Genomic DNA, 57,671 nt, shown 5'->3' with positions numbered 1-57,671 from the left:
TGAAACGCTGAAGATATGGCAACGAAGCGATTTAAAAGATAAAATCTCTATCTTTGATCAGTATATAAATGCTTTTTTAACATCTGAGAGAGTTCCAAGAAAAAAATTACTATCAAAAGAAGTGGGTGATAAATACCCTGAGATATTAGATGCCTTAACAAACGAACAAAGTCTTTTGTATCAAGTTTCTCAAAAACTTGAAAATCAAAAAGCAGCAGAGATCTCGTATGCAATGCAGTGTTTTACCATGGCTTTGAAAACCGAGATAGAGAAGCTAAAGACAAAACACGGTTATGCTGAATATGACGATTTACTAATTCAGACTTTTAATATACTGAGCGATAGCCTAGATAAACAACATCTTCTTTATAAACTTGATTCTATGATAGATCATGTGCTGGTTGACGAAGCGCAGGACTTAAGCCCATTACAGTGGGATCTTATTAAATTACTCACAGAAGACTTTTTCTCAGGAGATGGAGCAAAAAGTACGAATCGTACAGTATTCATAGTTGGCGACTTCAAACAATCTATATTTGGCTTTCAAGGTGCTTCTCCAGAGATCTTTTGTGATATCAAAAAATTCTATAGAAAAAGCGCGCGCTTTGCACAAAAAAAATGGGTAGAGCTTGATATGAATATATCATTCCGCTCATCTAAAAAAGTCTTAAATTTAGTTGATAATTTCTTTAACGATTCTGGGCATAAAACCTCACTGGGCGCAAGCCGTGAAGAAAACATTATGCACTTGCCAAGTAGAGACGAAATCGGTGCTGTATATATGCTTCCGCTTCTTGAAGCTGTAGAAACTACAAAAAACGATAATGAGCACGAATGGGAAATACCAGATATTGAGCAGGAAGACTTACAAAACAAGGAGGCTGTAGCCGCAAGAGCGCTTGCATCACATATAAAAAATATTCTTAGCTACGATTCAACAAACCTAAAAGCTTCAGATATAATGGTTTTAGTCAGAAAACGTAGCGCATTAGAAGATCATCTCATTGCAGAACTAAAACACCTTGGCATTTCATGTATAAGCAAGAGCATAAGAGCAAGAAATAGTTTAATAATTCAGGATCTACTATCTCTAGCAAAATTTATTGCTATGCCACATGATGATTTAAATCTTGCTTGCTTGCTGAAGAGCCCATTCTTCAGCATCTCAGAAGAAGATTTATTCAGCATCGCATATGCAAGAGGTGACAATAGTCTGCTTGATTCTATACGCCTTAGAAAACAGAACTTAGTAAGTTTATTAGATTATTTTTTTGATTCAATAAAAGATCGCTCTTTTTATGAATTCTACTCTCATATTTTATATGGATGTAAATACTTAGAAAAATTTGTCTCAAGGTTTGGAGATCATGCCGCATCACCTATAGAAAAATTTTTAGATAAGGTCATGGAATATGAAGTCAGTGCAAGTGGTATAGGTATTGAACACTTTGTAGACTGGATGGTTCATACTTTTCAAGATTCTACTATATCTAACGACTCAGCCTTTGATACAAACTCAATAAGAATAATGACAATCCACGGAGCAAAAGGATTGCAGGCAAAAATTGTAATTCTAGCGGATGCAGCGCACTCTGAAAATGCTCCAAATGACTCACTTGCTTTATATAAAAACCATGTAATATATGGTCTTGCAGAGACTCAAAGTACTATATCAGATGCGATAAAACTAAAAAACAGGCTACTTAGAAATGAAGAGAATATGAGACTACTTTACGTTGCTCTAACAAGAGCTGAAGATAAGCTTTATATATTCGGCTTTAATAACAAAAATATTCAAGCAAGTTGGTATTCGTTGCTACATAATTATGCCCCTTCCCTTGAGAATACTATCACTTGTTCTGATATGATAGATGTGCGAAAAAATCTCAACATAAATGATGCAAAACACAGCAAAGTTGACGCAAAATTATACAATCATCAAACTGTGTTGCATAAGTTAGAGCATGACAACGCTGCAATTGTTCAAAATACACAATCACAAGCTTATATTTGGCAAATGCCAAAGCGACAAGAATTGACAAACACAGCAATTGAGCATAACAATCAATATAATGACGAAGCGTTACGCGGTATTGTTGTACACAAAATACTTCAAAATCTTGAAAAAATAGAATCTGATAAATGGCAAAAGTATACAGAGCAATATATTAAAGGTTGTTATCAAATACATCACTTCTCTGCTGAACAAAAAAATGCAACTATAGCAATCATACTCAAAACCATAAAAAATTTTCATGAAATTATATCATCATCAAATACTTTTGCAGAAATTTCCATTCTTGACTCATTTTCCGCCTCCAAGAAGCTTATAAGAATTGATAAAATTATCGCTAAAGATAACGTTATTGAGATAGTAGAATTCAAGACTAATAATGTCCAACCCATAGAAGAACTGGGCCTTAGGTATTACTCTCAACTAGAAGGATATAAATCAATGATTCAGAAATATTTTAAAGAATATAGTATAAAACTTAGTATTCTATCATTATATTCGCAACAAATGATCGAGATCAATATTTTTAACATGCCTAACAAATAGTACTATCATATTTAAAAATATAATGTTATATCCTAATATTATGGCCTTTGGGTCTTTGTGATAAATTTTATATTTTTTAGGTACAGAAAAAATGATGAAAAACGTTCTGAGCGCTTTGGTTGTTGGTGCAGTAGCTCTTTCCTCTACGGCTTTTGCTGCTGACGCGAATCCTGCTGTTAATAAGGATTCTGACATGATGGCAAAGTGCCAAAAAACTGAGTATAAGAATACTAAAGAGTGCCAAGACTTCATGCAACAGCAAGGCAAGCCAGCTGATAAAGAAACAACAGATGCTGTGAAAAACTAACACTAGGCACTTCAGTTAGTTTAAACCGTTACAATGAAGAGCCTAGGATTATTTGGTCTAGGCTCTTTTGCCGTCTCTGATTCAAATAAATTGTTGCATTATGCAGCTGTGTTCGATTTCTTGATCAATAAACGCAAACGATAAATAATTAATGCTTTATCAATTCGCTCAGACGAAACATATAGCAAAAACGATTTGCCTTATAAATAGCATTATTATGATATGATCTTGAATTATTCGTTTAAATTTGCTATACAAGTGCTTCTTGCTAACTTTGTCACATTTTAAATGTTCGTAACCCATGAGCATTGTACCATACCTATTTTATAAAGGACTTTTCAGCTTTTAAGGAAATGTTAATGCGTTGTTTAGGATTTCTTCTCTCTTTTTTACTTTTATTTCTTAATTGTTTTAGCCACGGATACTGCGCTAATAGGCAGCGCGTTGTAGCAATTGTCAACAACGAGATAATCACCAGCCTTGATCTAGAAAGACGAGTCTATTCTATTATAAAATTTGGTAATTTGCCGAATGATGATGAGTTCATACGTAATCTGTCAAAACAGATATTAAATTCGATGATTGAAGAGAAGTTAATAGAAGAAGATGCAAAGCGACTTGGAATTACAATATCTCAATCTGACATCGACAAAGCTATAGACCAACTTGCTCTTCAAATGAATATTCCAAGGCTAAAGTTGCCAGAAATATTTAAATCTGAAGGAGTGAACTTTCAAGCATATAAAGATAATATTAAGATACAGCTAATCTGGCGCGATATAAAAAGTCAACTTGCGGCACATGTTAGTGTCTCGGAAGAGGAAGTGAAAGGCGCAAGGCTTGCTTATGAGCGTATTAAAGCGCAAGCTGCTTCCTTTGCAAATACAAAAGTAAAATTAGCTGAAATTGTCATATATGTGCATGATAATGAAAAAACAGCTGAAAACGCGCTCAATATACTGAGTGAAATATCACAACAGAAAGATTCATCTAAAAATTTTGCAAACCTAGCAAGGTCTCTTTCTCAAAGCAGCAGTAGTAGAGAAGATGGAGTGATCGGCTGGATAAGGATTGGGGACCTTGCGCCTGAGATACGCTCTGCAATCCAATATATTGAGCCTGGACAAATATCCTCGCCAATTATCTTAGAGGAAAGTATCATGATATTAAAGGTAATAGACAAACAAGCACCTCGCAATGTTCCAGCATCACAGATAGATAATACAAAAATTGATTCTGAAATTCGTGGCATGCTAATGAATCGTAAGGCAGAACTGCATACTAGGAATTATATAAGCAAATTAAAGCAAAAAGCATTAATAGAAATTAAACAATAGTGTTAAATCCACTTTGCTTAGCCTTAGAGCTATAAAAAAGCCATAGGTTTTACAAAGTCTATCTGTCAAAATTGATTTGCTGCGCAAATAAATTTTTGCGGAAAATAAATATATAAAAGTACAAAAATTAGCCTAAAGACGCAGCCCTGCGCTAATTTTCGGATATATAATTTGTCCTGTATCTATCCAATACTACTTAACAAAATCCATAAGATTTTTGGTAATTTTGCAATTTTTTCTCCAGGACTTTAGGTGCATCATAATTGCTTGCAGGCCAAGATAAATCATATGTTCCTTAGAGTTATGACGCAGGCGGCTATAAAAAAAGCAGAACTTCAAGTTTGTTCTTATCATATTTGATATATACCACAGATAAATGAAGAGTTGGTATTTAGCTTGTAACATTACGAAGTTAGACTGCAAAAAGAGCTAGGGAGAGTGCTGTGTGCATGTGTCTAAATACATAACGAGCGCTCCTTCAGGCGCTAGTTTTGAAAAGTATGATGAGTATATCTCTGATAAATAAAGCGCAAGGTAAAGTGCATTGCTTAATGGACGCAAAGTTAAAACATTTGCTTGCACGCGCTTTTAAAACGAGATCTATAGGAATTCGTTTTGCTATAGTGTGTAAGGTGAGCTCCTAAATAATTTACATTTAATAGTCAGCTGAAAACGTATGACACAAGATGATTTAGTGACAATATATTGCGATGGCGCATGCTCTGGGAATCCTGGTCCTGGAGGTTGGGGAGTTGTTCTTTTGTTTGGCAAGCATAAAAAAGAGCTGTATGGTTACGAACAAAGTTCAACAAACAACAGAATGGAATTAACAGCTGCAATTATGGGCGTTGCAGCTATAAAAAAGCCTATGAAAATTGCAGTATATACAGATAGCATGTACTTAAGGCGTGGCATTACTGAATGGATCAAAAAGTGGAAGCATAATAATTGGAATAACGGGAAAGTAAAGAACAAAGATTTATGGGAACGTCTCGATTCACTTTGCTTAATGCATAAAATTACATGGCACTGGGTAGCAGGACATAGCGGAGATTACTATAATGAACTAGCAGACAGCCTCGCAAGGAGAGCTATACTACTGCAAAAGTAATACTAGAAAAGCAAACTTATAAAGCAAACACCTTAAATGTAGGCTTATATTTTTATTGACATGTTGCAATAATTTTTATAGGTTCACCTTTGGTGGTTTGGAGTATACCTCTAATAAATGGAGAGTTAGTATTTAACTTGCAACACATTGCGGAGTTAGACTTCAAAAAGAGCTAGGAAGAGCGCGAGTAAGTATATAAGAATACATAACGAGCGATTTGACTACGCCAATTTTGAAAAGTATGGCTAGTGTATACGCTGTTTGATCATATCTACTTCATATGTGAAGTGAGTGCGGTTTATATTAACCTTACTCTATGCGAATCTTTCGCAAGAGCTTTTCCTGTTCACCTTGTTCCTCGGTAGCTCAGTGGCAGAGCAAGCGACTGTTAATCGCTTGGTCGCTGGTTCGAATCCAGCCCGGGGAGCCACTTTTAATCCTTGAGAATGCTATAGTGCAATCTCAAGAAAAACTAATTGTCAGAAGATTTTTCATACTAATATGGCTGTACCAAAAAGAAAAACGTCAAAAGGCAAGAGAAACCAGAGAAGGTCTCACCATGCTCTAAAGAAGATGAACATAGCATTTGATGCTACAACCGGAGAGCCAAAGCTTTCTCATCATATTTCGTTGAAGGATGGGTACTATAATGGCAAGGTAATGCTAAAAAAAGCTAGCAAGACTAACACTAGCGCCGATGAAACTGACGCTGCTGTATAAATAAAGCATGTCGGCTTGACGCCGATAACTTTTGTATTTAGACGTTCTTAAGTTTTTAGTTTTGTTGATTTTACTTTTACTTGTTTGGTATATTGTTTAATGTGTATAGTTGTTCAACACATTTGTCGTGGTAGTAATCATGAAATTTGGCTATCCTTTAATACAATAAAAATTTTAAAGTGTTTTTATACTACTTGCAAAATTTTATTCAAGTACTTTGCTTTTGTTCTGCATGAATATCACAAGTGTTGCTGTGGTGTTTAAAACCAAATAGACTAAGAGAAGATTGTTAGTTTTTACAGAAAGTTTTGGTTATATGTTTTAGCAGCATTAAATAGTCTGTTCGTCAAAAATTGATTTGCTTGCGCAAATAAATTTTTGTGGAAAGTTAAAGTTAAATGTACAAAAATTAGCTTTTAGGGGCGGCCCTGTGCTAATTTTTGGATGTATAATTTGTACGGTACCTAGCAAATACTGCTTTCACAAAATCCATAAGGTTTGTAGCAATTCTACCATTTTTGCTGCTGGGCTTTCGGTGCATCGTAATTACTTGTAGTCAAGATAAATCTTGCGCTTCAAAGGTTATGATGCAATAACTAAATAAGTAAGCTAAAATCTCAACACTAGGTTGAAAAGAAAAACGAAAGAGAGTGGCATTTTTTATAGCTACCTGATTAGTGTATTGAAGGTTTTTATAATTTAATGCATAGTGAATATCCCTCTTTACCATAATTATTAGATGGAAAAAAACATTACCATTAGCGTTGATTTAATGGGCGGCGCTGGCGCTCCTAGAGTTGTACTTGAAGCAATCGCACTTACCTATTTTAATCGTAGTGACCTACGCTTTATGCTATTTGGAGATGAGGTTGTAGTAAAACCCGTAATCGATGAACTAGGACTCCCACAAGATATTTTTTCGTTACATCATACCAACGGAGTGGTTTTGGACAACGATAAGCCTATTTATGCTCTAAAATATGGAAAAAATTCCAGTATGAGGATGTCTATTGAGGCGGTCAAGAGTGGAGAAGCATCAGCTTGTGTGTCTTGTGGCAACACAGGAGCGCTTATGGTAATTGCTAAGTCTGTACTTGGTACTCTGCAAGGTGTAAGAAGACCAGCTATAGCAGGCCTTTTTCCTCATCTATATGGCCGCTCAGTTATGCTGGATATGGGAGCAAATAATGAGTGCAATGAAGTTGTGCTATTTCAATTTGCTGTAATGGGTCTATGTTTCGCCAAGGTTCTATTAAATGACTCTCCTTCCATAGCAATTTTAAACATTGGAAAAGAAGAAGTGAAAGGACGTGATCTAGAACAAAAAACTTCCGAATTACTCAGAGAATCTGGCTTGAATTTTATAGGTTATATTGAGGGTGATGATATAACAAAAGGCAAAGCAGATGTAATAGTTACAGATGGTTTTTCAGGGAATTTAGTTTTAAAAGCATCAGAAGGCGCAGCACATATATTTCTTAACCTCATAAAACAAGCTTGTCACTCTGGCCTAACAGCAAAGCTTGGTGCTCTACTGTTAAAGAAATCTCTGAAAAAAAGCCTATCTTACCTAGACCCTAATATGAATAACGGTGCTATGTTTATAGGATTAAATGGTATAGTAATAAAAAGTCATGGCTCTGCAAATATTGAAGGCGTTTTGAACGCCATACTTACAGCATCAGAACTTGCAAAACGAAACATCAACGAAGCAATCTCTGCAGAACTAAATATATTGGAAGAGAATGGAATAGGGTTGAATTTTGTAGATAAAATTAAACATACGTCAGCTAAGATTTTAGGTCTCTAGTGCAAGATGAACTAAATATGTTATTTTTTAAAATCTTAACTTTAGTCTCAATCTTTAGAGACGGTTTGGCATACATGTTGAAACACTGCATAATATTTAAGTAGTAATATTTCTCTATATCCACAGTTTTTAGTCTGTCCGTCAAAAATTGATTTGCTGCGCTAATTTTCGGATGTATAATTTGTCCTGTTCCTAGCAAATACTACTTAACAAAATCCATAAGATTTTTGGTAATTTTGCCACTTTTTCTGCTGGACTTTAGGTACATCATAATTGCTTGCAAGCCAAGATAAATCCTACGCTTCTTAGAGTTATGACGCAGGCGACTACTTAACTTAGCTTAAATATAAGAATGAATGTTTACATACAAAGAATACCATATTTCAAGACCACTTTGCTTCTATTTTTATTGTTTATGATAGCTCAGAACATAGCGCGCGCTAGCATGATGTTTCAGTCTATTCATGATATTAATATCGAATTTTCTACTCTTCCTCATCTACTTGCTGTAAGCTTCATTTACGACTTAATTGCATTTTCATTCCTGCTTCCTATTATAGTAATATTTTTCTTCCTAACAAAACTTGGTAGCTATTCTATATGTAGGATTTTATTTTTCTTTATATATATATATATATTGCTGTTTACTACCATTGCAGAGTATTTATTCTGGGAAGAATTTGGCACTCGATTTAATTTTATAGCTGTTGATTATCTTGTTTATACACACGAGGTTATAGGCAACATATTAGAGTCTTATCCAGTTACAATGATTTTATCTGTAATTGGAGTAATATGTGCTCTATTTGCTCTCCTCATTGAAAAGATATTCAAAATTATTACTAGACAAGAAAGTCAGCAATTAACTCATAGGAGTTGGTATACTCGCTCATCTATTGTGCTGTTCAGCTTCGCTTTGCCTGTAATTTGTTTCTTATTATCAAACAATAAGCTTTCAGATATTACTCAAAATAGATATATTAATGAGCTCTCTAAAAACGGATACTTTGAGCTCTTTTCAGCATTTAGAAATAATGATCTTCCTTATGAAGAATTCTACTTAACTGAGCAAGACGAGTATTTATTTCCTATTTTAAAAAATGAATTAATCACTAAGAATTCTGAATTTACAGGAGATGGAATAAAAAGGACTGTAAAATCTATAGATGATGCAAGACTCTATAATGTTATATTAATAACAGTTGAAAGTTTAAGTGCAGAGTTTCTTAGTGGTTTTGGTAACACTAAAAATCTCACACCGAATCTTGATCTACTTACACATGAGTCGCTGTTTTTTAGCAATTTACATGCAACAGGAACCAGAACTGTATATGGACTTTCAGCAATAACCCTATCTATTCCACCATCCCCTGGAAATTCTATAATTAGAAGGCCAGGAAACGAAAATTTGATATCACTTGGCTCAATTTTGAACAGCAATGGCTATGAAAGCAGTTTTATATATGGTGGTTATGGTTATTTTGATAACATGAACTATTTTTTTGGGACAAATGGCTATAAAGTGGTAGACAGAGCGAATCTTAGTAGTAGTGAAATCACCTTTGCTAATATATGGGGTGTTTGTGACGAAGACTTATTTAATAAAGTAATAAAGGAAAGCAATAATTCTTATGCACGCTCTAAGCCTTTCTTTAATATGGTCATGACGACCTCGAATCATAGACCATTTACCTATCCAGATGGCAAGATAGATATTCCATCTGGATTTGGTAGAGAAGGCGGAGTAAAATACACTGATTATGCTATTGGGAAATTTCTGTTAGATGCAAAAAAAGAGCCTTGGTTCGATAATACAATATTTGTGATAGTCGCAGACCATACAGCAAGTAGTGCAGGAAAAATGGAGCTGCAAAAAGAAAAATATCATATTCCTATGTGGATCTTTGCTCCAAAGATAGTTATGCAAGGTGAAATTACACAATTAATGAGTCAAATAGACATAGCGCCAACTATACTTGGAATACTAAACATTAGCTATACAGCTCCGTTTTACGGAAAGAATGCAATGAATGATAAAATAGAGCGTGCATTTATATCAAATTACCAAAAGTTAGGATATCTAACTAATAACTCATTATTGATACTAAAACCAGTAAAAGACCTTTCATTTTATAATCTGACAGAGTCTCATCATGAACCCGTCACCCCAGATTCCTCCACTTTAGATCTAGCAATTTCTTACTTTCAGTTAGCATCTAAATGGCAATATTTGCAGCGGTAAAATTGCTTCGCTTTTTATATATGAACTTTTTTATAATCTTTTGTGAAAATTATGTAAACTGGGCGGTAATGCACTCTTTAAAGTAAGCATAATATGCTAATAATTTAAAAATTAGAGAGTTTTCACAATTAGATAGAAGTATGATATGATCACTTTTTTAAAAACTAAAGAGTGGTTTTATTGTTTGTTGTAAGGGATGTTGCTCTGATATCTTTGTAAAGAATGGCATTGTGAGGGGTGTACAGCGTTATAAGTGCAGATCATGTTCTAAATTTTGTTGAGGGCGATCTGGGCAAGAAGCCTCAAACAGCTGTTAAGAAAGCATTATGCGTTATGCTATATAGTCTTGGTAATGGCTCTTTTTCTATGTTATGCAAGATATTAGGGCATTCGCCGTCCATAATTTATCGCTGGGTAGTAGAGGCGATGGGCAAGACTCAGGAGCCAGTTGTCTCTTCGGATATTATGGAGATGGAATTCGACGAGATGTGGCATTTTATTGGTTCAAAAAAAACAAGCTTTGGATCATTAAGGCAGTTGATCGTAGTACAAGGAGAACAGTTGCCTGGGTTACAGGCAATCGTGATACTGCAACATTCCAAAAGCTCTACAACAAAGTGAGTCATCTGAAAGAATGTCATTTTTATACGGATGATTGGGATGCTTTTTCTAAAATTTTACCCAAAGAGCGTCATACAATTGGAAAGTCTGGCACAGTATGTATCGAGAGAGATAATAGCAACACGCGACATCATTTATGCCGAATGACACGGCGCACTAAAATCGTTTCTAAAAAAGAGTCAATGGTATACGGATCCATCAAGCTTTGGTGCGCTCTTACTATTACACAAATATTCAAACAATATCAAGAACAGCTCTTATCTATCTTTATGTGAAAACTCTCAAAAATAAAATCTATTATTGCTCTGTTTAATAAAAATACAGTTATAAAAGTTTGGGAAAAAAATACTCGACTAAATAATCGCAAATTTTTCTTAGATTTATAGTTGCAATCTAAAGTTTGCTATGAGATTATCATGGGTAGTGAAATTTATTAATATATCTACATTATGGCAATCAATGACGTCTCCAGCATAAAACCAAAAGGCGATAGGTCTGCAATGGATGGTATGGAAGAACAGCTCACTGACAGAGTACACTCAAAGATCTCTGTTAAATTGGATAAAATGAAACTTTTTATAGCTCTTTGCGTTATTTTGTTGATATTTGCTATTGCTACCTATTTTTTTTATCAAAAGCGAAAAGATAAGCTCGAAGAAATTGCAAAACAACAAGAAGTTGAAGCTGCAGCTCAAAATACTCCTATTTTTACAGACCTTGATGAGATGATAGTGAATCTTGACACTAGAGGCAAGGGTATTAATTTCTTAAAGTTAAAAATAACTCTAGAAGTACAAGACCAGCAAAGTCTTGCTGTCTTAAATAAGCTAATGCCTAAAGTCAAGGATGCATTTCAACTCTACCTGCGAGAACTAAGACCAAACGATTTGTATGGCTCTATCAGTCTTTATAGGCTTAGGGATGAGCTTCTTATACGAATAAACAAAATTTTATATCCCGCAAAAATCAACGATATTCTGTTTAAAGATGTATTAGTTCAATAAAAAATAGCGCTGATTTACGAAAATTCCCCTAAGTTTGTGATTTCAAGGATTTTATCGATATGGAACAAGCAAAGCATGATACACAAGAATCTTACGTGAAGCAAAAATCTGCTAAGGAAGATTCAGGTTACAGAGGAATAAAAGCACTACTCGATAAAAATAACAGATCGCTTGTGCGTCTACCAATGCTTGAAGCTGTGTATGAAAAGTTTGTGAAACTTGCAACTGCTTCATTGCGTTCATATATAGCTGGTGACCTTCACATAGAACATGAGAAAATGCGTGCTGTGAAGTTCGCAGATTACATACAAGAGATACCAACTCAGTCTGTTTTTGCAATATTTAAAATGGTTGAATTTGGTGATTTCGGTTTGATTTCCATCCACGGCGGACTGCTTTATCACATATTTGATATGCTACTTGGAGGACGGAAGTTAGATCCATCTCCACCTGCAGATGGCAGAAGGCTCACTGCTATTGAATGTGATATGTCTAAACAAGTGTTAGCGATTCTCTTGGATTCTTTGAGTCTATCGTTTGAAATCGTGGCACCTCTTAAGTTTCAGCTTGAGCAGGTAGAAACTGACGCTAAGTTTGCAAGAATCATCAAACCAAGTGATATGGGCATCACTTTTAGCTTGCATTTCTATATACCACCCAGAGACGGCAGACTTGATATCATGTTACCATATTCTGCACTTGAACCAATACATAAATTGCTGACGCAACCATTTATTCATGAAAGAGTCTTGCATGATCCAGTATGGTTTAAGCACTTAGAGAAAAGTATTTGCAACGTTACAACTACACTACGTGTTGAACTGAAAAACTCTGGCTCTAAAATGCAAGATCTTCTTAATATGCAAGTTGGTCATACTTTAATATTAGATAAATTTGCAGATGAAGAAGTAGATATCACTATCAATGGAATAAAAGTTACTAATGGTAAAATTGGTAAAGTTGGCGATAAGATAGCAGTACAACTTGTAGATGATTTTGACATAAAGAAGTTTAACAATATTGTATAGATAAAGATAAATATATGTTACTCGATATAGTTGTAATACTGATGCTTTCTATGACAGTCGTTTTCTGTTGGCGGCTTAATAGAAAAATTGTTGAATTGAAGGATAGCAGAAAAGATCTGAAAAATCTTGTTCAAGCGCTCGATAACTCGATCCTACAAACACATAAAAGCCTCGCATCGCTTAAAGAAGCTTCTTCTACAGCAGCATCTCAACTGGATGCACATACAAAGCTTTCCAAAGAATTGGTTAATGATCTATCATTTATGAATGGATCAGCATCAAAATTAGCAGATAGGCTAGAAAGCGCGATTTCAAGAGCAAAGATTGTTATTCAAGAAGATATCTTAGCTGAGGAGGAGCAAGCAGGGCAGAAAATATCATCTACTTCTGGGAAGGTTAGTAATAAGGTGAGTACTAAAGAAGCAAAGGATGCTGAGAAACCCAAAAAAGCTACAAGCACTTCAAGAACAAAACGTACTAGAATAGCAAAAAAAGTTGCAGTAAAACCTGGAACTGTTGTATTACAACAAGAATTTGGGGAATAGGGAGTTATGTTGAGGTTATTACCATATGTGATAGTGTCGCTTGTGTTATTTCTAGGCTCTAAACTGCTAGATGCTTTTGAATATACAGATGCACATGCCAATATTGCCCTACCTGCAACTGTAACAAATGAACAGTCTAATAAAAAAGATAATGCTGAATTTCTGGATAAGAGTAATGAAGTCTCTTTAGCAGCTGTAGATAATAATTTTTCCGATGTGCAAAAAATTGTCGAGGGTATTGCTGTATCATCAGAAACAACAGATAACTCATCTACTGGTGAAAAAGCAGACAGCGCAAAAGATATAGTACAATCTAATGATAGCACTGCTGTTCTAAATGCTTCACAGCAAAAAGAGATATGTACTAGATTTACTGACTTCTCTCCCATAACTCTGGATATACTACAGGAGTTAAAACAAAGAAGAGAAGAGCTTGAAAGTAGAGAGCAAGAATTTTTGCTTAGGTTAAATGCTCTCAATGTACTGAAGCAGGAATTAGAAACTAAAATTGTCAAATTGACAAAACTAAAAACAAATCTTGAATCATCTCTACAGCAGTATGCTAATCATGAGAGAGAAAAGAATGCTAAGCTGGTTAAGATATATGAAAATATGAAACCATCTGATGCTGCGAAAATCTTTGATGATATGCAAACTGCTGTGCTTCTTGATGTTGTAGAGCAAATGAAGGAAACCAGAATTGCCCCAATATTGGCATCTATGGATCCAGAAAAAGCTAAAGAATTAACTATCGGTTTAATTAATCGTAAAAAAATAGCAGTTAATTAGTACGCGCGCCAAAAAGTCTCGGAACAACCATGAAATGGTGCTTGGAGTGCAAAAATGGCGCTTTTAATCCGTAAGAAAATGTTATAATAAATGCAAAAACTTTACGGATTTTATGAAAGCGGTGTTTGCGCGCGGCACAGGACCAATTAATATATCCAAAAATTAGCGCAATGCCATTCCGACCAATTGTGTATCTTGAGTTTATCTGCCATTGAAATACCAGCTTTGTTAGTTTATTTAGCTGATCTATTTAGCAGATAAACTCAAGGATATGCACTACGCATTATGCAACAATGCCGTGCTGAGGCTTTGAGGCTAATTTTTGACGGACAGACTTAAAATGTAAGCACTAATAAAAGGCCGCGCCTACACAAAAAGTGCAATATCGACTCTTCATTTCGCTGATGTATATAGATCTGTAATATGTGATAACATTTTCAGCGCTTCATTCCTTGGTCTTTGAAAAGTATTTCTTCCTATTATAGAGCCATGACCTCCGCCACTGCAAATAGCATTTATATCATTGTATAGATCTTCAAGGCTTTTATGTACTCCACCTGAAAACACGACTATTCTCTTTCCTTGAAATGCACATTGCATTACATGTGCTACTCTCGCGTTTAGTGAATCAATTGTAATGCCATAGTCTTTATACGGATAACTTATATCCATGCTAGAAAGCGTCGCAGCTGGCAATTTCACTTTGATGATATGAGCTCCAATAAGAGCTGCTATATGAGCTGCATATGCAACAACATCAACTGCAGCTTCGGAATTTTTTGAGATATCTTCTCCTCTTGGATATGACCAAATTACGGTTGGCAGACCATAATCTTTTGCTTCTGCCACCACTTTTGCTGCATCCTCCATCATTTTGTCTGCGTTTGCAGATCCAGGATATATAGTGAGACCAACTGCAGCACATCCAAGACGCAATGCATCATGCACAGATGCTGTATAAGCTTGATCTGGAGCTAGAGACTTTGGAGTTAAAAGATTAGAACTATTTAATTTTAGGATCAGAGGAATTTTGTGAGCATAATTACTTGCAATAATCTCCATCATCCCAATTGGCGCTGCAAATGCGTTCAAATTTGCTGCAACAGCAAGCTCTACATGATAATAAGGATCATATGCCGCAGGATTCACAGCAAAACTCTTCGCAGGACCATGTTCAAAACCTTGATCTACTGGCAGTATTACAAGCTTGCCGCTTCCTGCAAGCTTTCCAGAAAACATAATACGTGCTAGATTCGCTTTAGTTCCTGGATTGTCAGAAGTATAATTAGATAATACTCTATCTGCTAATGCACTCATATAAATAACTACCAACCAAAAAATAACGCTAATTTCTCAAATACTTGAATTGCATAATATACATGTTTCGTCAATCGATTTTGATGTTTAGAACTTTTTTAAACAGACATACTTGTCATACTTTTCAAGATTAGCATCGTCAAAATACTCTAATTCAATATTTTTCTTCTCATTTGAAGCATCAATATAACTATCAAGCCTGCAACAAACTTCAGGTCAGATGGTTCGAGCCCAAGGATCAAGACAATGACCTGAATTTGTTGGTATATTAAACCGCCAATGAGACTGGAGCAATTATTACTGAACACTCCATTTTGCTTTATAATACTTTGCCCTATCATCATTGCAGCCAAGGCATTTATTATAATGCCAACCCCCATACCTATATCGGCATAGCCTTGTAGTTGCACAGCTAATGCGCCAGCAAGTGCAATAAGTAAATTGGCAATGAAGAAACAAAGTGCAATATAGCGCTCCATTATAATTCCTTGTAAGGCAGCAAGAGTTTGATTTAAGCCCACTGCACGCATTCTGATACCATATTCTGTAAATAGGAAACGGTATAAGATAAGTATAGCTGCAAAACAAATAACGAATATTATTGCGTTCTGACTCCATATGTTATGGAATACACCATTGAACATGTTACTAACATTAAACACTCCTATATTAGGTTTGCTCATTAGTCTTAAGTTGATGCTATATGTCATTGTACTTACTATAATGCCAGCTAGCAGGCTATTTAGCTGTAGTCTAGAATATAGAAGCGAAGTACATATACCAAGGGTTCCACCAGCCATTGTTCCTAAGAGAGTTGCAGAGAAAAAATTAGCTCCATTAAGTAGCATGATTCCACATAAGACAGCGCCAATGGTATATGAACCTTCTGCTGTAAGATCTGGCAAATTTAGAATTTTAAATGGCAGCATTACGCCAAGCGCAATTATCCCAAGCAACATACCTTGTTGAATGCCAACTGTAGCTAAATCTATAAAACCAGAAAAGCTTATCATTGTACCATGCCACTAGAATCAAATGTAAATTCCATATCTTTCCATATATCATACTGATCTTTATATAGACCTGGGAAAGGAGAGGCGTCACGCACTGCACGCATTGCACTTTCTAAAAATGCTTGGTAATTCTTGTTTCTTGTTCCAGCATCTGCAAATGTCTTAACAGTAATTACCTCTCCTTTTGCATTCAGTGAAACGATGACTCTAACTCTCATAACATCATTTGCTCCAGCGCCGCCACTAAATGGTGCAACATACCAAAATTTTTGCACATGCGATCTGATTGCTGCTTCTTGACTTGCAGTCATAGGGCGTTGCTTGTCATATTTCTTTTTTGAATGTGACTTAATAGCTTGATTGACTTCTTCTATATCATCATAGATATTTTTTGGTTTCTTTTTAGTAGTAGAAGATTTTAAAGACTTAAGAACACTATTAGACCACTCATCCTCAGATTTCTTTTTTTCGTTCTTTTTATCTACCTTTGGTATAGGTTTTGTATGGCTTTTTTGTTCTACAGGTTTTGGTTCTTTAGGTTGCTGTTCTGCCGGCGTTTGCTCTATAGGTTTTGGCTCAACTTTTTTTTCTGTGTTAGGCATGTTCTCCTTTGGCAAGTCCATTTCTTTAGGCGTTTGCTCAATATCTTTTGTTTTTTCTTGCTTAGTGGAATCAATATTTTTATCTTTGGTAGGCTGTTTTAGCTCTTCAATAGGTTCTTTTGAGTTGCTAGTAGTCCTATTCACAGTATCTTGCTTAGCTTCAATAGTCTCTGGTTGTTCGGGTTGCTCCTGCTCTTTGGGTTCTTTTGGTTGTTCTGGTTTTACTTGTTGAGGTTTATTTGGAAGATTTAAGTCTCGACTCGCATCTAGAATATCTAGTATAATCGCTTTCTCTTGTGGCAATTCCTCAGGAGAGCTTGGGAAATGTATCAACATAAAAAGCCCAAGACACAAGTGTAGTACGATTGAGTAAACAAAACTAGTGCTCATTTGTGTTGCTTGGAATTATTGCTATTTTTATTTTTTGAGTTATTTGTAGAAACCGTACTAACTAAAACAACATTCTGAATTCCTGCTGACCGCAAGTTGTGAAAAACCTCAACTATCTTGCCATAAGTTGCGTCACAGTCGCCACGTATGAAAATCCTTATATCGTTTTTTTCTCCAATTATAGCCTTAATTTTTACTGCCAAATCGGAAACAGATACGGCGCTCTCCTGTAGATATACTACTCCTTGCTTATCAACAGTAACGGCTAGTGGCTCATCTTGTCCTGAAACAGGATTTGCGCTATGTGAAGGTAAATTAACATCTACACCTGAAACCAACATAGGTGATGTTACCATAAACACTATAAGTAGAACTAACATTACATCAACAAACGGAGTAATATTTATCTCACTACTGAGCCCATATTTTCTACTAGAATTTCTTCTATTCAAGATGCGAGGAGTAATAGCCATCAGTGCTTATCTAGATCTCTAAATATTATATTACTTAACTCTATCATGAAATTCTCAGCTCTGCCGCTTAAACTCCCTATTTCTTGTGAAAACTTATTGTAAAAAATCGCAGCGGGTATTGCTACAATAAATCCGCAAGCTGTAGCAAGTAGTGCTTCTGCAATACCAGGTGCTACAACAGCAAGAGTAGTATTCTTAGAAGCAGCTATAGATTGAAAGCTATGCATAATACCCCAAACGGTTCCGAATAGTCCTGTAAACGGGCTGCTACTAGCGGCAGTTGCTAAAAATCCTATATTAGATTCTCTCTCTGCAATTGCCTTATTACAAGCAACCTGCATTGCATTGTTTATTCTAATATAAATCGATTCCTTATTTTTTATGGGGAAGTTATTGATGCCCTCTGTTGCATTTAACTCCTGCATTGCAGCTATTAAAATGCGCGAAAATGGGTTAGAATCACGCTTTGAAATTAGATTTTTAAATAACATGTCTAGAGATTTCCCGGACCAAAACTCCTTTTCAAACGCTTTCATTGCCACTTTCATCCTGAAAAATTCTACATTCTTGTCAATGATAATTGCCCAGCTACAAACGGACGCAATCAAAAGCAATATCATTACCGCCTTCACCACAATATCAGCTTGCATGAATAGCTCAAAGAATGAGACGGCATCATACTTTTCAACCAAAGGTGCAACATTCTGCACAATATCATTCATAGAGGAGGCTCCAAATACACCAAAAGTTAATAGTATTAACAGAAGAATAACACAAATTATCAGCGTATTTTGCGTATGTTACAATTCAGTTATAAGCAAGATTTCTATCAGCATTTTTTAGAAGAAGCAATAATCTTTACGTATAGAAAGATTCCCCGCAGCCACAGCGTCCCTTTTCATTAGGATTAATAAAAACGAAACCAGATCTTGTTTTTTCGTCTTTGTAATCCAACTGTGTGCCAAGAAGATATAAAACAGCCTTTGGTTCTATAAAAACAGTCACGTCACTTTCTGTTACTTCTTCAGCAAGGGCCGGTTTAACGTCGGCATATTCGAAAGTATATGCAAGACCTGAGCAACCACCTGATTTGACTCCTACTTTAATACCAAGAGCAGGAGACTTTCGCTTTTCCATTAGGTACTTAATCCTAGAAACAGCAGCTTCAGTCAATGTTATTATCGCTTTTTTAGAATCAGTTCTCATATGATGTAAATCTAAACTATATGTTTGCAACATCTTTTTGTTTTTCATAATCTGCTATAGCAGACCTAATTGCTTCTTCTGCAAGTACAGAGCAGTGAATCTTCACAGGTGGAAGCGACAGCTCTTCAACAATTGCTGTATTCTTTATTTTTCTTGCTTCTTCAAGTGTTTTGCCTTTAATCCATTCAGTAGCTACCGAGCTAGACGCTATAGCAGAAACACACCCAAATGTCTTAAACACTGCATCCTCTATTACATTAGTCGTTGGATTGACTTTAATTTGTAGCTTCATCACATCTCCGCATGAAGGTGCGCCAACAAGACCAGTTCCCACATTTTTCTCACCTTTTGGAAAAGAACCAACGTTTTTAGGATCTTCATATATGTCTATAACTTTTTTGCTGTAAGCCATTTGAAAATCTCCATTATTTCCTAAAATTTTTTCTATTCACTATTGTATCACTTTAAATTCGAATAGCACTATATGTATGTTTAATTATGCAAAAACTAATGAATCGCCCAATTAATTTGGTTTATATCTATTCCTTCTTGCAACATATCCCAAAGAGGGCTAAGTGCTCTTAAGCGCTCTACTGCTTTTGCGATTAATGAGATGGCATAATCCACTTCCTCTTCCTTTGTAAATCTTCCTATTCCAAATCTTAAGGAAGTGTGCGCGAGATCATCTCCAACTCCTAAAGAACGTAAAACATAAGACGGTTCAAGCGATGATGAAGTACAGGCAGAGCCTGAAGAAACTGCTATGTCTTTAATAGCTGCAATCATTGATTCCCCCTCTATGGCAGCAAAGCTAATATTGATGCAGCCTGGGTATCTATTTAATCTATCGCCATTCAAATAAGTCTCTGGGATTTGGAGTATTGCATCTATGAATTTATCACTCAAGTGTTTAATTCTTACTCGTTCTTCTTCCATATCTGCCTTAGCGTACCTTGCCGCAGCGCCAAGTCCAACAACTAAGGGTGTAGGTAGGGTGCCTGATCGCATTCCTCTTTCTTGTCCACCGCCACTTATTAATGCAGATAGCCTAACTCTTGGTCTCCTGCTAACATAGAGCGCGCCAATACCTTTTGGACCATATATTTTATGTCCAGATATACTAAGCAGATCTATCTTCATTTCTTGCACATCTATTGGGATTTTCCCAAATGCTTGCGCAGCATCTGTGTGAAAAAATATACCATGTTTCCTACAAATTTCCCCTATCTCTTTAAGGGGTTGAATTACACCAATCTCATTGTTGACAGACATGACGGAAACTAAAATTGTCTTATCTGTTATTGCATCTTCCAAGTTCTTAAGATCTAGTACGCCATTTCTCTTTACATGCAGATAAGTTACCCTAAAATCCTCTTGTTCTAGATAACGACACGTATCAAGTACGCATTTATGTTCTGTTACAACAGTAATTATATGATTTTTAGATTCTTTATAAAAATGTGCAACTCCTTTTAATGCAAGGTTATTTGCTTCAGTGGCTCCTGAGGTAAACACTATACTTTTTGAATCGGTTCCAATTAACTCTGCAACACTATTTCTTGCCTCCTCAACAGCAGCTTCCGCTTCCCATCCAAATTTATGAGTTCTAGAATGTGGATTGCCAAATTTTTCTCTAAAATAAGGCAGCATCTCATCCAGCACTCTCTGGTCAACAGGAGTAGTTGCTTGGTAATCCATATAAATGGGCAATCTAACGCTATGCATATTATCTCTCAAAAATTATTTACTGATTTATATAAATCAGCCCAAATTCTAACAAATTTATCAATCTCTGCTTTGTTATTTCTATGACCTAGGCTAACCCGAATGGCACTATTTGCGATAGATTCGCTGTAGCCCATAGCAAGTAAAATCCTTGATAAATCCACTTTTCCGGAAGAGCATGCGGAGCCTGCGCTTACCATGATTCCGTTCGTGTCAAAATGAATAACCTGAGTTGCAGCAGGAACCCCAGGCATAGAAATCATGGATGTATTCGGCAGTCTTTTTACATTTTTTCCAAAAATAATAGCATCTGGAGCTAAGCGCAAGATCGAGTCCTCTAGGTAATTTCTCAAATCTTCAATTCTAGAATCAAAACCTCGTTGCCTCACTATGTCACATGCAATGCCAAGTCCATATATGGCAGGAACGTTATGAGTGCCGGGTCTTATTCTATACTCTTGCCCACCACCGAAATAGCTAGGCATAATCCCTACATCTTCTTTATAAATTAAAGCTCCAACGCCGATTGGAGCGCCAAATTTATGTCCAGATATAGTTGCAACATCAATATCCATATATGCGAAATCTAACGGAATTTTTCCTATAGCTTGTGTCGCATCAGTATGGAAAATACCGCCATGCTTATGTGCCAATGCTGCAATTTCGGCTATAGGTTGTACAACGCCTGTTTCATTATTTGCCATCATTACAGAAACCAAAAATTTAGCACCAGAACTTTTTAGTACAAAATCTTCGATAAGCTTTTCAGCACTAACTATATCTATAATACCATCTGAATTCACAGGTATTGATCCAACGCCAACATTATGCAGTACGGAATCATGCTCTATTGCAGAAGTAATTTTTGAGGTATCTCGCATCCCTAAAATTGCTAAGCTATTCGCTTCAGTAGCAGAACTAGTAAAAACTATTCTGTATTCACGCCCTAAATTTAACAATGCTCTGAGTTTAGTGCGCGCATCTTCTACCAAGCACTTTGCGCGCCTACCTATGGTATGCGCAGAGGATGCATTCAGTGGAATCCGCATCACTTCAGATACAGCAAGCTCAACATCTTTTAACATAGGTGCAGTTGAGTTGTGATCAAAATACACTAGATCTACTAACATTTTAGATACTCTAGCATTATCGCTCCCTACTACCATATAACAACTTATAACAATGTATAAATAAACAACATCCGTTTCACTACAAGAAATAGAAAGTTAAGGAATCAAAAACATATGAGTTTTTCTATAGCCATGTTAGCTAAGTTATTATGCAAGACTTTTTGAGTGAATTTTCCATATTACTTAGTTAATTTCTTTACAAATATGTAAAAATATTATGTGCAAGAAGTTCATTAGTACTCTCTTCACGCGTGCACTTATATAGGCAGTGCAATATAACTAGTCATACTTTTTGAAATTGGCGCCATTAAAATACTTCTTATGACATATGTATGTTGCCTGCATTTCTCACGGCTTTTTTAAAGTATAATTTCTTATGTACGCAAGTTAAATACAAACTCTTTATTTATCTCAGAGTTATAACGCAACAACCAGACACGATATGGGATCATCCTCTACTCTTAAACTCATTTCGAAATCAAACTCATAAAGCAACGCCGCTACATGCATCAGCAAGAGTAATGCTTCTGAGATAAGTTCTGATATTCTTCTCAAATGCTACCCAAAGATTATGAGATGCGCATCGCATTCCGTCAGAGCGGCAAGCGCCACTATCATCACACTTTGTCATCTTTACACTTTCGCCAACTGCCTCTACTATTTCCTCAAGACATATAAGAGTACTTGGTTTATTTAACATATACCCGCCGCCAGGGCCTTTAATACTCACTACCAGTCCACCTTTTTTCAGCTTCACAAAAATCTGCTCAAGATATCCGAGATCTATTTGCTGTCTAGACGAGATGTCGCAAAGCCGAACAGGAGATGTATTACCATACATCACAATATCTAACATTGCAGTCACAGCATACCTCCCTTTTGTTGTCAAAAGCATAAGCAAATACAAAATCATATAAGATAGAATTGTCTCATATCAAACTCCTTTCTTGCTATGCACTTCAAAGCTAGAGCTTGAAATGTCTGGCAGAAGTAAGCTGCAAAAACTAAATAATAAAAACATAAAACAAGCATCATAATGAATGTAATCAGCTTTCCATTTATATACAAAATACGTTATATTTAGCTTGATTCAAATGCTCCTGTTATTTAGTATCGTGTACGCTCTTTGCGCAGCCATCTGTTTGGCAGTGTATAATAACCTAGTAAATAAATCAACTATAAAACAATCTAATATGCGAGAATTAATTTTAAATGGCGCGGCTGGAAAAATAGAAGCTAAATATTGTCATTCTTCACAGCAAAATGCGCCAGCTGCAATAGTTCTTCAGCCTCATCCACTTTACGGCGGAACAATGAATAATAAAGTTGTGTATAACACATTTCACACTTTTGCTAAGCGCAATTTTTCAGTTTTACGGTTTAATTTTCGCGGAGTTGGGAAATCTGATGGAACTTTTGATCATGGTGTTGGTGAACTTTTAGATGCTGCGATTGCTTTAGATTGGCTTGGAACACAAAATCCTTCTGCATCTAGTTATTGGATTGCTGGTTTCTCATTTGGAGCATGGATTGCTATGCAACTTTTGATGAGGCGTCCAGAGCTAAGTGGCTTTGTTGCTATCTCGCCGCCAGCTCATTCCTACGATTTCTCGTTCTTATCACCATGTCCTGCGCCTGGGATTATCATCCAAGGAACATTAGACACAACAGTGCCTGAGTCTGCGGTATTTAGTCTATATGAAAAGTTGGAAAAGCAAAGAAATTCAGATGTGGAATATTTCCCCATCACAGGTGCAAATCACTTCTTTGACGATCACATTGACCAACTGATTAGCGCTATAGATTCATATCTAGAACCAAGGGTTAATATGCAAACGGTTCCTAAAAAGGTGAAAAAAGACAGAAGAAGAAGACAACAAGGAATTATCAATGAATAACACAGCTTCTTTGCCAGAGGTTCGCGGTAGATATAGGTTTAATGCAGATCTTGACAAAATGTGTTGGTTTGGAGTTGGAGGACGTGCATTTGTTGTTTTTTTTCCAGCTGATATAGATGATTTAGTATGTTTTTTGCGCAGGAAAGATCCGGCATTGTATGTTTATGTAATGGGTGTTGGCTCTAATTTGCTGATTCCAGATGATGGATTTCAAGGGGTTGTAATCAGGTTAGGGCGAGGGTTTAATTATATTCATCACAGCGATCTTTTCGTTACTGCAGGGGCTGCAGCAATGGATCTCAACGTCGCGCTTTATGCAGCGCAGCACGCTATATCTGGACTTGAATTCCTCTCCGGAATTCCTGGCACTATTGGAGGAGCTCTTGCAATGAATGCAGGGGCATATGGGCATGATATAAAGTCTATACTTTTGGAAGCAACTGCTGTTGATCTACATGGTAATGTTAAGGTTTTTAGTGCAGATGAGATTGGCTATTCATACCGCTCTAAAACACTAAATGATAATTGGATATTTACTGAAGCAAAGTTTCTTGGAAAACCAGGATGTGAAGAAGAAATATTCATTAATATAAAGAGAATACAAGAAGAGAGGCTAAAAACTCAACCTATTAAGTCAAAAACTTGCGGCTCTACTTTCAAAAATCCACAAGGATTTAAGGCGTGGGAATTAATTAAGAACTCGGGCTTATCTGGAGCTAGTGTAGGAGGTGCTTCAATCTCAACTATGCATTGCAACTTCATAATCAATACAGGCTGTGCAACAGCCAGTGATATAGAAAATTTGATAAAATATGTCAAAAAAACGGTGTATGAAAATACCGGAATTATGCTAGAAGAAGAAGTTAAGAGGATGAAAATATAATACCAACTTCCACAAATAACATAACACTTTAGCTTTGTCCTTTTAGAAAGTACGCATGCCAAAAGTCTCGAAACAAGTATGAAATGCTGCCAGAAGCGTCAAAATAGCGCTTTAAATCCGCAGGAAAATGTTATAATAAACGCAAAAACCTTAAGTATTTTGTGAAAGCAGTGTTTTGCTGCACAGGACCAATTAATGTATCCAAAAATTAGCACAGGGCTGAATCCTGGGCTAATTTTTGATGTATAGACTATATACTTGGCGGCATACATGAGGTGATTTTATTGTATGTACCAACGTTTGGGCCAAAAACCATTGTGTTAAATACAAGATATTGTGTTTCAAAATTTTTTACTAATTTTACACCTTTTAATATATTGCCGCTTGTCACACCTGTCATCGCTACTACTGGGCCAGATCTAACCATATCGCTAATCTCTAAAACATCACCACTTGAGCTTTTTGTTTTATTATCCACAAGCAGCCTACCTTGCATTTTTCCACCAATGCATCTCAAAGCCGCAGCTGCGATTACACCTTCTGGTGCGCCGCCGATTCCTATATACATATCTGGTGCGTTATTATCGCTACTAAGCAGTCTGGTTGATATCACTGCCGCAACATCTCCATCAGATATGAGTAATACCTTTGCACCTGCCAGCCTTATATCCTCAATTAATTTAGTGTGTCTTGGTCTTTTTAGCACTGCAACAGAAATATCTGAAACATGGCATCCTTTAGCCTTTGCCAGTATCTTAATATTTGCCTCAACAGGATTCCTAAGATCGACTTGACACGGAATGCCAACGGCAATCTTTTCCATATAAACATCTGGAGCTTCGAGAAGACTTCTTACTTGCCCCATAACTATCACAGAAAGAGCGCCGTTTGCTCCCTCAGCACAAATTGTTGTTCCCTCAAGTGGATCCACTGCGATATCAACTTCTATATTTCCAGTACCTAGAGCTTCACCACAATAAAGCATAGGCGCTTTATCCCTCTCACCTTCTCCTATAACAACTCTTCCAAGTATTGCAGAGTGATTCAAGTATCTCCTCATAGCATCTACAGCTGCTCTATCTGCAGCAGTCTCATCTAGCCTGCCAATGTGTTTAAAACAGGCTTCGGCAGCTCTCTGAGTTGATGCTACTGCAATATCCCTAATTAAAGATTCGTTTTCTAAAAAACTATTTAGTGCCATGAAACTGCTTCATCCTATCTTCAATTACGCCTCTAAAATTCTTGATGAGACCCTGAATTGGCCAAGCTGCAGCATCACCAAGTGCACATATAGTATGCCCTTCAATTTGCTTAGTAAGATCTAGCAGTTGATCTATTTCTGAGAACTCAGCATCGCCTTCAACAAATCTCGACATCATTCTATATAGCCATCCAGTGCCTTCACGGCAAGGTGTGCACTGACCACAAGATTCGTGCATATAAAATTTTGAGAGTCTTGCTATTGCTTCTATTATATCTGTAGATTTATTCATTACTATAACACCAGCTGTTCCAAGACCTGATCCAGCGGCTTTTAAGCTATCAAAATCCATTATAACTGTATCACAAACATTTTTAGGTAAAAGCGGGACAGAAGAGCCACCAGGGATGACCGCAAGCAAATTATCCCATCCGCCAATTACACCTCCTGCGTGTTCTTCTATTAACTCCTTTAGCGGGATGGACATGGCCTCTTCAACATTACATGGCTTATTTACATGTCCTGAAATGCAAAAAATCTTAGTACCTGAGTTATTTTTTGCTCCTATCGAAGCAAACCAGTCTGCTCCACGTCTCATTATTGTTGGAACGACTGCTATAGTCTCCACATTATTGACGGTAGTTGGAGCTCCATAAAGACCAACGGCAGCAGGGAAGGCTGGTGGTTTTAGCCTTGGCATGCCCTTTCTTCCCTCAAGGCTATTTAGGAGTGCAGTCTCTTCACCACATATATAAGCTCCTGCTCCTCTATGAAGATAGACATCGAAATTATATCCAGATCCACATGCATTCTCTCCAATTAAGCCATTTTTATATGCTTCATCTATTGCTTTCTGTAGAATAACAGCTTCATTATAAAATTCACCACGTATGTATATGTAAGCTGCAACTGCACGCATTGCATATCCTGCTATCAGTGCACCCTCTATGATTTTATGCGGTTCAAATCGTATTATATCACGATCTTTACAGGTTCCAGGTTCACTCTCGTCTGCATTAATTACAAGGTATGATGGTAATTTAGAGTCTTTAGGCATAAAAGACCATTTTGTACCTGTAGAAAATCCTGCTCCTCCTCTACCTCTAAGGCCTGATTTTTTCACTTCTTCTATAATTTCATCATGCGTACGCTTTAGTATGGAAGCGGTGCCAGCCCAATCACCCCGCTCTTTGGCTGCACTTAAGTCAAATCCCAGATTTCCCGCAAGGTTGTGAAAGATTCTGTCGGTATTTTTTAGCATGGCTGCCTACTTCTTACGGATAGATGGACTTTATTTTTGTATCAACATAATGATAGCCCATTATAAAGACGCAAATCAAGTTTTTCAACTTTTTCAGCAAGTCTATATTAGGCATTGCTAACCAAGAATAGATTTTGCTTTTAAATTCGCGTATATGTATACTGCCTTGATAGTAAGTTATATTGGAAGCATTATATATGTTAAGTTGTAAGCATTGTGGCAGCATAGGAAGCACAAAGAATGGCTATATTAAAGGTCGTCAGAGGTATAAGTGCCTAGAGTGTAAAAAGAGCTATAAGTCTGGAGATATGAGAGTAAAGTACAGCCTTAATAAAAAGATGAAGGTTGTTAGTATGTATCTGGAGGGAGTTGGAATTAGATCAATCGAGAGATTAGAAAAGGTCTCGAGTTCACTTATAATAAAGTGGATTAGAAAATTCTCAAAGCTTCTAAAACAAAGGCTGAATGATGTTACGATACCTGAGGATGCCAAGCAAATCTCAATTATTGAGCTGGATGAGCTTTTTAGTTATTGCCAAAAAAACTAACAAAGTCTACATTTGGCTTGCTGTTGATAGGGACAGAAATAAAGTTGTTGATTTTGAAGTGAGCATTGTCAGGGATTTTGCATCCTATCTTCCGATTGCCATGCGATTACAAAGTAGCTACGAGATAGAGATATCATGCAGTGACCATTACGACGTTTATGAAAAATTTAGGATTGCTAAAAAACACTATTCTACTAAGGCAGAAACGTCTTTAGTGGAATCATTCAACTCATTAATACGGCACTATTTAGCCAGGTTTCATCGTAAAACCAAACGTTACAGTAAGGCCATAGATATGATCTATAACTCTATCCTAATGCTTTTTAATAAAGACTTGCTGATATCTATCTTTAGTTAGCAATGCCTCAATAATTTTCTAATTTTCTGTTGACGCCATATAGTGATTAGAGTACCATTCGCTTTACAGGTCATAAGGCTGGTGTTTTCACCAGCCTTATTTTTTTGTAGCAAGCATAGGTTAGTTAAGAAAATGTTGGTTTTTAAAACTCAGCTGGAGAGAGAAGTACTAGAGCTTTTGGAAAGTTCCATGGAAGCTATGGGGTACTGTGCGCTGCGCGTTAGAATTAATCAGGGAAAAAAGAGTAAAACACTACAGTTGATGATTGAAAGAATGGATTCTACCCAAGTGTCGGTTGAGGATTGCGAAAAGGTGAGTAAACAAGCTTCTGTATTGCTTGATTTGCATGAACCTATGAGAGATAGATATTACCTTGAGGTAAGCTCTCCTGGTATTGATAGGCCGCTTACAAGATACGAAGATTTCTCTACATATGAAGGAAATAATGTTAAAATCATTTTAAATCATCCTATTGATAATCAGAGAAAGTTTCTTGGAAAACTATGTGGTCTCAAAGGAGATAATGTTCTGTTGCAACAGCAAAGTGTTAGTGTAGAATTAATAGAAATTCCAGTATCCAATATATCGGAAGCCAATGTAGAAAGTAATATGCTAAGAAAAGTTATATTAAATAGATCACGGGGGAGAAATGCAACCAAGTAGCTTTGCAAATAACGAGATTATACAAGTTGCCGAGGCTGTAGCTAGAGAAAAGTCTATCCCGAAAGAAAAAATTATAGATGCTCTTGAAGAGGCAATGAGAGTTGCTGCCTATAGAAAGTATGGTAGAGAACATAAGATCTGTGCATCCATAGACCGCAAAACGGGAGCTATACATTTATATAGAGAGCTACTTGTAGTAGATGATAGAGATGAGTTAAATAGTAATATGCCTGAACAAACAGAAGATGGGGCAGCGCAAATGCAGATGATTACCTTGCAGAATGCAAGGTATAAAAATCCTGATGCTCTACCGGGTGATATTTTAAAAGATTCTCTTCCACCTCTTGACCTTGCTAGGCTTGCTGCTCAATCTGCGAAGCAAGTAATAATATCCAAGATTAAAGAGATAGAAAGAGAACAACAATATGAGGATTTCCAAAACAGAGTAGGTGATATATTACACGGTATTGTTGATAAAGTTGAACATAATAGGATTGTAGTAAAAATTGGGAATGCAGATGCTGTGCTGAGACGTGATCAAATGCTGAAGGCTGATCATTACAAACAAGGTGAGAGAATAAAAGCATACTTGCTTGAGTTAGACCGTTATGGCAAAGGTCCACAGATAATTTTGTCTAGAACAGATAAGCAGTTTATAGTTAAATTGTTTGCCCATGAAGTGCCTGAGATTTATGAAGGCATAATACAAGTGAAGTCTGTTGCTCGCGATCCAGGGTCACGTGCAAAGGTTGCTGTATTCAGTCCAGAATCTGCAATAGATCCTATAGGTTCTTGCGTCGGTATGCGTGGAGCAAGGGTGCAAGCTATTACCGCAGAGTTAAAAGGAGAAAAGATAGATGTTATCGAATGGTCATCCGATCCTGCAACGCTAGCGATAAGAGCCCTTGCTCCTGCTTCTGCAACAAAAGTGATAGTTGATGAGGATAACAGGAAATTAGAAGTTGTTGTCCCTACTGATCAACAAAGCATAGCAATAGGTAGGCAAGGACAGAATGTAAGACTAGCTTCAGAACTGATAGGTTGGAAGATTGATATATTAACCGAAGCAAATGAAATTAAGCGTAGACAGGATGAGTTCAACGGCGCTACAGACTTGTTTGTTGAGGCCCTATATTTAGATAATCTGCTTGCACAGCTTCTTGCTTCGGAAGGTTTTGTGTCTATTGAAGATGTTGCAGAGGCAGATATAGGATATCTTTCAAGCATACAGGGGTTGAATGAAGAAATTGTCACGGAACTAGTTGCACGTGCCAGAGAATATATCAAATTAAATGCAGAGTCGAAAGAGTCTCAAGTAGATATTCCAGAAGAGAAAGAATCTTTGCCAGATACCAGTATATTTACAGATATTGGTATTACTCCTGAGTTTGCAGCTAGATTGATCGCCTCTGGTGTGGGGAATATGACAGAGCTTGCTGACCTATCACGTGATGAGCTAGTGGAGTTGATTCCTGATCATAATCTTTCGATTGAGCAAATAGATGATATAATTATGTCCGCAAGGAAGCATGTCTATTTTTCCTAAGGTTGTAATCGTTGGAAACCCAAACGTAGGAAAGTCCACCCTGTTTAATAGAATGGTACAAAAGAAAGCTGCTATAGTCACAGATGTTCCAGGGACTACAAGAGATTTTAATTCCTGCAACGTAACTTTTGCAGATTATCATTTTACTGTTATTGACACTGCTGGTTGGGAGCTTTTGCGTGGAGATGTAATAAAAAGCCAGATGCGAAGCAGTACTGAGCAAGCTCTTGGAGATGCAGACATAGTCATGTTTGTTGTCGACGGGAGATGTGAGCTCTCTGCTGCCGATACTGAACTCGCTGGAGTTGTACTGAGATCTTCTAAAAAGGCACTACTTATTGTGAACAAAAGCGAAGCTGGTTTTAAGCTTGACACAAATGAGTTATATAGGCTTGGCTTTGGAGAACCTATCTTTATATCAGCAGAACATAAATTAGGTTTCCAAGAATTATACCTGGGATTAATTGAAAAAATAGAACAATTTCATAGTCTGCATGGTATCAATACTAGTAATGAGATGCAGGAAGAATGCATAGAGCAGGATGAATTTCTATTAAGTGCTAAAGCAGTATCTAGCGAGGACAAACTGCTTCAGTCAAGTGAGCAAGAAAAACCCAAAGCAGAATATAGCAAAGAACAGCAGTGGAGCTATGATAAAAAAATTCCACGCTTTGCACTAGTTGGAAGGCCAAATGTTGGGAAGTCCACATTATTTAATAAAATTATTGGCGCCAGGCGTAGTATAGTATCTGAAGTAGCTGGCACAACACGTGATATCGTGAGTCATGATATAGCCTTTGATGGAAAGATTATCACGTTACTTGATACTGCCGGCCTTAGAAAACAAAATAAAATTGATGAGACTGTAGAAGAGTTATCCATAGAAAAAACAAAAGAAGCCATATCAAAAAGTTGTGTACTCTGCCTTGTAGTTAGCGCACCACAGATGTTTGAAAGTCAAGATATTGCAATAGCACAGCTAATCACTGATGCCGGGAAGGGATTAGTTTTAATTGTTAATAAGTGTGATTTGATAAAAGATTGGAATAGCTTGAGAGAGGAGACACAATTCCATGTAAAAAAATATATTTCATCTGTGAATGATATTCCAATAATATTTACATCAGGGCTGAATAGCTCAAAACCTACTTGTAATGAGATATTGCAAAAGGTTCTGGAGACTTTCTCTAAGTGGAATTCACGCTTTTCTACATGGCAATTAAATAAATGGCTTAAGCAAGCAATTCAAATCCACACTCCGAGCCGTGCTTCATCTGGAAGATCCATTAGGTTAAAATACATAACACAAACAAGAACATGCCCTCCAACTTTCGCACTTTTTACTAACTATCCAAATGATATCGATGGGCAATATGTGCGCTATTTATATAATTCTTTTGCCAAACACTTCCATTTATCTGGCACTCCGATAAAATTATTGTTCAAGAAAACTAGCAATCCATATGTGAAAAATAGTCATTAAGTATGGCAAAAGTGTATATACTTTTAAAAAATGAAGAAGTGATATTGATAGTCAAGGAAATTGAAAACTTTGCAATTAAAACCGCCAAAACTTGCTTTGCTACGCAAATAAATTTTTGACGGATAGACTAAATAGATGGTACCCTCCAAATCCTCGCAAAGTTATTAACAAACACATACTGCTCTTTCTTACACATCACCGAACCACAAAGACACAGCTGTTTCTTGATTGGTAGCATTATCAGTGACATCACAAGTGGCATTATTATTGATGTCATAAGTAACATACTTAGTGATGTCACAAGTGGCATGATTAATAGTCTCAGATCTTTGCAAGCTGTGACATAGCATACCATCAATAGTCTCTATAGCTATAGAAGAAATATAGGAAGCGATCTCATTGCCTGGCATAAAATCCGCAGCAAGACGGTAATTTAGTGTATTAATACCGCCTATGTTACCTTCATGTGGTGTTAATTCCTGAGAATATAGTGTGGATTCATGAAATATCTCCTGCGAAACTTTTCCAATAGCAAAGTATGCAAGATATATTGCAGAGTTTAGCATCACTGGGTTTAAAGCAGTATTAGCTTCCAATGCTTCTTTAGTTTTTGCAAGTACAGCGAACTTGAAGATGAAGCGCGTGGACCATATAGCAGAGTCTAAAACTGTCGGCGTATAACCACCCAAAACACATCCTATTGGTAAACCTATTGCTCCTGTCGATACACCTTTTTGTAAAGCATATGCTACAAGGTTGGTCTCTGGCTCTGCGCTGCCGAGAGAATCCCATGATATGAGTGTCATAGTAGCTATAGGCAGATTTTCTAATAATGCTTTAGACACAACACATCTAGAGAGAATATCACGCTCTTCAGCACATTTATTCAGTGCTTCAGTATTATCAAATCCATTTAACCAAAGCAGCCCTGGCTCTAACACTGACAATGCTAATTGAGTAGCAATTACACTATCCAAAAGTGACTTTGTAGAAGTCATGAAATTCGCACTACCAAAAAGATGTCCTGTTGCTAAAGCTATAAAGGCTGGCATAACAGCGTAAACACTATCTTGAACATTCTTATAACTGGGAGTTATTATTGCAGCTAAGGAAAAAAGTATCATACTTTCAGTTCTTGATTCCATCATACTAATTTACCTGACAATTAAATGGTTGTAACAGCATGATCATTACTATAGTCTGTAATGTAGAAATTATTTATAGAATTAAGCAAGTGCAGAAAAACACAAGAATTTACTCAACAAAGAGTTGTGTATTGTATAAAGCTATCTATATAATGTCAAGTACTATTCCTTGCCTTGCGATTTATGTACCTACTGTGAACAAGTCATTAAATCCTCACAAACCTTATAAATCTATGCTCTTTTACATGTAATAAACCGTTCAGATATCACCAGCATTTCGCTCTATTGTCGCATAAGATTGCTTTATATTGAATTAGAAGAATAAAATGTTACACTACTATTAATGTAAAATGTCATTTGCCATGTGGAACCAGTAGATTCTAAACCCTTACATGGAATCAGCGTGGGTAGTTGTAATTCTGCGCCACCACCAAAATATTATGTTCTGAAACAAGATCCAAATATCAACATAATGGTTATTTTTAATAATAAAAAAGAAAATAATAAAGCAGGTACTTATGAGAAGAATTATTTTATTTATGTTAATGATGCTTTATAGCACATATGCCTTTGCTAAGCAAGATTACGTAGTAGTGGGCGGTTTTGCAGGACCCACTGCTATTGCGCAAGTGATTACTGTTGAGCAAGCTAAAACAATGAGTGATGATACTATGGTAATATTACAAGGTAATATTATCAAACATATAGGTGGAGATAATTACATATTCAGTGATAGTACTGGTTCTATTAACATGGATATTGATCATAAATTATGGCTTGGTCAGGTAATTACTCCAGACGATAAGGTAGAAGTGAGAGGGAAAGTAGATAGAGATTGGAATTCAATTGAAATTGATGCAAAACAGATAACTAAGATGAAGTAAGTTATGGCTTTTTAGCAAATCACTTGATACTTTCTACTCTATCCACCAAAAAATAGTACGCGCGCAAAAAGCCTCAGAAGAGGCATAAAATGGCCCCCCGAGTGTCAAAATAGTATTTTAAATCCGTAAGAAAATGTTATCAATTACTACCGGCTAAAGCGCGGTAGTTTGTGTAACGCTTGCAAAGCAGATTAAAAGCGTAAACGCTAAAACTCTGATATTCTAAAATCATCTTTTTTGTGATGTTCCTCATGCTGTTCTATATAGTTTTTGCACTTCTTCTGAATTCACATTGCAAACTGTCACAACAAAATACCCTCTGGCCCAAAGATGTTGTCCCCAATACCGCTTACGGAGCAGTGCAAATTCCTGTAGCAACTTACGACTACTTATACCTTTAATATATTGCACAGCTTTAGATATTGATATACTAGGCGGAACCAATGCTAATATATGTACGTGATCAGGACTCATACTGCCACTAATTATATTTATGTAATTAGCAGCACATATTTCTCGGATTACTTCCCTAGTTCTAATCGCAACTTGCCCAGTTAAAACTCTATACCTATACTTAGTACAAAATACGAGAGTTTTCACATAAAGATAGATAAGAGCTGTTCTTGATATTGTTTGAATATTTGTGTATAGTAGCGCACCAAAGCTTGATGGATCCGTATACCATTGACTCTTTGTTAGAAACGATTTTAGTGCGCCGTGTCATTCGGCCTAAATGATGTCGTGTGTTGCTATTATCTCTCTCGATACATACTGTGCCAGACTTTCCAATTGTATGACGCTCTTTGGGTAAAATTTTAGAAAAAGCATCCCAATCATCCGTATAAAAATGACATTCTTTCAGATGACTCACTTTGTTGTAGAGCTTTTGGAATGTTGCAGTATCACGATTGCCTGTAACCCAGGCAACGGTTCTCCTTGTACTACGATCAACTGCCTTAATGATCCAAAGCTTGTTTTTTTTGAACCAATAAAATGCCACATCTCGTCGAATTCCATCTCCATAATATCCGAAGAGACAACTGGCTCCTGAGTCTTGCCCATCGCCTCTACTACCCAGCGATAAATTATGGACGGCGAATGCCATAATATCTTGCATAACATAGAAAAAGAGCCATTACCAAGACTATATAGCATAACGCATAATGCTTTCTTAACAGCTGTTTGAGGCTTCTTGCCCAGATCGCCCTCAACAAAATTTAGAACATGATCTGCACTTATAACGCTGTACACCCCCTCACAATGCCATTCTTTACAAAGATATCAGAGCAACATCCCTTACAACAAACAATAAAACCACTCTTTAGTTTTTAAAAAAGTGATCATATCATACTTCTATCTAATCGTGAAAACTCTCAAACATTTAAGGCATATGTTCTAAGTCAATGCTTTTATTCATATTTTAAAGGCTAAAAAGCCATCTATTGCTAATCAATAATTCGGGTTAGTAATGGAAATTGAGAGTATTATAGGATTGATATGTGGTTTAAATTTTAAAGCTAAAATTAGATTCTTAGTGCAAAACTTCCAAGCCATTCATTATACTGTAGATTTTGTTTTAAATATATAATATTTATCACTTCCTTTGTTGTTGCGTGCAGATAAAATGCTTGTGTAAGGGTTTTTAGTATGATTTTTAGAGTGCTGGTTAATTTCTAAGCCAAATATTATATATATTTGTGAAGAAGTTAACGAAGTGATACTTTAAAAATCAGGCCAAAGGAGTCTGCGAAAGTTACTTTACCGGCAGTGCAATAATTCTCAACTTAAAATCTCGACTTAAAGAGTATAAAATTATTGTGATTGCTCTTTTTAAATCATGATCAAATGTCAGAAATAATTTTATATTAAAGTTGAGTTGTAATTGCTATTGAATAGCGAATAAATGTTGTACTAGTGGAATATTGTAGATTTCCCTAAATAATACGTTAATTATTTTGCATTGATTGTTGTATAAGAATTTATTATAGGTTGCTATATGGTAAATTTTATATTAATGCTTTTTTATTGTCTCTATATCTAATTATGAGAATTAGATATAGAACGCTTAATAACAAAAATATTCTTTTAGCAGACAGTGACACTTTATAAGACTAATTTTCTGCTTGAAGATAAGTGTTATATGGTACTGATAACAAAGTACATGCGCATGGATTTTGGTGGCATGATTTTTTAGAATACAAGTTAATTGCCGCACCTTATACTTTTACATATTTGCAAAGAAATTAACGAAGTATGGAACATTATGTCAAAAAGACCTGCACAATGCCTTTGCTAATAATGCTATATTATGCAGTAATAAATGTACGTGAAGCTATTTAGTGCTAATTGTTTTAGTCAAAGAGTAGAGTTTTAATATTCTAAACTAGTCTTTTATTACATTGGAGATTTTTGAAAGGATTCTAGTAAAATGATGAATTTGACTTACTTTAGTGTTTGATTATATCAGAATCGTTACTTGTAATTCTTTTTATTGCACAAATTTTAGCAAATGTATCTTGTGTATGTGCATGCATATGCAACTAACAAGTCGAAGGCATCTAATGCTTTTGTGTTTTCATTATTTATAAGAAAGTAAGAGGATATAAATATGGCTAGCGGTCTGAATCGCGCAACTTTAATAGGGAATGTTGGAAGAGAACCCGAAATAAAGGCGTTACAAGAAGGGAAGGAAGTAGCTGTTTTTTCATTAGCCACTTCTGAGGTCTGGCGTGATAAGGCATCTGGTGAAAAAAGAGACAAGACAGAGTGGCATAGGATAGTTGTATTTGCACAGCCACTTGTTCTGCTTGTCAAGAATTATGTGCATCAGGGGTCTAAGTTATATATCGAAGGTTCTATACAAACGAGAAAATGGGCTGATCAGTCTGGGGTAGAGCGTCATGTAACTGAAATAGTGCTGCAACCATACAGCGGTACTATAGTGCTTTTAGATTCGAATAAGGGGGCGCAACAAGGGTCTTGGCAAAAAAACGATAAGGAAAAAGGTGATTTTACGCAACCTGTTAGTAATGCATCATATAATCCAGACTTGGAGGATGAAATTCCATTCTAGAAAGCTATAAGGCAACAGTTATGGTGAAGTAATCTTTTTGTCTAATGTTTACGGATATTGAGCTGAGTATTTTCTTGTAAAGGTATCATTGTATAGTTCTATGTAGTGGTATGTTATGCGGACAAATTATATATCCGAAAATTAATTTTAGTACATTTCACTTTCCGCAAAAATTTATTTGTGCAGCAAATAGATTTTTGACGGACAGACTGTATATAAGGTTCTTACATATGTTATATATCGATATATATGTAAGATGTGCAAGCCTGCTATAGTAACATCTTGCATAAAATGTTTGTTAATTGTTATAATTGGCTTTGCAAAAAATAGACTTCTTAGGAAGTTTATTCCGGTAAAGCAAGTGCAAGGAGCATACGAAAGCACAAGGAGGCGCGGAGTGTACAGAGAAGCGCATGACATCCTGAAAAAGAGGCTTAAGGATGCGATAAAGTAATTTGCTGCTGGAAAAACGTGTTTGAAGAAGAAGTCTAATGAGTTCAAAATGTAAATTGGGTCAATGTGCAAGATTGGCGTAATACCAACTCTCACAAATGACAGCATACGGTCGCCGCGTGTTTTTAGAAGTCCATGAATGCTATTTGAACTAGTTGCGAATTAAGCACGTTATATGCCAGATGTAAGATTAACAAGTTACTCGAGATTAGAAGTGTCATTAAAATTCAATATAAAAACTAACTCTTCAAAAACTGCTGCAAGATTAGGGACTCTAAGCACGGCGCATGGTGATATTAAGACACCTGCATTTATGCCAGTTGGAACAGCAGCCACCGTTAAGGCTATGACACCTCACTCAGTTTCAGATCTTGGAGCTGATATTATACTATCAAATACATATCATCTAATGCTAAGACCTGGGGCAGAACGAATAGCTTCGCTCGGTGGATTGCACAAGTTTATGCAATGGAACAAACCAATTCTAACAGATTCAGGTGGTTTCCAGGTAATGTCTCTTGGTGCTTTGCGAAAAGTCACGGAAGAAGGTGTAATATTTAGCTCTCATATCGATGGCAGGAGGTATGTTGTATCACCTGAGCGTTCTATAGAAATTCAGCATCTTCTTGGAAGTAATATTACTATGATATTTGACGAATGTGTGGCATACTCTACAAGCTACAGTGAAGTTAAGAAATCAATGGAATTATCATTGAGGTGGGCTAAGAGATCTAAAAATGCTTATAAAAAGAGAGAGGGATACGGAATATTTGGTATAATTCAGGGTGGAACTTATAATGACCTACGCATTGAATCTGCAAAGGCTTTGATAGACCTAGATTTTGATGGTCTTGCAATAGGGGGTTTAGCGGTTGGTGAGCCGCAAGATGTGATGTTTGATTCAATTGCAGCGGTCTCTGAAGTGTTGCCACAAAAAAAGCCTAGATATCTGATGGGGGTAGGAAAGCCTTCTGATATCATAGGTGCTGTTGAAAGAGGAGTAGATATGTTTGATTGTGTTATCCCTACACGTTCAGGACGTAATGGACAGGCTTTCGTTTGGGATGGAGTGATAAATATAAAAAATGCAAAATATTCAGATGATCAAGAACCGCTTGACTCACGTTGTAAGTGCTATACATGCTTAAACTTCAGTAGAGCATATCTCAATCATCTTGTAAAATCCAAAGAAATTTTAGGCTCTATGTTGATGACATGGCATAATATTTTTTATTATCAAGAGTTAATGAATATAATTCGGCTTGCTATTCAAAAAGATTTGTTTGATACTGGCCTCGGTAATAATATTGCTAAATTACGTGATGTTGTGATTTCTTAAGGAGTATGCTAGTAAAAATATGCAATTTAGTGCTCTAAAGATGCAAGTTTAGATATGATACAATAGTAAGATGATTTCTAGTTTGAGAATTGTAATAGGAACTGACTAAGGTATAAATAATGGGAGTGTATGATTCATTTTGGCATTCTAGAAGGACTAGTGTTAAAGAGATAGCTTCTGTATCTGATTGTAAAATAGTTGGAAGTTCAAATTCCATTGTAGAAGGTGTTGCAACACTAAAGAATGCTGTAAAATCAGACATATCATTTTTTAATAATCCTAAGTATTTAGAGGATTTTAAAAATACGAGTGCTGGAGCTTGCATAATAAAAGAGAGTGACATGGAGTTTGCGCCAAAAGGTCTAACATGTCTTGTTACAAAAAATCCTTATGTAGCTTGGGCAAAAGCTTTGGATTTTATTTATTTAGATAAAGAAGAGAAAAGGTCTATCTCTTCGGATGCATATATTGATGGCACTGCTAAGATTGGTAAAAATTGTTTGATAGAACCTGGAGTTTTTATAGGTTCTAGGACTATTATAGGAGATAATTGTATAATCAGAGGCAATAGTTATATAGGAGAAGCTGTTGTTATAGGTAGTAATGTAGTTATAAATCCTAATGTGACTATATTATTCGCAGAAATAGGTGAAAGATGTATATTGCATAGTGGTGTGAGAATTGGGCATGAGGGATTTGGTTTTGCAAATGATGGTGTTGAAATAATAAAAGTGAAACAGTTGGGCAGAGTTATAATAGGGAAAAATGTTGAAATTGGTGCAAATAGTTGCATAGATAGAGGAGCAATAGAAGATACTGTGATTGGAGATAATACTAAGCTTAGTAATATGGTACAGATAGCGCACAATGTTTTAGTAGGTTCCAGTTGTTTTTTTGCCGGACAGGTTGGTATAGCTGGTAGCACAACAATAGGGAACTTTGTCATGCTGGGAGGGCAAGTAGGAATTGCAGGACATCTCAATATTGCAGATAATGTTTCTGTTGCCGCTCAGTCTGGAGTAATGACTGATATTCCTAAAAATCAAAAATTTGGTGGGTACCCTGCTGTTCCTATGATGCAATGGCATAGACAGACTATTACATTAAAAAAGCTAACTTCTAAGTAGTATAAAGAGTTTTAAATCTTATGGATAAAAATTTTTCAACGCTTCAAGTTACAAAAATAATGGAGTTAATACCACATCGGTATCCGTTTTTATTGATAGATCGTCTTCTTGAAGTGAAGGCAGGCGAGGGTGCTATTGCACTTAAGAATGTAACTATAAATGAGAATTTTTTTGTTGGACATTTTCCTAGTCATCCTGTGATGCCTGGTGTTCTGATAATAGAAGCAATGGCGCAGGCTGCTGCTGCTTTCATTACACTGGATCAGGGTCTACATTCTTCAGATAAGGTTATATATTTTATGTCTATAGAAAATGCTAAGTTCCGCAAGCCAGTAATTCCTGGAGATGCGCTATATCTACATGTCAGCAAAATTCAGGGTAGACAGAATGTGTGTAAGATGCGTGGAGAGGCTCGTGTAGATGAAGTTGTAGTAGCAGAGGCAGTTTTCTCTGCGATGCTAGTGGATAGAGAAAATAAGTTGTAGTATTATGAATAATATACATCCAACAGCTATAATAAGCGGATCGGCAAAGATCAGCGATGGAGTTCAAGTGGGGCCATACTGTATAGTAGGGCCAAATGTAGAGCTATCAAGCAATGTTACCCTTAATTCGCATGTTTGTGTAGATGGGCATACTTACATTGGTTCTGAAACTCAAGTATTTCCATTTGCTTCTATAGGTTATCCACCTCAAGATCTAAAGTTCAATGGGGAAGATTCACAACTTATAATAGGGAAAAATAATATAATCAGGGAATATGTCACTATGCACCCTGGCACAAGTTCAGGAGGTATGAAGACTGTAATTGGGAATAACTGTTTATTTATGGTTGGAGCGCATGTTGCACATGATTGTGTTGTTGGAGATAATGTGATTTTAGCTAATAATGCTACTCTTGGTGGACATGTTGTAGTTGGAGACTTTGCAATTTTGGGAGGGCTTGCAGCAGTTCACCAATTTGTTAGAATCGGTAGACACTCTATAATCGGTGGTTTGAGCGCGGTTGTTAAGGATGTAATTCCTTATGCTAGTGTTGCTGGAGATAGAGCAAAACTACTAGGAATTAACATTACTGGTATGAAGAGAAGAAATTTCTCTAGAAAACAGATTCGAGCTGCTTTAGATGCATTTGAGATGATTTTTGTGCAAGAAACTGGAGGAACGCTTGAAGAAAGAGCTGCGACGGCTGCAGCAAAATATCAGGATTGCATTAATGTAAAAGAGATATTCGAATTTATTACTACAAATAGTACAAGAACAATTTGTTTAACAACACAACATAAAGATACAGCGGACGAATAATTCAGATGACACAGATAAAACTCCCTTACAAAGAGCAACCTGTAGACATAGATAAGCTTGGTATTATAGCGGGCAGTGGCTTATTGCCTAGGCATGTTTATGATGCATGTATAGAACAAGGAATAGAAGTACATGTAATTGGTCTTGAAAATCAGACGTCTAGGGATTTATTTCAAGGAGTGGAGATTGAATTTTTTCCAGTTCATTCTGTTAAAAAAATAATTAATAAGATGAATGCTATTGGGATTAAATATGTAGTATGTGCTGGAGTAGTTAAGAGGACAAGTCTTTCAAAGCTGCTTTTAGATTTTAAGGCAGCAAAGCTTCTAGCGATGATTATGAAAGCTGGACTAAATGACAACGCTATACTTGGTGCAGTTTTGGAATTTCTGGAGAGAGAAGGGTTTGTAATAATTCCACCAGAGAAGATAGCGACTCAAATTGTAGCGAAAAGCGGGAGCATGGGATCTGTTAAGCCAACTCCTAGCGCGATGCAAGATATTCGGAAAGGGGCTAAGATTTTAAAAGGAATTGCAGCTTTTGATATAGGACAAGCGCTTGTTATGCAAAATGGCTTAGTGCTTGGTGTTGAGGCAGTGGAGGGAACTGATCAGCTAATTGAACGTTGTGGGAAGGTTCAGCAAAAAGGTGAATCATGTATCTTGCTGAAGGTTACGAAACCTCAGCAGGATAAGAGAATTGATCTGCCGTGTATAGGACCTGATACAATTACACGTCTTCATCAGTATCATTTTCATGGTGTTGCTGTGGAAGCTGGAGTTTCGTTAATTCTTGATAAAAAAGAGACAATTAGAAGAGCTGATGAACTTGGTGTTTTTGTTTTCGGTCTTGATGCAGACTGAAAACTTTGTATCTAGAAATTTATTCTGACTTTTTGCTTTACGCAGCTATCATAGATCGCATATAATCCACGTTATGCTCCACGTTATGCGCTTTTCAGGAAGAGCTTTTTCATTAATTTGAAGATGCTTTGGAGTTTTGTTGTATACAGAAGGTAAATACAGAGTTGGTATTTAATTTGCATACACACGAAGTTAGACTTCAAAAAGAGCTAGGAAGAGTGTTGGAGTCATGTGTTCGATACATAATGAGCGCTCTTGAAAAGGTATCAATTTTGAAAAGTGTGACGAGTATGTTTATTTAGTCTAGCAGTAGAGTTGATCTCTGAGAAGCTTTCTTGTAAATGTTTATTTTACTTAAGGTAAAAACTGAGTTATAGATTTTAAAATGCATAAATATCGTACACACAATTGTGGTGAGTTAAGAATTTCTCATATTGGTCAAACAGTTAAACTCTCAGGCTGGGTTCATAGAAAAAGAGATCACGGTGGTTTATTATTTCTTGATGTTCGTGATCATTATGGAATCACACAAATAGTGGCCTCTAAAGATTTGGGATTAAGCGACAGTGCGTATAATACAATATCTGAGCTAAGTTATGAAACAGTGATCACTTTAGTAGGTGAGGTTTTAAAGCGCTCTGATGATACTGTGAATAAATCCATTCCAACTGGAGAAATTGAAGTTGCAATTCGAGAATTGATTGTAGAATCCGTTGCTGATGTCTTGCCAATGCAAGTTAATTCAGATCAGCAGTTCCCAGAGGAAACTAGATTAAAATATAGATTTCTTGATTTGAGACGAGAAAAATTGCACTCAAATATAATATTAAGAAATAGCGTAATACAAAGTATACGCAAAAGGATGCAGGAAGCAGGATTTTTTGAGTTTCAAACTCCTATTTTGACTGCAAGTTCCCCTGAGGGCGCTAGAGATTTTTTGGTTCCAAGTAGGTTACATCCAGGAAAATTTTATGCATTGCCTCAAGCACCTCAGCAATTCAAGCAGTTGCTTATGATCTCTGGGTTTGATAGGTATTTTCAAATCGCTCCATGTTTTAGGGATGAGGATGCAAGAGCTGATAGAGCGCCAGGTGAATTTTATCAACTTGATATAGAGATGTCATTCGTTACTCAAGAGGATGTGTTTTCTACTATAGAACCTGTAATAGCTGGTCTGTTCAAAGAATTCTCAAATAAAAAAGTAGATTCTATTTTCCCTAGAATTAAGCATAGTGACGCTATTTTGAAATATGGCACTGATAAGCCTGACTTAAGGAATCCAATTGTTATATGCGATGTAACTGAAGTATTTGCAGAGTCAAGTTTTACCATATTTAGAGAGTGGATATCTAAGGGTAATTATGTTAGGGCTATACCTGCACCCAATACTTCTGCTGCGTCCAGAAGTTTTTTTGATAAAATAATTGCATTCGCTCAAACTGAGCTTGGTGCAGCTGGACTCGCTTATATAGTATTTGAAAATGATGATACTGCAAAAGGTCCTATAGCTAAATTTTTGTCAAAAGAGCAACTGAAACTGCTAAAGGAAAAAGCTGGTCTAAAAAACGGAGATTCGGTATTTTTTGTGTGTGATAACATAGTGAGTGCGCCAAAACTTGCAGGAAAGGTCCGCTCTAAGTTAGCTGATGAATTGGATATCTTAGAAAAAGATGCGTTTAGATTTTGTTGGATAGTGGATTTTCCATTTTTTGAATGGAATGAAGATGAGAAGAGAATAGATTTTTCACATAATCCTTTCTCAATGCCACAAGGTGGAATGCAAGCTCTGATTAATGCAGATACTAATGAAAAAAAACTTTCTATCACAGCTTATCAGTATGACATCGTATGTAATGGGGTGGAGCTATCTAGTGGAGCCATAAGAAACCATCATCCAGATTTGATGTATCTAGCTTTTCAAATTGCAGGATATAGCAGAGAGATCGTAGATGAGAGGTTTGGTGGAATGATCAGAGCTTTTAAGTATGGAGCTCCTCCTCATGGAGGGATTGCGCCTGGTATAGATAGAATTGTCATGTTGCTGGCAGATGAGCCAAATATACGAGAAGTGATAGCATTTCCTCTAAATCAGAATGCAGAAGATCTTTTGATGAATGCTCCGTCATTTGCTTCTTCAAAGCAGTTGAAAGAGCTTGGTATAACTCACAGCTTGATAGCAAAAAAGTAGAATATTTACAAAGTCAAAAACCTTATGGATTTTGTAGCATTTGATTTTTGTCTGTTTAAATTTAGGTGATTAGCCATATAGTCCATCCGCCAAAAATTTATTTGCTATGCAAATAAATTTTTGATGGGCAGACTATACACTCTACTAGCCAAAAGCTTTTTAAGTCTGTTTATCGCTACCGATGGCGTTTACAAATTTTACGAAGTCTTCAACATCATGAAAATCTTTATAAACAGACGCATATCTCACATGCGCTACTTTATCTAGCATAGCAAGTTCATCCATAGCAAGTTCTCCGATCTTAGTACTACTTACTTCAAGTTCTCCAAGCTTCTCTAGATTTTTTACTATATTAGTCGCTATATTTTCCAGATATTCTGGTTCTATTGGCCTTTTTCTTGTTGCGATTGTTAGAGATTTTAACAGTTTAGCGCGGTCAAACGATTTTTTTACTCCGTTTTTCTTTAACACTAGCATCTCATGCGCTTCCATACGTTCAAACGTTAGAAATCTTCCACCGCAATTCGAACAAAAACGCTTTCTTCTTATAGCGCTTGAGTCATTTATAGGTCTAGAATCACGAACAAACGTATCAAGAAAGCCACAAAAGGGACATTTCATTATTTAGCAATCATCCTGTATATTCATTGTACACGTGTTGCCCAGCATCCTGCTCTTGTTTTAGTATTAATTTTGTCTTGTTTATAACATCGCCACTACAAAGATCTATTAACAAGATCTCTTGTGTACCACGATGTGTTTTGGTAAGGACCAGAGCTCTATTGCCGGAGTATATAACATTCGCAACATCCATAGCAATGTCTAAATTTATTTCATTATACTTACACTTTTCTGAAGAGATATCACTTTGGAACAATACATCAGTGCCAGCCATCGTATTGAACAGGCCATGAAATAAATTCTTATTGTTATGATAAGTGGCGTAAGCTAAAATCATAACACAGGATAACATTACAAAATATGTAAGCTGCCAAAATAACTTTGATAACATAGGCTCTTGTTTTGCTTTATAAAATATTGAATTTCTAGACATACGCCCAGTGCTACAAGAAGAATTACCAAATAAAATATGTATATCAGGAGACTCTCTACCGATCAGGTTAGATAGAGCTATAGCTTCAAATTTTACAGCTTATTCGCGAGCAACTATCCAAAAACTCATACAAAATGGTAACGTAAGAGTGTCTGGAAAAATAGTAACAGACTGCTCATATCAAGTCAAACATCCAGCTTTAGTAGAGTTTACTAAAATTCAAGATCAAAAGAAAAAACAACTACCAAGCAGCCACGCTCCACTCTTAGTTGCTTTTGAAGATGACGACATCATCATATTAGATAAAACACATGGCATTGCTGTGCACCCTACATCTAATAATTCAAATAAAGTTACTCTTGTAGATTTGCTTAAACTGCACTGCGGTAAAAATCTATCTGATATATCAGGACCTCTAAGGCCTGGAATAGTACATAGATTAGATGCCAACACCTCAGGCCTTATGGTAGTTGCAAAAAATAATGCTGCGCATAAAATACTTTTAGATGCGTTTGCCAGCAAGCAAGTTGAGAGATTATATATTGCACTAGTGTTTGGAGTCCCATCACTGCAAAGTGGTATGATCTCAGCAAATATAAAAAGAAGTACAAGAGATAGGACTAAAATGACTATAACAAATAGCGGAGGCAGAAGAGCTGTTACACACTATACAGTAATGGAAAATTTCAGAGATAAAGTCAGTATGCTGGAGTGCAGACTTGATACAGGAAGAACTCATCAAATCAGAATACACATGAGCTTCAAAAACCACCCTATCATTGGAGATAAGATTTACATATCATCTAAGAATTTTAACCTAAGTACGCTAAGCAAAGAAACAATAGAAGCTATCACCTCTATGTCCAGACAAGCATTACATTCCTACAAAATCTCATTGCAACATCCTATAACTAACACCAATTTAATGTTTGAGAGTGCTCTACCTCAGGATATACAACATATATTAGACTTGCTACGTTTAGATATCACTTCGTAAATATAGCATTAAATTCAAAAGTTTTTCACACGTTAAAGTATCGTGCAAAAGCCCAATTAATAGGACTAAATGTTAATCTGATGATTATTTGTATAACGAAATCAAACAAAGTTTTTTTTAAATTCCACTAGCATGTGATAGAATCCATATGATGCACATGCCATCTTTACTGGGGGTTTTGTCATGTAGTCATTAGTAACACTCGTATTTTATGACGATTTCTTCTGGGCAATTTAAACTATTTTTTGCTAGTCCATTTTCTAGTTAAAAGATCAATACATTATTTAGTTTATCTAGCCTAACTTATGATTAATCTTGGAGCTTAGCAAAAATGTTTAGAAGAAAAAAGTTTTCTGCTCGCAGCACATCAATGTTTCTTGTGAATGCAAAGCGCATGACGATAGAAACACGTTTCAACTTTTCTACAGTAGTAGCAACTTGGTTCTATATAGGAAAATTTCCGATTATGCCAGGTACAATCGCCTCGATATGTACGTACCCAATATATTACTTCATGATTATAAGCTCAACATCATATAGTGAGATTTCACTCTCATTCTTTATAGTAACAGCTATACTCTGGCTCTTAGGACTTTATTCAGTAAGTGTCTTTCAGAAAGAAACTAATTCTTTCGATCACCAAATGATTGTAATAGATGAAATAGTCGGACAGCTTTTAACGTTTGCAATCTCATACGAATTCCTTGATAATATTAGTAGGTTTCTCTATTTCGAATTTGAAGCTATGAGTATGCGTACTATGACTCTATCTTTTATTATAGGAGTTTGTGCTTTTAGATTCTTTGATATAGCAAAGCCGTTTTTTATAAAAAATATAGATAAAAACTACAAAGGTGCTTTTGGCGTCATGTTAGATGATATTGTTGCTGGAATATTTGCAGGTGGCTCTATCTATATTTGTCATATTGTGCTGGATAAGTTGCGTTATTTATAAGTATGCTAAGGTTGCTTGTAAGTATTCTACTATTATATTTTGTTTTACGAATTTAAAAATATTGACTCACACTTAGACATTAATGTTCTATGTAGGCAATCTTGCGCTGCAATTACTAAAATGCTATAAGTCGCGTGGGAATAGCAAGTTTTTATTGAATCTTAAACAAATATTGGAGTCGTATTTAGTATGACAGACGATTTTATTCACTCTATTGAGAGTCTAGCAGAGGCATCCGACAAACTGCTCAAGTCATTTATACGCCGTCTGTATTCTGATACGCCGCAAGAAGATTTAAAGAGTCTGGGGGCTGGGTTATTATACGATGTTGCAAAAAAATCCTTCGAATTATTCAAAACAAGAAAAGAACATACAAGAAAAGTAGAGATTACACGCTTAGACGAAACAAGCGAATGGTGCGTGCTGCAAGTTGTAGGTTGCGAAATACCATTTTTAATCGAGTCTATCAGCAATGAATTAAAGCTTCAAGAGACAGAGGTGAAGCTTACACTTTATCCTGTTATATGTGTAAGTCGCGACGCTGATGGGAATCTGACAGAAATACTCGATAAAGGGACGCATAATGAACTAATCATACATTTCTATATACCAAATTGGCTTGGATATGAATACTATGCTGACCTGCTGACCAGAATAAACGCAATAATCAAGTGTGTTGAGCTAGCTGTGAGCGACTGGGAACATATGAAGCAAAAGGTTAGTAGTAATATAAAATACGTACAAGAGACTGCTTTTAAAGCTAATATAGAAAAGAACGAATATATTGAATTTTTGAAATGGACATTAGACAAAAACTTCATATTTTTAGGTGCTTTCATTTCACAATGCACTGAGAAAGATGCGGAATTTTCTATAGTAAAGGGCAGTGAGCTTGGTATATGCAAAGATGCAATGTACAAGAACGTTCCTATAGCATTTGAAGAACATGAAGATCAAGTGGTTCTGGTTGCAAAGTCTGAAAGCAGATCTGTCGTACACAGAACTGATTATATGAATTGTATATGCATTAAAAAATTTGATGCAAATGGCGTTAATACTGAAAAAACTGTATTTTTTGGATTTTTCACTTCGGCAACATATTACCAAAGTGTTCGCTCTATCCCATTTATTAGGATGAAGGTCAATAACATACTAGCAAAGTACGGACATGATGAAGCAAATTATAACTCGAAGGAACTAGTTACGGCACTGGAAGCATTCCCAAGAAGCGACTTATTCCAGATTCATGAAGACACACTCTATGAAATGGTGATTGGTATAGTTTCGCTTAGCCTCGCGCCGAGAGTAAAAGCATTTGCAAGATCAGATGGTTCTAAAAAGTTTGTTAGTTTCATCTTATTCATACCAAAAAAACTCTCAAGCGCTAATAGCATCAGCGCTATAGAACGAATTATAGAGCAACAATTTCATGGCCATATAGCAAGGCGCAATATTCAGCTCAGCGAAGGACAACTAACAAGATTGCAGTTCCTAGTAAAGCTTAATTCAGAAGCAGGCCTTCAATACAATCTACAGAAAATAGAAGAACTTGTTACATGCTCTATAAGTGCATGGCAAGATGAATTATTTAAAGCATTATGTGCTAAATACTCTAGAAATGAAGCAACAATCCAATATCAAAGATATAAAGATGCTTTTGACCCAAAATATCAGGCAAGTTTTGTAGCGCAGCAGGCTGTGCATGATATTAAGATGATGGAGCTTTCCATTGCTAGTCAAGACGTTAAATTCAGCTTTTACGTCTCAGCAAAAAGTGGAAAAGAGCTGGCTCAGCTAAAGATCTTTTCACCAAGTGAGCTTCTGCCTCTATCATCCACACTTCCTATAGTGGAGAACATGGGCTTCCTTGCTGTAGATATGCTTAGCTTCAAAACACAAGCTAAAGTTCTACTAGAAGAGCAAGAAATATATGTGGATTACTTCAGACTCGAACCTAAGAACAAAAATTTTAAAGAGATATATAAAAATATTAAGTCAGAGATAGAAGACGCATTTGAAAGAATTTGGAGAGGAGAACTTGAGAATGACGAATTTAATTCTCTAATTACATATGCAAAAATAAATTGGCGACAAGTTTCAATGCTGCGAGCATATGCAAAATATTTTAAGCAGATAAGATTGATATATAGTACAGGTGCTATTGCGACAACACTGGCAAACAATGCAACGATTACTGGAAAGATAGTACAACTATTTAATTACAAGTTCGACCCTGCAGTAAAAGATTTCTCAGATGAAGAACTAAAAGCAATTCAAGATTCAATTTTAGAATTACTTGTTTCTGTACCAAGCATCACAGATGATAAAATACTGCGTCTATATTTAAACGTGATACTTGCAACGAAGCGAACAAATTATTTTCAGCTAAATGAAGAAAATGAGCATAGTAGTTACATTTCATTTAAAATAGCATCGGAAGAAATGGATGAGATTCCGCTTCCAAAGCCATTCCGCGAAGTGTGGGTTTATTCTCCAGCTTTTGAAGGGATTCACTTAAGAGGTGGGAAAGTAGCAAGAGGTGGAATTCGCTGGTCAGATAGAATGGAAGATTTTAGAACAGAAATTCTAGGCTTAATGAAAGCACAAATGACAAAAAATTCTGTCATAGTACCTGTAGGTTCTAAAGGAGGGTTTGTTGTTAAATCTGTAACACCTGCAGTCGGACGTGATATTTTTTTTGAGGAAGGAATTAGATGCTATAAGAAGTTCTTATGTGGAGTCTTGGATGTTACAGATAATATAGTAGATGACGAGGTTGTCCCACCTTCTGGTGTGGTGAGCTATGAAGGAGCTGATCCGTATTTAGTAGTCGCAGCAGACAAAGGAACTGCTACATTTTCTGATTATGCAAACACTATCGCTGCTAAATACAATTTTTGGCTTGGTGACGCATTTGCATCAGGCGGTTCAGCAGGTTATGATCATAAGAAAATGGCAATTACAGCAAGAGGTGCCTGGATATCAGTTGAACGCCACTTTACAGAACTTGGCATATATATAAAACAACAAACATTCTCTGTTCTTGGTATTGGTGATATGTCAGGAGATGTATTTGGCAATGGAATGCTTCTCTCTGATAAAATCAAGCTGGTGATAGCTTTTAATCACGCACATATATTTTTAGATCCAAATCCAGATCCAGAAATAAGCTTTAAAGAACGCAGCCGATTGTTTGGGATGTCAAGATCTCAGTGGTCTGATTATGATAAGTCACTTATTTCAAGTGGTGGTGGTATATTTTCAAGAAGTGAGAAGAGCATAGCAATATCTGATGAAGTACGAGCAGTATTGGATATTACAGATGAAGCATTATCTCCTGATGAGCTTATTAATGCTGCTTTAAAAGCACCTGTAGACTTGATATGGAATGGCGGGATAGGTACATATGTTAAAGCTACTTCAGAAACACATGAGATGATAGGAGATAAGAGCAATGATACCTTAAGAGTGAATGGAGCAGAACTTAGGTGTCGCGTGTTTGCAGAAGGTGGCAACTTAGGATGCACTCAACTCGGCAGAATAGAATATGCAAGAAAAGGTGGAAAGATTAACACTGATTTTATAGATAACTCTGCAGGCGTTGATTGTTCAGATCACGAGGTGAATATCAAAATTGGTTTCTCCAAATTATTGCAGAATGGAACATTATCTTTAGATGAAAGAAATGAACTACTCATTGAAATGACAGATGATGTTGCAAGTTTAGTACTGAGAGATAACTATAAACAAACACAGTTAATTTCCCTTGAAGAATTTTCTGGAAGCAAAGCTATGGAAATGCAGGCTTGGCTCATGCGCTACTTGGAATCACAAAATGAACTAGATAGAAGTCTGGAAAAATTACCAAGTAATGAAGATCTTGTGTCCCTACAAAATAAACACGGAAAGCTTTCAAGACCAGAGATTGCTGTACTCATGGCATATGCGAAAACATCAGCTCTTAAACAGATAGCAGGTGTTAATTTCTCATCAGACAGTCATCTAATGCAGAGTTTGATTCAATATTTCCCTAAATTAATACAAGAACGCTATAAAGATGTATTTTTAGAACATAAACTCAGAAACGAGCTCATACATACAGTTCTTGTAAATGACTTTGTTAACATGCTTGGGTGTTGTTTTTTCCATCAGCTATTGAGCGATGGAGGGCATGCTGCTGAAAATATAATAAAGGCTTTCGTGGTAGTGCGTGATAGCATGGATGTTCAAGGCGTTTTGCAAAAGATAGAGGAAATGAGTAACAAGATTCCATTTGAGAGTCAAGCAAGCTTATTCATATCTATACAAAAATTAATAGCAAGCGGAATAACATGGGTGTTGAAACATCACAACGTAATAGATGATGTTGGAAAGCTAGTAGAATCATACAGAGAAACAGCTATAAAAGTTAAAGAACTTACTGCAAAAGGTGAAATATCATTACAATGCAAGCTTAATGTTGTTGATAAAACAAACCCCCTCTATCAGGAAGTTGTCGACAATATAGAAGAACTAAACGCCGCTAGTAATATTTTTGATATATTACATATTTCAGAATATGCAAAATCTAGCATTGAGAAAGCCGCACTCGCCTATTTTATAGTGAGTTCAAAACTCAGTATATTTAGTATTGTGGAAAGAGTTGGGCATGCATCACCAAAACATTATCTTGATACAGTCGCACTCAGAGAATTGGTAGATGAGATTTCTGATATTAAAGTAGCATTGATAGCAAAATATATAAATGCTAGCAAAAATGGCACTGAAGCCAGTGCAGATGCGAACTTAACCTGCTGTGGCATATTTAATTGTGCAAAGCTAAGACGTTATGAGGAACTGCTGTCTGATATTGGCAATATCACCGATGAATCTTTGATTTCAACATTAGTTGTAATAAAGAAACATTTGAATGATCTTGCCTCTGATAGCAATGGAGGCAATTAAGCAATTTTGCTATTGTACTGTTAACGTGCCATATAAATTGGGAGAATAGGAAATGTTTGATGTATCGTTTTCTGAAATTGCAATTATAGGTGTAGTGCTAATAGCACTGTTTGGTCCTAAAGAAGCAGTGGAAATATTAATGGATATAAAACGATACTTCAACTCTGCAAAAAGCTCCTTAGCTCAATATATGGAATACATCGAATCTGAATGTTCCTTGGGAAAGAACAACGAACCATATAATAGAGATAAAATCATGGACTATATAGTAGATCTTGACGGTAACCTGCAACCAACCTATGATCTCAGCTGCTTAACGCCGGAGATAAAATCTTCTGACTCTAATACAAAAAAGCCGAAGGGCATTTGGAAAAAAACAACTAAATCTAAAATACGTAGGGGTAGCAATAAAAAACTTCTACACTTGTAGAAGTCAAGATTTGATCTTACAGACAGTTATAAATTTTATATCTGCTTGTCAGTTAAGTTTCGACTGTCAGATATGTAACTGAGATACAAGATTTCATTATTCTTTTCCACAGCTAACTTTTTACTATCCAAAAAAGTTTGCATAGGTGTTTTTCCATAACAATATTTACCAGAATGAGGTCTTTCATTGTTGAAATATTCTAACCAAATATCAAGATCTAATTGCAAGTCATCCAATGATGTATAAATCTTTTTACGCATAGCTGTATCAAAGAATTCTTGTTTCATAGTTTTATTAAAACGTTCACACATACCATTAGTTTGAGGTGAATATGCTTTAGTTGTTGTATGCTCTATACCTTCTATACTGAGAAATAACTCAAAAGCATGATGTTCTATATTTCCCTTATATTCTCCTCCACGATCTGTAAGAATACGAAGCATCGGTATCCCTTGACTCTCATACCATGGTAACACTCGATCATTTAGCATATCAGCAGCAGTAATCGCAGTTTTGTCAGTATACAGTTTAGCATCAGCAAATCTACTGTAGCTATCAATAAATACCTGAGCATAAACCTTTCCTATCCCTTTGAAATTGCCTACATAATATGTGTCTTGGCAACCTAAATAACCTGGATGTTGTGTCTCAATTTCTCCATGTGCTTCTTTTTCATTACGGCGTTTCTCTAGTACTTGCAGCTGTGCTTCGGTCAATATAATACCATCTTGGGCCATCTTAGCTTCTAAGGCTTTCAATCTTTTATTGATATTATTCAAATCATTACGTAACCAAATCGATCTTACTCCTCCAGGAGAAACAAGTATACCACTCTTCTTCAGCTCATTTGATACTCTAAGTTGTCCATATGCTGTACTCTATCGCCATATCAACTACTGCTTTTTCTACTGCAGGATCTACTCTATTAGCGATTATTGGCTTCTTGCGACTTATCTCGTATAGCGCTTCTTCTCATCCTGTTTCATATAGTTCTTTAAATCTGTAATAGCTATCTCTACTATAACACATTGCCTTACATGCAGATTATATACTACCAAGGCTTTTTGCCAATTCAAGTAAACCTAGTTTCGGTTTGATGATTTTTTGATTTAAGTTCATTGCTTATCTCCATTTAATAACTAATTTAATTTACTAAATGTAAGAGCCACACGAAGTTGTCGGCGCATCTGCAAACATTGATCAGGTGCAAAGTATAATAGAAGGGCTTAGTGCATATATATGGGCAGCAACACCTAAAGTATTAGCAACTCTGAATATTACAGTGAACAGTAAAGTAATAGAAGAGGCTGTAAAACATTTATATTCTAAGACACCTCTTGTTTACCGCTCTATACCACGATGCTTTACCAGATAATTTATACGCACACTAAAAGTCTCAGAAGCTGTATAAAATGGTGTTTTAAGTCCGTAAGAAAATGTTAGAATAAGCGCAAAAAACTTACTGATTTTGTGAAAGTAGCATTTTACAGCATAGAGCCAATTAATATATCCAAAAATTAGCGCAGGGCAGATCTAAAAGCTAATTTTTGTGCATTTAACTTCTACGCAAAAATTATTACTTAACAAAATCCATAAGATTTTTGGCAATTTTACCACTTTTTCTGCTGGATTTATGCGTACCATAATTGCTTGCAATCAAGATAAATCCTATGTCCTTTAGAGTTATGACGCAGGCGACTTTGTGAAATTAAAAATTCTGCCTAAGTTGAAATGCAACATTTAGTGTACCATCATCCATATATTCTAATTCTGCACCTATTGGAATTCCATGAGCCAGTTTTGTGATTTTTATATTGAGCCCAGTTAGCATTTCTGCTATGTAATGAGCGGTTGTTTGCCCCTCTAGTGTTGAGTTTGTGGCGAGTATGACTTCTTTGATCTCTTTCTCCACAACTTTATTTTTAATTGCAAACATGTTGAGAGTTTCTGGAGTACGATTATCAATTATTGATAAATTACCGCCAAGTACATGATAATGACCGTTATACAGCTTGCTGCGTTCTATCGCCCAAAGTTCCGATATACTCTCTACAACACATAGCACTTCAGCATCTCTCTCCATATCACTGCAAATTCCACAAGGCGAAACATCATCAAAATTATTACATTCTACGCATCTTTTAATGTCTTGAGAGGAACTAGCAAAGAGTTCTGAAAGACGCATCATCTTTTCTGGGTTTTGTAGTAGGTAAATGAATAATCTTCTAGCAGACCTCGGACCAAGCCCAGGCAATTTTGATATTAATGCAATTGTGTTATCTATAATCTGAGGCATCACTTTAACTCATTAATTCTACGCAATACCTCCTCTTTTCCGAGAACTTCCATAAATTCATAAATTCCTGGTGACTCAAAAGTGGCAATAATAAATGCTCTCAAAACTTGCATAACTAGTGCTGGTTTTATGGATAAAATCACCGCAACATTCACACCAATTGACTTCAAATTCCCAGCATCCCACTGTTTACACTCTGTGTATTCAGCAATAAGCTTCTGTATAAGCTCAGATCCACTATATGCATCGATCAACTCTTGCGATCTTGGATCAGTAGGACTTTTTTTCTCAATATATAGACATGCAAGGTCTGTTAATTGCTTCAAGGTATTTGCTCTTGTCTTGATTAGTTGCATTCCGGATAAAATCTTATCACTTACAGAACTGTTTTCAAGTAACAAACCGATTTTTTCCAACCTTTCTTTGAGTAAACCTAGAAGCTCAAAATCGTCTTTATGCTTGATATAATGTGCATTAACGTAATTTAATTTTTCTAAATCAAATCTAGCTGGAGAGTGAGTAATGTCAGAGAGCTGAAAGATTTCTGACACATCTTCTTTGGTAATTAATTCTATATCTCCTTTGCCCCAACCAAGCCTTAACAAATAATTGCACATAGCTTCTGGTAGATAACCCATTTCTCTGTATACATCTATTCCAAGAGCTCCATGCCGCTTTGAGAGTTTAGTACCATCGCTACCGTGTATTAGCGGTATATGTGCATAAGATGGTCTTTGCCAGCCTAGTGTATCATATATCTGGAGCTGACGAAACGTGTTTGTAAAATGATCATCCCCACGAATAATATGATTTACGCCAGAATCATAGTCATCAACAACTACAGCAAGCATGTATGTTGGAGTCCCATCTGACCTAAGTAGAACCATATCATCTAAGCTGTCGTTAGGCACAGAAACTCTTCCGTGCACGGCATCTTCCATTTCAGTTGAGCCATTTAGCGGTGCTTTTAGTCTTATGGTATATTTACCACTAGAAACATTACTATCTTTATCTCGCCATACACTACGAAACCTAATGGATGGATTACGTATTTTTGCATCTTCTATTTCTTGTGGACTCATATAGCAACGGTAAGCTTTCCCCATGCTAAGCATCATCTCAGCCACTTCTCTGTGACGCTCTACGCGGGTAGACTGCATCACATACTCTCCATCCCAAAATAGACCAAGCCATTCCATTCCACTCAAAATCGCATCAATAGCCTGCTTTGTAGATCTTTCTTTATCAGTATCTTCAATACGAAGCAAAAATCTACCACCAACAGACTTGCTAAAAAGCCAGTTAAAAAGTGCAGTACGCGCCCCACCGACATGAAGGAAACCCGTAGGAGATGGAGCAAATCTAGTTACTACTTGGTTAGATGTCATATTTGTTGTTTTGATTGGATATTGGATGCTACATTATAAGTTATCACTGACTAAAAAGCTTCCAATGCAGAGAAAAGTGACTGTGTTTAGTATGGAATTCATTATATATACTCGCTATATTTCAAAATTGGCGCATTAAAGATTGCTCATTATGTAGCCCATCCGTCAAAAATTGATTTGCGCAAGCAAATAAATTGTTGTGAAAAGTTAAATGTACAAAAATGAGCTTGACAGCAGCTCTGCGCTCACTTCCTGAGATATCATTTGTCCTGTACCTAGCAAATACTACTTAGGTACTGCCGACAAAGCCTCTTGCGCAACCCTTTTTGGTCTGATTTCCAAGTATTACTTCATTAATTTCTTCGCAAATATACCATAAAATCCTTAAGATTTTTGGCAATTTTACCACTTTTTCTGCTGGATTTTCGGGGCGCCATAATCGCTTGCAGCTAATATAAATCCTCCGCTTCGAAAGTTATGACGCAGGCGACTTAGTAAGGTCCATGCTACTTAAATATCTACCCATGATAGATGACGATTTAGCATTTATTCAGTATATACGAAGTGAGACTTCAAAAAAGCTAGGCAGAATGTGATGCACATGTATACATAATACATCAATATATATGCAGTATTTACATACTCTTGGCGTGCAAGTGAAATCAGCTATTATCTTGAGTAAAATTCAATGACAAGATGTGGCTCCATCTGCAATGCATATGGAATTTCCTCAAGCACAGGTGTCCTTACATATCTTCCAGATAATTTACTTTGATCAAACTCTATATAATCAGGAATAGATCCAACGCTTTGCAAAGCAGATTGAATTATTAGAAGATTTTTTGAGCATTCTCTAACTTCAACAACATCTCCTACTTTAAGTCTGTAGCTAGCTATGTTCACCACTTTTCCGTTTACCATGACATGCTTATGGTTCACAAACTGACGCGCAGCAAATATAGTAGGAACAACTCCCATTCTATAAATAAATGCATCAAGCCTAGACTCAAGGAGAGCTACTAAATTCTGCCCAGTATCTCCCTTTCTTCTAACCGCTTCTGCATATATGCCGCGGAACTGGCTCTCAGTAATATCTCCATAATACTTCCTGAGCTTTTGCTTCGCTTTAAGCTGCTCTCCGTAATCGCTGAGCTTTCTATATCCCATGGAACCGTGAACACCTGGCGGATAATTTTTATTGTTGTTTACAGGGTCTTTTACAGAACCCCAGAGACTTGCCCCTAGCCTACGGCTAATTCCGAACTTTCTATTATGACGCTTAGACACAGCACCTCAAGATAAAACTGATTGATAATTGCACTTAAAATCCTCCCTTCTACCAAGGAATGACGGAGAAGATTTTAAATTTAAGAGTCCACTTTGTCAATTTAAATCCTGCCATGAGTAATATAGATCTATTCTTATGGAATCATTTCCCTTGAATGCCTTCATATATCCT

The 57,671-nt window shown here is 36.3% G+C and carries 54 protein-coding genes, 1 tRNA gene and 1 pseudogene (1 of these 56 only partly in view); 34 read left to right on the top strand and 22 right to left on the bottom strand.

Going from position 1 to position 57,671, the window contains the following annotated elements; all coding sequences use genetic code 11:
- From AACK98_RS07035 to AACK98_RS06970, 14 genes are all read left to right on the top strand, one after another.
- On the top strand, window positions 1–2,560 hold the 3' portion of the coding sequence (locus AACK98_RS07035) for a UvrD-helicase domain-containing protein (RefSeq protein WP_339041039.1). The gene continues 806 nt to the left of window position 1, outside the view; only the last 2,560 of its 3,366 coding nucleotides appear in the window; the start codon falls outside the window, past its left edge; it ends in the stop codon at window positions 2,558–2,560.
- A gap of 91 nt (window positions 2,561–2,651) precedes the next feature.
- Entirely contained in the window at window positions 2,652–2,867 is a 216-nt protein-coding gene (locus AACK98_RS07030; RefSeq protein ID WP_339041037.1) for a hypothetical protein, read from the top strand.
- A 353-nt stretch (window positions 2,868–3,220) separates the two neighbouring features.
- A complete protein-coding gene (locus AACK98_RS07025) occupies window positions 3,221–4,204 on the top strand; it encodes a peptidylprolyl isomerase (RefSeq protein WP_339041035.1) in 984 nt (327 codons plus the stop codon).
- Between the two features lie 676 nt (window positions 4,205–4,880).
- Window positions 4,881–5,315, top strand: coding sequence for a ribonuclease HI (rnhA, locus tag AACK98_RS07020; RefSeq protein WP_339041032.1), 435 nt, complete (start codon window positions 4,881–4,883; stop codon window positions 5,313–5,315).
- Between the two features lie 355 nt (window positions 5,316–5,670).
- Window positions 5,671–5,745, top strand: a tRNA-Asn gene (locus tag AACK98_RS07015).
- A 71-nt stretch (window positions 5,746–5,816) separates the two neighbouring features.
- Window positions 5,817–6,035 (top strand): 50S ribosomal protein L32, encoded by a 219-nt coding sequence (gene rpmF / locus AACK98_RS07010; RefSeq protein ID WP_339041030.1) that lies wholly within the window; start codon window positions 5,817–5,819, stop codon window positions 6,033–6,035.
- Between the two features lie 739 nt (window positions 6,036–6,774).
- Window positions 6,775–7,845 carry a phosphate acyltransferase PlsX gene (gene plsX, locus AACK98_RS07005; protein WP_339041027.1) on the top strand — a complete coding sequence of 357 codons (1,071 nt, stop codon included), beginning with the start codon at window positions 6,775–6,777 and terminating at the stop codon, window positions 7,843–7,845.
- Window positions 7,846–8,290: 445 nt separating this feature from the next.
- Entirely contained in the window at window positions 8,291–10,087 is a 1,797-nt protein-coding gene (locus AACK98_RS07000; RefSeq protein WP_339041025.1) for an LTA synthase family protein, read from the top strand.
- Window positions 10,088–10,324: 237 nt separating this feature from the next.
- A complete protein-coding gene (locus AACK98_RS06995) occupies window positions 10,325–10,708 on the top strand; it encodes a hypothetical protein (protein ID WP_339040485.1) in 384 nt (127 codons plus the stop codon).
- Complete coding sequence (locus AACK98_RS06990; protein ID WP_339042506.1) at window positions 10,612–10,983, top strand: IS1 family transposase; 372 nt, start codon at window positions 10,612–10,614, stop codon at window positions 10,981–10,983. The genes AACK98_RS06995 and AACK98_RS06990 overlap by 97 nt, the downstream gene beginning before the upstream one ends.
- A gap of 291 nt (window positions 10,984–11,274) precedes the next feature.
- The gene (locus AACK98_RS06985) at window positions 11,275–11,712 is read left to right on the top strand and encodes a flagellar basal body-associated FliL family protein (protein WP_339042659.1); all 438 of its coding nucleotides are present in this window, start codon (window positions 11,275–11,277) and stop codon (window positions 11,710–11,712) included.
- 59 nt (window positions 11,713–11,771) lie between these two features.
- On the top strand, window positions 11,772–12,740 hold the full coding sequence (locus tag AACK98_RS06980) for a FliM/FliN family flagellar motor switch protein (protein WP_339041023.1): 969 nt from the start codon (window positions 11,772–11,774) through the stop codon (window positions 12,738–12,740).
- Window positions 12,741–12,754: 14 nt separating this feature from the next.
- Complete coding sequence (locus tag AACK98_RS06975; RefSeq protein ID WP_339041021.1) at window positions 12,755–13,285, top strand: DUF6468 domain-containing protein; 531 nt, start codon at window positions 12,755–12,757, stop codon at window positions 13,283–13,285.
- A 6-nt stretch (window positions 13,286–13,291) separates the two neighbouring features.
- The gene (locus AACK98_RS06970; RefSeq protein WP_339041019.1) at window positions 13,292–14,074 is read left to right on the top strand and encodes a MotE family protein; all 783 of its coding nucleotides are present in this window, start codon (window positions 13,292–13,294) and stop codon (window positions 14,072–14,074) included.
- A gap of 393 nt (window positions 14,075–14,467) precedes the next feature.
- On the opposite strand, the gene AACK98_RS06965 is transcribed toward AACK98_RS06970, so the two are convergent.
- The 10 genes from AACK98_RS06965 to AACK98_RS06920 all read right to left on the bottom strand — a co-directional run bounded on the left by AACK98_RS06965 (window position 14,468) and on the right by AACK98_RS06920 (window position 22,825).
- Complete coding sequence (locus AACK98_RS06965) at window positions 14,468–15,391, bottom strand: class I fructose-bisphosphate aldolase (protein WP_339041017.1); 924 nt, start codon at window positions 15,389–15,391, stop codon at window positions 14,468–14,470.
- 149 nt (window positions 15,392–15,540) lie between these two features.
- Window positions 15,541–16,404 carry an ABC transporter permease subunit gene (locus AACK98_RS06960; RefSeq protein WP_339041014.1) on the bottom strand — a complete coding sequence of 288 codons (864 nt, stop codon included), beginning with the start codon at window positions 16,402–16,404 and terminating at the stop codon, window positions 15,541–15,543.
- On the bottom strand, window positions 16,401–17,342 hold the full coding sequence (locus AACK98_RS06955) for a hypothetical protein (RefSeq protein ID WP_339041012.1): 942 nt from the start codon (window positions 17,340–17,342) through the stop codon (window positions 16,401–16,403). Before AACK98_RS06955 ends, AACK98_RS06960 begins: the two co-directional genes overlap by 4 nt.
- A gap of 50 nt (window positions 17,343–17,392) precedes the next feature.
- Window positions 17,393–17,848, bottom strand: coding sequence for a biopolymer transporter ExbD (locus AACK98_RS06950; protein WP_339041011.1), 456 nt, complete (start codon window positions 17,846–17,848; stop codon window positions 17,393–17,395).
- Between the two features lie 20 nt (window positions 17,849–17,868).
- The gene (tolQ, locus tag AACK98_RS06945) at window positions 17,869–18,591 is read right to left on the bottom strand and encodes a protein TolQ (protein ID WP_339041009.1); all 723 of its coding nucleotides are present in this window, start codon (window positions 18,589–18,591) and stop codon (window positions 17,869–17,871) included.
- Window positions 18,592–18,727: 136 nt separating this feature from the next.
- Window positions 18,728–19,075 carry an iron-sulfur cluster assembly accessory protein gene (locus tag AACK98_RS06940; RefSeq protein ID WP_339042656.1) on the bottom strand — a complete coding sequence of 116 codons (348 nt, stop codon included), beginning with the start codon at window positions 19,073–19,075 and terminating at the stop codon, window positions 18,728–18,730.
- 16 nt (window positions 19,076–19,091) lie between these two features.
- A complete protein-coding gene (iscU, locus tag AACK98_RS06935) occupies window positions 19,092–19,487 on the bottom strand; it encodes a Fe-S cluster assembly scaffold IscU (RefSeq protein WP_339041007.1) in 396 nt (131 codons plus the stop codon).
- Between the two features lie 95 nt (window positions 19,488–19,582).
- Window positions 19,583–20,800, bottom strand: a complete 1,218-nt coding sequence (locus AACK98_RS06930; RefSeq protein ID WP_410519982.1) for an IscS subfamily cysteine desulfurase — start codon at window positions 20,798–20,800, stop codon at window positions 19,583–19,585.
- An 8-nt stretch (window positions 20,801–20,808) separates the two neighbouring features.
- On the bottom strand, window positions 20,809–21,966 hold the full coding sequence (locus tag AACK98_RS06925; protein ID WP_339041003.1) for a cysteine desulfurase family protein: 1,158 nt from the start codon (window positions 21,964–21,966) through the stop codon (window positions 20,809–20,811).
- Window positions 21,967–22,414: 448 nt separating this feature from the next.
- The gene (locus AACK98_RS06920; protein ID WP_339041001.1) at window positions 22,415–22,825 is read right to left on the bottom strand and encodes an Rrf2 family transcriptional regulator; all 411 of its coding nucleotides are present in this window, start codon (window positions 22,823–22,825) and stop codon (window positions 22,415–22,417) included.
- Window positions 22,826–23,123: 298 nt separating this feature from the next.
- Here AACK98_RS06920 and AACK98_RS06915 point away from each other — a divergent pair, with 298 nt between their 5' ends.
- On the top strand, window positions 23,124–23,828 hold the full coding sequence (locus tag AACK98_RS06915) for an alpha/beta hydrolase (RefSeq protein WP_410520031.1): 705 nt from the start codon (window positions 23,124–23,126) through the stop codon (window positions 23,826–23,828).
- Window positions 23,821–24,711 carry a UDP-N-acetylmuramate dehydrogenase gene (gene murB / locus AACK98_RS06910; RefSeq protein WP_339040997.1) on the top strand — a complete coding sequence of 297 codons (891 nt, stop codon included), beginning with the start codon at window positions 23,821–23,823 and terminating at the stop codon, window positions 24,709–24,711. Before AACK98_RS06915 ends, murB begins: the two co-directional genes overlap by 8 nt.
- A gap of 250 nt (window positions 24,712–24,961) precedes the next feature.
- Here the strand turns inward: murB and AACK98_RS06905 are convergent, their stop codons facing one another.
- Together AACK98_RS06905 and nuoF are read right to left on the bottom strand one after the other, a co-directional pair.
- Window positions 24,962–25,912, bottom strand: a complete 951-nt coding sequence (locus tag AACK98_RS06905) for a fructose-bisphosphatase class II family protein (protein ID WP_339040995.1) — start codon at window positions 25,910–25,912, stop codon at window positions 24,962–24,964.
- Window positions 25,899–27,173 carry an NADH-quinone oxidoreductase subunit NuoF gene (gene nuoF, locus AACK98_RS06900; protein WP_339040993.1) on the bottom strand — a complete coding sequence of 425 codons (1,275 nt, stop codon included), beginning with the start codon at window positions 27,171–27,173 and terminating at the stop codon, window positions 25,899–25,901. The genes AACK98_RS06905 and nuoF overlap by 14 nt, the downstream gene beginning before the upstream one ends.
- Before the next feature lie 197 nt (window positions 27,174–27,370).
- On the opposite strand from nuoF, the gene AACK98_RS06895 reads away from it, so the two are divergent.
- From AACK98_RS06895 to der, 5 genes are all read left to right on the top strand, one after another.
- A complete protein-coding gene (locus tag AACK98_RS06895; RefSeq protein ID WP_339040208.1) occupies window positions 27,371–27,721 on the top strand; it encodes a hypothetical protein in 351 nt (116 codons plus the stop codon).
- Window positions 27,690–28,079, top strand: coding sequence for an IS1 family transposase (locus AACK98_RS06890; RefSeq protein ID WP_339040210.1), 390 nt, complete (start codon window positions 27,690–27,692; stop codon window positions 28,077–28,079). The genes AACK98_RS06895 and AACK98_RS06890 overlap by 32 nt, the downstream gene beginning before the upstream one ends.
- A 132-nt stretch (window positions 28,080–28,211) precedes the next feature.
- Window positions 28,212–28,742: a ribosome maturation factor RimP gene (gene rimP, locus AACK98_RS06885; protein WP_339040991.1), complete on the top strand. Its 531-nt coding sequence runs from the start codon at window positions 28,212–28,214 to the stop codon at window positions 28,740–28,742.
- Window positions 28,729–30,288, top strand: a complete 1,560-nt coding sequence (gene nusA / locus AACK98_RS06880) for a transcription termination factor NusA (RefSeq protein ID WP_339040989.1) — start codon at window positions 28,729–28,731, stop codon at window positions 30,286–30,288. Before rimP ends, nusA begins: the two co-directional genes overlap by 14 nt.
- Window positions 30,272–31,771 carry a ribosome biogenesis GTPase Der gene (der, locus tag AACK98_RS06875; RefSeq protein ID WP_339040987.1) on the top strand — a complete coding sequence of 500 codons (1,500 nt, stop codon included), beginning with the start codon at window positions 30,272–30,274 and terminating at the stop codon, window positions 31,769–31,771. The genes nusA and der overlap by 17 nt, the downstream gene beginning before the upstream one ends.
- 188 nt (window positions 31,772–31,959) lie before the next feature.
- On the opposite strand, the gene AACK98_RS06870 is transcribed toward der, so the two are convergent.
- Window positions 31,960–32,823, bottom strand: coding sequence for a hypothetical protein (locus AACK98_RS06870; protein WP_339040985.1), 864 nt, complete (start codon window positions 32,821–32,823; stop codon window positions 31,960–31,962).
- A 611-nt stretch (window positions 32,824–33,434) separates the two neighbouring features.
- On the opposite strand from AACK98_RS06870, the gene AACK98_RS06865 reads away from it, so the two are divergent.
- Window positions 33,435–33,800 carry a NirD/YgiW/YdeI family stress tolerance protein gene (locus AACK98_RS06865; RefSeq protein WP_339040983.1) on the top strand — a complete coding sequence of 122 codons (366 nt, stop codon included), beginning with the start codon at window positions 33,435–33,437 and terminating at the stop codon, window positions 33,798–33,800.
- Between the two features lie 249 nt (window positions 33,801–34,049).
- Here the strand turns inward: AACK98_RS06865 and tnpA are convergent, their stop codons facing one another.
- Genes tnpA through AACK98_RS06850 form a run of 3 tightly spaced genes read right to left on the bottom strand, consistent with a single transcriptional unit; the run spans window position 34,050 to window position 35,051 of the window.
- A complete protein-coding gene (tnpA, locus tag AACK98_RS06860; protein ID WP_410519981.1) occupies window positions 34,050–34,400 on the bottom strand; it encodes an IS200/IS605 family transposase in 351 nt (116 codons plus the stop codon).
- Window positions 34,375–34,761: an IS1 family transposase gene (locus tag AACK98_RS06855; RefSeq protein ID WP_339042653.1), complete on the bottom strand. Its 387-nt coding sequence runs from the start codon at window positions 34,759–34,761 to the stop codon at window positions 34,375–34,377. Before AACK98_RS06855 ends, tnpA begins: the two co-directional genes overlap by 26 nt.
- Window positions 34,668–35,051 (bottom strand): hypothetical protein, encoded by a 384-nt coding sequence (locus AACK98_RS06850; protein WP_339040981.1) that lies wholly within the window; start codon window positions 35,049–35,051, stop codon window positions 34,668–34,670. The genes AACK98_RS06855 and AACK98_RS06850 overlap by 94 nt, the downstream gene beginning before the upstream one ends.
- Before the next feature lie 1,357 nt (window positions 35,052–36,408).
- Between AACK98_RS06850 and ssb the strand changes: the two genes are divergently transcribed.
- The 8 genes from ssb to aspS all read left to right on the top strand — a co-directional run bounded on the left by ssb (window position 36,409) and on the right by aspS (window position 44,148).
- The gene (gene ssb, locus AACK98_RS06845; RefSeq protein WP_339040979.1) at window positions 36,409–36,873 is read left to right on the top strand and encodes a single-stranded DNA-binding protein; all 465 of its coding nucleotides are present in this window, start codon (window positions 36,409–36,411) and stop codon (window positions 36,871–36,873) included.
- A 295-nt stretch (window positions 36,874–37,168) separates the two neighbouring features.
- Window positions 37,169–37,327, top strand: a complete 159-nt coding sequence (locus AACK98_RS06840) for a hypothetical protein (protein WP_339040977.1) — start codon at window positions 37,169–37,171, stop codon at window positions 37,325–37,327.
- Window positions 37,328–37,501: 174 nt separating this feature from the next.
- The gene (gene tgt / locus AACK98_RS06835; RefSeq protein WP_339040975.1) at window positions 37,502–38,665 is read left to right on the top strand and encodes a tRNA guanosine(34) transglycosylase Tgt; all 1,164 of its coding nucleotides are present in this window, start codon (window positions 37,502–37,504) and stop codon (window positions 38,663–38,665) included.
- A 125-nt stretch (window positions 38,666–38,790) separates the two neighbouring features.
- Window positions 38,791–39,792 (top strand): UDP-3-O-(3-hydroxymyristoyl)glucosamine N-acyltransferase, encoded by a 1,002-nt coding sequence (gene lpxD, locus AACK98_RS06830; protein ID WP_339040973.1) that lies wholly within the window; start codon window positions 38,791–38,793, stop codon window positions 39,790–39,792.
- Window positions 39,793–39,812: 20 nt separating this feature from the next.
- The gene (gene fabZ, locus AACK98_RS06825) at window positions 39,813–40,277 is read left to right on the top strand and encodes a 3-hydroxyacyl-ACP dehydratase FabZ (protein ID WP_339040971.1); all 465 of its coding nucleotides are present in this window, start codon (window positions 39,813–39,815) and stop codon (window positions 40,275–40,277) included.
- Between the two features lie 4 nt (window positions 40,278–40,281).
- Window positions 40,282–41,097 (top strand): acyl-ACP--UDP-N-acetylglucosamine O-acyltransferase, encoded by an 816-nt coding sequence (gene lpxA, locus AACK98_RS06820; protein ID WP_339040969.1) that lies wholly within the window; start codon window positions 40,282–40,284, stop codon window positions 41,095–41,097.
- Window positions 41,098–41,102: 5 nt separating this feature from the next.
- Window positions 41,103–41,960, top strand: a complete 858-nt coding sequence (locus AACK98_RS06815) for an LpxI family protein (protein ID WP_339040967.1) — start codon at window positions 41,103–41,105, stop codon at window positions 41,958–41,960.
- 385 nt (window positions 41,961–42,345) lie between these two features.
- Entirely contained in the window at window positions 42,346–44,148 is a 1,803-nt protein-coding gene (gene aspS, locus AACK98_RS06810) for an aspartate--tRNA ligase (RefSeq protein ID WP_339040965.1), read from the top strand.
- Between the two features lie 159 nt (window positions 44,149–44,307).
- Here aspS and nrdR read toward each other — a convergent pair whose 3' ends face one another.
- Together nrdR and AACK98_RS06800 are read right to left on the bottom strand one after the other, a co-directional pair.
- Window positions 44,308–44,769, bottom strand: coding sequence for a transcriptional regulator NrdR (gene nrdR / locus AACK98_RS06805; RefSeq protein ID WP_339040963.1), 462 nt, complete (start codon window positions 44,767–44,769; stop codon window positions 44,308–44,310).
- A 10-nt stretch (window positions 44,770–44,779) separates the two neighbouring features.
- Window positions 44,780–45,202 carry a hypothetical protein gene (locus AACK98_RS06800; RefSeq protein WP_339040961.1) on the bottom strand — a complete coding sequence of 141 codons (423 nt, stop codon included), beginning with the start codon at window positions 45,200–45,202 and terminating at the stop codon, window positions 44,780–44,782.
- A gap of 7 nt (window positions 45,203–45,209) precedes the next feature.
- Here AACK98_RS06800 and AACK98_RS06795 point away from each other — a divergent pair, with 7 nt between their 5' ends.
- The 4 genes from AACK98_RS06795 to AACK98_RS06780 all read left to right on the top strand — a co-directional run bounded on the left by AACK98_RS06795 (window position 45,210) and on the right by AACK98_RS06780 (window position 52,528).
- A complete protein-coding gene (locus tag AACK98_RS06795) occupies window positions 45,210–46,199 on the top strand; it encodes an RluA family pseudouridine synthase (RefSeq protein ID WP_339040960.1) in 990 nt (329 codons plus the stop codon).
- Window positions 46,200–46,530: 331 nt separating this feature from the next.
- On the top strand, window positions 46,531–47,154 hold the full coding sequence (locus AACK98_RS06790; protein ID WP_339040957.1) for a phosphatidylglycerophosphatase A: 624 nt from the start codon (window positions 46,531–46,533) through the stop codon (window positions 47,152–47,154).
- Window positions 47,155–47,343: 189 nt separating this feature from the next.
- Window positions 47,344–52,098: an NAD-glutamate dehydrogenase gene (locus tag AACK98_RS06785; RefSeq protein ID WP_339040955.1), complete on the top strand. Its 4,755-nt coding sequence runs from the start codon at window positions 47,344–47,346 to the stop codon at window positions 52,096–52,098.
- Window positions 52,099–52,150: 52 nt separating this feature from the next.
- The gene (locus tag AACK98_RS06780) at window positions 52,151–52,528 is read left to right on the top strand and encodes a twin-arginine translocase TatA/TatE family subunit (RefSeq protein ID WP_339040953.1); all 378 of its coding nucleotides are present in this window, start codon (window positions 52,151–52,153) and stop codon (window positions 52,526–52,528) included.
- A gap of 35 nt (window positions 52,529–52,563) precedes the next feature.
- On the opposite strand, the pseudogene AACK98_RS06775 reads toward AACK98_RS06780, so the two are convergent.
- From AACK98_RS06775 to rpsD, 4 genes and pseudogenes are all read right to left on the bottom strand, one after another.
- Window positions 52,564–53,557 (bottom strand): annotated as a pseudogene (locus AACK98_RS06775) (IS481 family transposase).
- Between the two features lie 679 nt (window positions 53,558–54,236).
- Complete coding sequence (gene recR / locus AACK98_RS06770) at window positions 54,237–54,824, bottom strand: recombination mediator RecR (protein WP_339040187.1); 588 nt, start codon at window positions 54,822–54,824, stop codon at window positions 54,237–54,239.
- The gene (gene gltX, locus AACK98_RS06765) at window positions 54,824–56,212 is read right to left on the bottom strand and encodes a glutamate--tRNA ligase (RefSeq protein ID WP_339040185.1); all 1,389 of its coding nucleotides are present in this window, start codon (window positions 56,210–56,212) and stop codon (window positions 54,824–54,826) included. The genes recR and gltX overlap by 1 nt, the downstream gene beginning before the upstream one ends.
- Window positions 56,213–56,881: 669 nt before the next feature.
- Window positions 56,882–57,499, bottom strand: a complete 618-nt coding sequence (gene rpsD, locus AACK98_RS06760) for a 30S ribosomal protein S4 (protein WP_339040951.1) — start codon at window positions 57,497–57,499, stop codon at window positions 56,882–56,884.
- Window positions 57,500–57,671: the final 172 nt, after the last annotated feature.

Source organism: Candidatus Lariskella endosymbiont of Hedychridium roseum (assembly GCF_964020185.1).
Lineage (GTDB): Bacteria > Pseudomonadota > Alphaproteobacteria > Rickettsiales > Midichloriaceae > Lariskella.
Note: the sequence above shows the minus strand (reverse complement) of the source record. Positions and strands in the feature narration are given on the sequence as shown.

Coding starts and splice junctions, on each gene's coding strand:
- AACK98_RS06985 (WP_339042659.1), top strand. CDS start 11,275: ATGAAACTTTTTATAGCTCTTTGCGTTATTTTGTTGATATTTGCTATT.
- AACK98_RS06780 (WP_339040953.1), top strand. CDS start 52,151: ATGTTTGATGTATCGTTTTCTGAAATTGCAATTATAGGTGTAGTGCTA.
- AACK98_RS07030 (WP_339041037.1), top strand. CDS start 2,652: ATGATGAAAAACGTTCTGAGCGCTTTGGTTGTTGGTGCAGTAGCTCTT.
- AACK98_RS06905 (WP_339040995.1), bottom strand. CDS start 25,912: ATGGCACTAAATAGTTTTTTAGAAAACGAATCTTTAATTAGGGATATT.
- AACK98_RS06870 (WP_339040985.1), bottom strand. CDS start 32,823: ATGCCAGCCTTTATAGCTTTAGCAACAGGACATCTTTTTGGTAGTGCG.
- AACK98_RS06890 (WP_339040210.1), top strand. CDS start 27,690: ATGAGCTTTTTAGTTATTGCCAAAAAAACTAACAAAGTCTACATTTGG.
- AACK98_RS07000 (WP_339041025.1), top strand. CDS start 8,291: ATGATGTTTCAGTCTATTCATGATATTAATATCGAATTTTCTACTCTT.
- nuoF (WP_339040993.1), bottom strand. CDS start 27,173: ATGCTAAAAAATACCGACAGAATCTTTCACAACCTTGCGGGAAATCTG.
- tolQ (WP_339041009.1), bottom strand. CDS start 18,591: ATGAATGATATTGTGCAGAATGTTGCACCTTTGGTTGAAAAGTATGAT.
- AACK98_RS06865 (WP_339040983.1), top strand. CDS start 33,435: ATGAGAAGAATTATTTTATTTATGTTAATGATGCTTTATAGCACATAT.
- AACK98_RS06930 (WP_410519982.1), bottom strand. CDS start 20,800: ATGCATAGCGTTAGATTGCCCATTTATATGGATTACCAAGCAACTACT.
- AACK98_RS06955 (WP_339041012.1), bottom strand. CDS start 17,342: ATGTTGATACATTTCCCAAGCTCTCCTGAGGAATTGCCACAAGAGAAA.
- AACK98_RS06785 (WP_339040955.1), top strand. CDS start 47,344: ATGACAGACGATTTTATTCACTCTATTGAGAGTCTAGCAGAGGCATCC.
- AACK98_RS06940 (WP_339042656.1), bottom strand. CDS start 19,075: ATGAGAACTGATTCTAAAAAAGCGATAATAACATTGACTGAAGCTGCT.
- fabZ (WP_339040971.1), top strand. CDS start 39,813: ATGGATAAAAATTTTTCAACGCTTCAAGTTACAAAAATAATGGAGTTA.
- nusA (WP_339040989.1), top strand. CDS start 28,729: ATGCAACCAAGTAGCTTTGCAAATAACGAGATTATACAAGTTGCCGAG.
- der (WP_339040987.1), top strand. CDS start 30,272: ATGTCTATTTTTCCTAAGGTTGTAATCGTTGGAAACCCAAACGTAGGA.
- AACK98_RS06980 (WP_339041023.1), top strand. CDS start 11,772: ATGGAACAAGCAAAGCATGATACACAAGAATCTTACGTGAAGCAAAAA.
- AACK98_RS06970 (WP_339041019.1), top strand. CDS start 13,292: ATGTTGAGGTTATTACCATATGTGATAGTGTCGCTTGTGTTATTTCTA.
- AACK98_RS07025 (WP_339041035.1), top strand. CDS start 3,221: ATGTTAATGCGTTGTTTAGGATTTCTTCTCTCTTTTTTACTTTTATTT.
- ssb (WP_339040979.1), top strand. CDS start 36,409: ATGGCTAGCGGTCTGAATCGCGCAACTTTAATAGGGAATGTTGGAAGA.
- AACK98_RS06975 (WP_339041021.1), top strand. CDS start 12,755: ATGTTACTCGATATAGTTGTAATACTGATGCTTTCTATGACAGTCGTT.
- murB (WP_339040997.1), top strand. CDS start 23,821: ATGAATAACACAGCTTCTTTGCCAGAGGTTCGCGGTAGATATAGGTTT.
- AACK98_RS06800 (WP_339040961.1), bottom strand. CDS start 45,202: ATGTCTAGAAATTCAATATTTTATAAAGCAAAACAAGAGCCTATGTTA.
- AACK98_RS06790 (WP_339040957.1), top strand. CDS start 46,531: ATGTTTAGAAGAAAAAAGTTTTCTGCTCGCAGCACATCAATGTTTCTT.
- AACK98_RS06815 (WP_339040967.1), top strand. CDS start 41,103: ATGACACAGATAAAACTCCCTTACAAAGAGCAACCTGTAGACATAGAT.
- AACK98_RS06915 (WP_410520031.1), top strand. CDS start 23,124: ATGCGAGAATTAATTTTAAATGGCGCGGCTGGAAAAATAGAAGCTAAA.
- AACK98_RS06895 (WP_339040208.1), top strand. CDS start 27,371: ATGTTAAGTTGTAAGCATTGTGGCAGCATAGGAAGCACAAAGAATGGC.
- rimP (WP_339040991.1), top strand. CDS start 28,212: ATGTTGGTTTTTAAAACTCAGCTGGAGAGAGAAGTACTAGAGCTTTTG.
- rnhA (WP_339041032.1), top strand. CDS start 4,881: ATGACACAAGATGATTTAGTGACAATATATTGCGATGGCGCATGCTCT.
- rpmF (WP_339041030.1), top strand. CDS start 5,817: ATGGCTGTACCAAAAAGAAAAACGTCAAAAGGCAAGAGAAACCAGAGA.
- tgt (WP_339040975.1), top strand. CDS start 37,502: ATGCCAGATGTAAGATTAACAAGTTACTCGAGATTAGAAGTGTCATTA.
- aspS (WP_339040965.1), top strand. CDS start 42,346: ATGCATAAATATCGTACACACAATTGTGGTGAGTTAAGAATTTCTCAT.
- AACK98_RS06925 (WP_339041003.1), bottom strand. CDS start 21,966: ATGGTAGTAGGGAGCGATAATGCTAGAGTATCTAAAATGTTAGTAGAT.
- lpxA (WP_339040969.1), top strand. CDS start 40,282: ATGAATAATATACATCCAACAGCTATAATAAGCGGATCGGCAAAGATC.
- AACK98_RS06960 (WP_339041014.1), bottom strand. CDS start 16,404: ATGATAAGCTTTTCTGGTTTTATAGATTTAGCTACAGTTGGCATTCAA.
- nrdR (WP_339040963.1), bottom strand. CDS start 44,769: ATGAAATGTCCCTTTTGTGGCTTTCTTGATACGTTTGTTCGTGATTCT.
- gltX (WP_339040185.1), bottom strand. CDS start 56,212: ATGACATCTAACCAAGTAGTAACTAGATTTGCTCCATCTCCTACGGGT.
- iscU (WP_339041007.1), bottom strand. CDS start 19,487: ATGGCTTACAGCAAAAAAGTTATAGACATATATGAAGATCCTAAAAAC.
- AACK98_RS06965 (WP_339041017.1), bottom strand. CDS start 15,391: ATGAGTGCATTAGCAGATAGAGTATTATCTAATTATACTTCTGACAAT.
- plsX (WP_339041027.1), top strand. CDS start 6,775: ATGGAAAAAAACATTACCATTAGCGTTGATTTAATGGGCGGCGCTGGC.
- recR (WP_339040187.1), bottom strand. CDS start 54,824: ATGCCTCAGATTATAGATAACACAATTGCATTAATATCAAAATTGCCT.
- AACK98_RS06920 (WP_339041001.1), bottom strand. CDS start 22,825: ATGCTTTTGACAACAAAAGGGAGGTATGCTGTGACTGCAATGTTAGAT.